This window comes from Actinomadura fibrosa (genome assembly GCF_900659615.1).
Taxonomy (GTDB): Bacteria; Actinomycetota; Actinomycetes; order Streptosporangiales; family Streptosporangiaceae; genus Spirillospora; species Spirillospora fibrosa.
In genome coordinates, this window is record NZ_CAACUY010000002.1 from 1 (window position 1) to 54819 (window position 54819).

General features: G+C 71.8%; 54 protein-coding genes and 1 tRNA gene (1 of these 55 only partly in view). 28 read left to right on the forward strand and 27 right to left on the reverse strand.

What is annotated here, in order from left to right:
- Positions 1 to 338: 338 nt before the first annotated feature.
- Positions 339 to 911, reverse strand: a complete 573-nt coding sequence (locus E1300_RS00960; RefSeq protein ID WP_131754925.1) for an aminoacyl-tRNA deacylase — start codon at positions 909 to 911, stop codon at positions 339 to 341.
- 408 nt (positions 912 to 1319) lie between these two features.
- On the opposite strand from E1300_RS00960, the gene E1300_RS00965 reads away from it, so the two are divergent.
- On the forward strand, positions 1320 to 2819 hold the full coding sequence (locus tag E1300_RS00965; RefSeq protein WP_131754926.1) for a CCA tRNA nucleotidyltransferase: 1500 nt from the start codon (positions 1320 to 1322) through the stop codon (positions 2817 to 2819).
- A gap of 20 nt (positions 2820 to 2839) precedes the next feature.
- On the forward strand, positions 2840 to 4141 hold the full coding sequence (locus tag E1300_RS00970) for an adenosylmethionine--8-amino-7-oxononanoate transaminase (protein ID WP_131754927.1): 1302 nt from the start codon (positions 2840 to 2842) through the stop codon (positions 4139 to 4141).
- 25 nt (positions 4142 to 4166) lie between these two features.
- On the opposite strand, the gene E1300_RS00975 is transcribed toward E1300_RS00970, so the two are convergent.
- From E1300_RS00975 to E1300_RS00990, 4 genes are all read right to left on the reverse strand, one after another.
- On the reverse strand, positions 4167 to 5501 hold the full coding sequence (locus tag E1300_RS00975; RefSeq protein WP_131754928.1) for an MFS transporter: 1335 nt from the start codon (positions 5499 to 5501) through the stop codon (positions 4167 to 4169).
- 42 nt (positions 5502 to 5543) lie between these two features.
- Positions 5544 to 7316, reverse strand: a complete 1773-nt coding sequence (locus tag E1300_RS00980; protein ID WP_131754929.1) for an ABC transporter substrate-binding protein — start codon at positions 7314 to 7316, stop codon at positions 5544 to 5546.
- Positions 7317 to 7553: 237 nt separating this feature from the next.
- A complete protein-coding gene (locus E1300_RS00985; protein WP_131754930.1) occupies positions 7554 to 8633 on the reverse strand; it encodes an inositol-3-phosphate synthase in 1080 nt (359 codons plus the stop codon).
- A 71-nt stretch (positions 8634 to 8704) separates the two neighbouring features.
- Positions 8705 to 9331 (reverse strand): PadR family transcriptional regulator, encoded by a 627-nt coding sequence (locus E1300_RS00990; RefSeq protein WP_131754931.1) that lies wholly within the window; start codon positions 9329 to 9331, stop codon positions 8705 to 8707.
- A gap of 223 nt (positions 9332 to 9554) precedes the next feature.
- Between E1300_RS00990 and E1300_RS00995 the strand changes: the two genes are divergently transcribed.
- The 4 genes from E1300_RS00995 to E1300_RS01010 all read left to right on the forward strand — a co-directional run bounded on the left by E1300_RS00995 (position 9555) and on the right by E1300_RS01010 (position 18221).
- Positions 9555 to 9932: a DUF5318 family protein gene (locus E1300_RS00995; RefSeq protein WP_131754932.1), complete on the forward strand. Its 378-nt coding sequence runs from the start codon at positions 9555 to 9557 to the stop codon at positions 9930 to 9932.
- 1499 nt (positions 9933 to 11431) lie between these two features.
- A complete protein-coding gene (locus E1300_RS01000) occupies positions 11432 to 13750 on the forward strand; it encodes a transglycosylase domain-containing protein (RefSeq protein WP_131754933.1) in 2319 nt (772 codons plus the stop codon).
- Positions 13751 to 14453: 703 nt separating this feature from the next.
- Complete coding sequence (locus tag E1300_RS01005) at positions 14454 to 16640, forward strand: transglycosylase domain-containing protein (RefSeq protein ID WP_242618871.1); 2187 nt, start codon at positions 14454 to 14456, stop codon at positions 16638 to 16640.
- A gap of 141 nt (positions 16641 to 16781) precedes the next feature.
- The gene (locus tag E1300_RS01010) at positions 16782 to 18221 is read left to right on the forward strand and encodes a glycosyltransferase family 87 protein (protein WP_207399412.1); all 1440 of its coding nucleotides are present in this window, start codon (positions 16782 to 16784) and stop codon (positions 18219 to 18221) included.
- Positions 18222 to 18442: 221 nt separating this feature from the next.
- Here the strand turns inward: E1300_RS01010 and E1300_RS01015 are convergent, their stop codons facing one another.
- From E1300_RS01015 to E1300_RS01025, 3 genes are all read right to left on the reverse strand, one after another.
- The gene (locus E1300_RS01015; RefSeq protein ID WP_131754935.1) at positions 18443 to 18826 is read right to left on the reverse strand and encodes a DUF4190 domain-containing protein; all 384 of its coding nucleotides are present in this window, start codon (positions 18824 to 18826) and stop codon (positions 18443 to 18445) included.
- Positions 18827 to 19012: 186 nt separating this feature from the next.
- Entirely contained in the window at positions 19013 to 19783 is a 771-nt protein-coding gene (locus tag E1300_RS01020) for a deoxyribonuclease IV (protein WP_131754936.1), read from the reverse strand.
- Between the two features lie 128 nt (positions 19784 to 19911).
- Complete coding sequence (locus tag E1300_RS01025) at positions 19912 to 20217, reverse strand: hypothetical protein (RefSeq protein ID WP_131754937.1); 306 nt, start codon at positions 20215 to 20217, stop codon at positions 19912 to 19914.
- Between the two features lie 179 nt (positions 20218 to 20396).
- Between E1300_RS01025 and E1300_RS49750 the strand changes: the two genes are divergently transcribed.
- The 6 genes from E1300_RS49750 (at position 20397) to E1300_RS01050 (ending at position 23606) form a co-directional block, all read left to right on the forward strand.
- Positions 20397 to 20561 carry a hypothetical protein gene (locus tag E1300_RS49750; RefSeq protein ID WP_165502623.1) on the forward strand — a complete coding sequence of 55 codons (165 nt, stop codon included), beginning with the start codon at positions 20397 to 20399 and terminating at the stop codon, positions 20559 to 20561.
- A gap of 174 nt (positions 20562 to 20735) precedes the next feature.
- A complete protein-coding gene (gene rpsF, locus E1300_RS01030) occupies positions 20736 to 21026 on the forward strand; it encodes a 30S ribosomal protein S6 (RefSeq protein ID WP_131754938.1) in 291 nt (96 codons plus the stop codon).
- A gap of 37 nt (positions 21027 to 21063) precedes the next feature.
- Entirely contained in the window at positions 21064 to 21636 is a 573-nt protein-coding gene (locus E1300_RS01035; RefSeq protein WP_131754939.1) for a single-stranded DNA-binding protein, read from the forward strand.
- Positions 21637 to 21713: 77 nt separating this feature from the next.
- Positions 21714 to 21950, forward strand: coding sequence for a 30S ribosomal protein S18 (gene rpsR, locus E1300_RS01040; RefSeq protein WP_019631633.1), 237 nt, complete (start codon positions 21714 to 21716; stop codon positions 21948 to 21950).
- Between the two features lie 19 nt (positions 21951 to 21969).
- Positions 21970 to 22416 carry a 50S ribosomal protein L9 gene (gene rplI / locus E1300_RS01045; protein WP_131754940.1) on the forward strand — a complete coding sequence of 149 codons (447 nt, stop codon included), beginning with the start codon at positions 21970 to 21972 and terminating at the stop codon, positions 22414 to 22416.
- A gap of 278 nt (positions 22417 to 22694) precedes the next feature.
- On the forward strand, positions 22695 to 23606 hold the full coding sequence (locus E1300_RS01050) for a peptidoglycan recognition protein family protein (protein WP_370784280.1): 912 nt from the start codon (positions 22695 to 22697) through the stop codon (positions 23604 to 23606).
- A 120-nt stretch (positions 23607 to 23726) separates the two neighbouring features.
- Here E1300_RS01050 and E1300_RS01055 read toward each other — a convergent pair whose 3' ends face one another.
- On the reverse strand, positions 23727 to 23915 hold the full coding sequence (locus E1300_RS01055) for a hypothetical protein (RefSeq protein ID WP_131754941.1): 189 nt from the start codon (positions 23913 to 23915) through the stop codon (positions 23727 to 23729).
- A gap of 96 nt (positions 23916 to 24011) precedes the next feature.
- Here E1300_RS01055 and E1300_RS01060 point away from each other — a divergent pair, with 96 nt between their 5' ends.
- Entirely contained in the window at positions 24012 to 24530 is a 519-nt protein-coding gene (locus E1300_RS01060) for a GNAT family N-acetyltransferase (protein ID WP_131754942.1), read from the forward strand.
- A gap of 86 nt (positions 24531 to 24616) precedes the next feature.
- A complete protein-coding gene (locus tag E1300_RS01065; protein WP_131754943.1) occupies positions 24617 to 25150 on the forward strand; it encodes a PadR family transcriptional regulator in 534 nt (177 codons plus the stop codon).
- A 108-nt stretch (positions 25151 to 25258) separates the two neighbouring features.
- Here the strand turns inward: E1300_RS01065 and E1300_RS01070 are convergent, their stop codons facing one another.
- Positions 25259 to 26749, reverse strand: a complete 1491-nt coding sequence (locus tag E1300_RS01070) for an FAD-dependent monooxygenase (RefSeq protein ID WP_131754944.1) — start codon at positions 26747 to 26749, stop codon at positions 25259 to 25261.
- A gap of 94 nt (positions 26750 to 26843) precedes the next feature.
- On the opposite strand from E1300_RS01070, the gene E1300_RS01075 reads away from it, so the two are divergent.
- Entirely contained in the window at positions 26844 to 27461 is a 618-nt protein-coding gene (locus E1300_RS01075) for a TetR/AcrR family transcriptional regulator C-terminal domain-containing protein (RefSeq protein ID WP_131754945.1), read from the forward strand.
- A gap of 12 nt (positions 27462 to 27473) precedes the next feature.
- Here the strand turns inward: E1300_RS01075 and E1300_RS01080 are convergent, their stop codons facing one another.
- On the reverse strand, positions 27474 to 28802 hold the full coding sequence (locus E1300_RS01080) for an MATE family efflux transporter (RefSeq protein WP_131754946.1): 1329 nt from the start codon (positions 28800 to 28802) through the stop codon (positions 27474 to 27476).
- 341 nt (positions 28803 to 29143) lie between these two features.
- Between E1300_RS01080 and dnaB the strand changes: the two genes are divergently transcribed.
- Complete coding sequence (dnaB, locus tag E1300_RS01085) at positions 29144 to 31765, forward strand: replicative DNA helicase (RefSeq protein ID WP_207399413.1); 2622 nt, start codon at positions 29144 to 29146, stop codon at positions 31763 to 31765.
- Between the two features lie 457 nt (positions 31766 to 32222).
- Here dnaB and E1300_RS01090 read toward each other — a convergent pair whose 3' ends face one another.
- The 3 genes from E1300_RS01090 to E1300_RS01100 all read right to left on the reverse strand — a co-directional run bounded on the left by E1300_RS01090 (position 32223) and on the right by E1300_RS01100 (position 34914).
- On the reverse strand, positions 32223 to 32525 hold the full coding sequence (locus E1300_RS01090; RefSeq protein ID WP_131754948.1) for a helix-hairpin-helix domain-containing protein: 303 nt from the start codon (positions 32523 to 32525) through the stop codon (positions 32223 to 32225).
- A 50-nt stretch (positions 32526 to 32575) separates the two neighbouring features.
- The gene (locus E1300_RS01095) at positions 32576 to 33931 is read right to left on the reverse strand and encodes an FAD-binding oxidoreductase (RefSeq protein WP_131754949.1); all 1356 of its coding nucleotides are present in this window, start codon (positions 33929 to 33931) and stop codon (positions 32576 to 32578) included.
- Between the two features lie 71 nt (positions 33932 to 34002).
- Complete coding sequence (locus E1300_RS01100) at positions 34003 to 34914, reverse strand: LLM class flavin-dependent oxidoreductase (protein ID WP_131754950.1); 912 nt, start codon at positions 34912 to 34914, stop codon at positions 34003 to 34005.
- A 65-nt stretch (positions 34915 to 34979) separates the two neighbouring features.
- On the opposite strand from E1300_RS01100, the gene E1300_RS01105 reads away from it, so the two are divergent.
- Positions 34980 to 35453: a MarR family winged helix-turn-helix transcriptional regulator gene (locus E1300_RS01105; protein WP_131754951.1), complete on the forward strand. Its 474-nt coding sequence runs from the start codon at positions 34980 to 34982 to the stop codon at positions 35451 to 35453.
- A gap of 14 nt (positions 35454 to 35467) precedes the next feature.
- On the opposite strand, the gene E1300_RS01110 is transcribed toward E1300_RS01105, so the two are convergent.
- Together E1300_RS01110 and E1300_RS01115 are read right to left on the reverse strand one after the other, a co-directional pair.
- On the reverse strand, positions 35468 to 36559 hold the full coding sequence (locus E1300_RS01110; protein WP_131754952.1) for an FAD-dependent oxidoreductase: 1092 nt from the start codon (positions 36557 to 36559) through the stop codon (positions 35468 to 35470).
- A gap of 160 nt (positions 36560 to 36719) precedes the next feature.
- Positions 36720 to 37178, reverse strand: coding sequence for a MarR family winged helix-turn-helix transcriptional regulator (locus E1300_RS01115; RefSeq protein ID WP_131754953.1), 459 nt, complete (start codon positions 37176 to 37178; stop codon positions 36720 to 36722).
- A 94-nt stretch (positions 37179 to 37272) separates the two neighbouring features.
- Here E1300_RS01115 and E1300_RS01120 point away from each other — a divergent pair, with 94 nt between their 5' ends.
- Together E1300_RS01120 and E1300_RS01125 are read left to right on the forward strand one after the other, a co-directional pair.
- Entirely contained in the window at positions 37273 to 37674 is a 402-nt protein-coding gene (locus E1300_RS01120) for a nuclear transport factor 2 family protein (RefSeq protein WP_131754954.1), read from the forward strand.
- Positions 37667 to 38794 (forward strand): epoxide hydrolase family protein, encoded by a 1128-nt coding sequence (locus E1300_RS01125; RefSeq protein ID WP_131754955.1) that lies wholly within the window; start codon positions 37667 to 37669, stop codon positions 38792 to 38794. Before E1300_RS01120 ends, E1300_RS01125 begins: the two co-directional genes overlap by 8 nt.
- A 63-nt stretch (positions 38795 to 38857) precedes the next feature.
- Here the strand turns inward: E1300_RS01125 and E1300_RS01130 are convergent, their stop codons facing one another.
- The 4 genes from E1300_RS01130 to E1300_RS01145 all read right to left on the reverse strand — a co-directional run bounded on the left by E1300_RS01130 (position 38858) and on the right by E1300_RS01145 (position 42761).
- On the reverse strand, positions 38858 to 39646 hold the full coding sequence (locus tag E1300_RS01130; protein ID WP_131754956.1) for an SDR family NAD(P)-dependent oxidoreductase: 789 nt from the start codon (positions 39644 to 39646) through the stop codon (positions 38858 to 38860).
- Positions 39647 to 39714: 68 nt separating this feature from the next.
- Positions 39715 to 40497, reverse strand: a complete 783-nt coding sequence (locus E1300_RS01135; protein WP_131754957.1) for an alpha/beta fold hydrolase — start codon at positions 40495 to 40497, stop codon at positions 39715 to 39717.
- 127 nt (positions 40498 to 40624) lie between these two features.
- Positions 40625 to 41821 (reverse strand): methyltransferase, encoded by a 1197-nt coding sequence (locus E1300_RS01140; protein ID WP_131754958.1) that lies wholly within the window; start codon positions 41819 to 41821, stop codon positions 40625 to 40627.
- 67 nt (positions 41822 to 41888) lie between these two features.
- Positions 41889 to 42761 carry a helix-turn-helix domain-containing protein gene (locus E1300_RS01145; RefSeq protein WP_131754959.1) on the reverse strand — a complete coding sequence of 291 codons (873 nt, stop codon included), beginning with the start codon at positions 42759 to 42761 and terminating at the stop codon, positions 41889 to 41891.
- A 133-nt stretch (positions 42762 to 42894) separates the two neighbouring features.
- Between E1300_RS01145 and E1300_RS01150 the strand changes: the two genes are divergently transcribed.
- Together E1300_RS01150 and E1300_RS01155 are read left to right on the forward strand one after the other, a co-directional pair.
- Positions 42895 to 44283: an MFS transporter gene (locus E1300_RS01150; RefSeq protein WP_131754960.1), complete on the forward strand. Its 1389-nt coding sequence runs from the start codon at positions 42895 to 42897 to the stop codon at positions 44281 to 44283.
- Positions 44284 to 44313: 30 nt separating this feature from the next.
- Positions 44314 to 45099 carry an SDR family NAD(P)-dependent oxidoreductase gene (locus E1300_RS01155; RefSeq protein ID WP_131754961.1) on the forward strand — a complete coding sequence of 262 codons (786 nt, stop codon included), beginning with the start codon at positions 44314 to 44316 and terminating at the stop codon, positions 45097 to 45099.
- 48 nt (positions 45100 to 45147) lie between these two features.
- Here the strand turns inward: E1300_RS01155 and E1300_RS01160 are convergent, their stop codons facing one another.
- Complete coding sequence (locus tag E1300_RS01160) at positions 45148 to 45510, reverse strand: nuclear transport factor 2 family protein (protein WP_131754962.1); 363 nt, start codon at positions 45508 to 45510, stop codon at positions 45148 to 45150.
- A gap of 174 nt (positions 45511 to 45684) precedes the next feature.
- Here E1300_RS01160 and E1300_RS01165 point away from each other — a divergent pair, with 174 nt between their 5' ends.
- The 3 genes from E1300_RS01165 (at position 45685) to dnaN (ending at position 48975) form a co-directional block, all read left to right on the forward strand.
- Positions 45685 to 47157, forward strand: coding sequence for an AlkA N-terminal domain-containing protein (locus tag E1300_RS01165; RefSeq protein ID WP_131754963.1), 1473 nt, complete (start codon positions 45685 to 45687; stop codon positions 47155 to 47157).
- A gap of 15 nt (positions 47158 to 47172) precedes the next feature.
- Positions 47173 to 47688 (forward strand): methylated-DNA--[protein]-cysteine S-methyltransferase, encoded by a 516-nt coding sequence (locus E1300_RS01170; protein WP_131754964.1) that lies wholly within the window; start codon positions 47173 to 47175, stop codon positions 47686 to 47688.
- A 156-nt stretch (positions 47689 to 47844) separates the two neighbouring features.
- Positions 47845 to 48975, forward strand: coding sequence for a DNA polymerase III subunit beta (gene dnaN, locus E1300_RS01175; protein ID WP_131754965.1), 1131 nt, complete (start codon positions 47845 to 47847; stop codon positions 48973 to 48975).
- Positions 48976 to 48981: 6 nt separating this feature from the next.
- On the opposite strand, the gene E1300_RS01180 is transcribed toward dnaN, so the two are convergent.
- The gene (locus E1300_RS01180) at positions 48982 to 49545 is read right to left on the reverse strand and encodes a helix-turn-helix domain-containing protein (RefSeq protein ID WP_131754966.1); all 564 of its coding nucleotides are present in this window, start codon (positions 49543 to 49545) and stop codon (positions 48982 to 48984) included.
- Between the two features lie 149 nt (positions 49546 to 49694).
- On the opposite strand from E1300_RS01180, the gene E1300_RS01185 reads away from it, so the two are divergent.
- Entirely contained in the window at positions 49695 to 50360 is a 666-nt protein-coding gene (locus tag E1300_RS01185) for a B3/B4 domain-containing protein (RefSeq protein ID WP_131754967.1), read from the forward strand.
- Positions 50360 to 51241, forward strand: coding sequence for an EamA family transporter (locus E1300_RS01190; protein ID WP_131755071.1), 882 nt, complete (start codon positions 50360 to 50362; stop codon positions 51239 to 51241). Before E1300_RS01185 ends, E1300_RS01190 begins: the two co-directional genes overlap by 1 nt.
- Positions 51242 to 51254: 13 nt before the next feature.
- Here E1300_RS01190 and E1300_RS01195 read toward each other — a convergent pair whose 3' ends face one another.
- Complete coding sequence (locus E1300_RS01195) at positions 51255 to 51704, reverse strand: hypothetical protein (protein ID WP_131754968.1); 450 nt, start codon at positions 51702 to 51704, stop codon at positions 51255 to 51257.
- A gap of 94 nt (positions 51705 to 51798) precedes the next feature.
- Between E1300_RS01195 and E1300_RS53285 the strand changes: the two genes are divergently transcribed.
- Entirely contained in the window at positions 51799 to 51933 is a 135-nt protein-coding gene (locus E1300_RS53285) for a hypothetical protein (protein WP_278045335.1), read from the forward strand.
- A 24-nt stretch (positions 51934 to 51957) separates the two neighbouring features.
- Here the strand turns inward: E1300_RS53285 and E1300_RS01205 are convergent.
- From E1300_RS01205 to E1300_RS01215, 3 genes are all read right to left on the reverse strand, one after another.
- Positions 51958 to 52045, reverse strand: a tRNA-Ser gene (locus E1300_RS01205).
- Positions 52046 to 52055: 10 nt separating this feature from the next.
- Complete coding sequence (tadA, locus tag E1300_RS01210) at positions 52056 to 52493, reverse strand: tRNA adenosine(34) deaminase TadA (protein WP_131755072.1); 438 nt, start codon at positions 52491 to 52493, stop codon at positions 52056 to 52058.
- Between the two features lie 37 nt (positions 52494 to 52530).
- The gene (locus E1300_RS01215) at positions 52531 to 52968 is read right to left on the reverse strand and encodes a tRNA adenosine deaminase-associated protein (protein WP_131754969.1); all 438 of its coding nucleotides are present in this window, start codon (positions 52966 to 52968) and stop codon (positions 52531 to 52533) included.
- 251 nt (positions 52969 to 53219) lie between these two features.
- On the opposite strand from E1300_RS01215, the gene E1300_RS01220 reads away from it, so the two are divergent.
- Complete coding sequence (locus E1300_RS01220) at positions 53220 to 54524, forward strand: alkaline phosphatase family protein (protein ID WP_131754970.1); 1305 nt, start codon at positions 53220 to 53222, stop codon at positions 54522 to 54524.
- Here E1300_RS01220 and E1300_RS01225 read toward each other — a convergent pair whose 3' ends face one another.
- A protein-coding gene (locus tag E1300_RS01225) for a tRNA adenosine deaminase-associated protein (protein WP_131754971.1) crosses the window boundary here: on the reverse strand, positions 54525 to 54819 show its 3' portion. Its footprint extends 191 nt past the window's final position; 295 of the gene's 486 nt are visible here — the last part of the coding sequence; its start codon lies off the right edge, out of view; its stop codon occupies positions 54525 to 54527.

Sequence of the window (54819 nt, forward strand, 5' to 3'; positions counted from 1 at the left end):
GGCCGCCGTCGCCGGGCCCGCGGCCGCCACGAGGCAGGGCAGCAGGGCGGCCAGCGCGACCGCGCGTTCGACCGTTCTCACGCCGCGTCCGCCCGGGGGCAGCCCGCCGGGGCCGCCGCGGAACGGCGCGCGTCGATTTCCCGCACCACGGCCCCGATCGTAGTCGGGAGATCGGTGCCGTCAGACCTTCCGGCCCGTCCCGGACGCGGATTCGGCGCGTTCCGGCACCCCGGCGCGCGACCGGTGCTCCGGCCGCGGGCGTGCGGGACGTGCGCGTCCGCCGGGATCTTCGGCCCGCGCGGTCCGGCGGGCGGGACGGACGAGTGGCGGGCGGGTTCTCAGGCGACCGGATGGCGGGACTCGGGCGCGGCCGACCGGGAACGCGCCGGTGCCGCCGGGTCCGCGGGTTCCTCCGGCACGTAGTGAAGATCGACCGGTTTGGCGTGGCACAGCTCGTAGAGCGACCGGATGCGGATGCCGAGCGCCGTCGAGGGCTCGCCCGTCGCCGTGTAGACGACGTCGTCGCCGGGCAGGCCGTCCACGATGCGGCGGTCGATCAGCAGCGGCATCGACGCGGGCAGCAGCAGGGGGGAGACGAGGTTGGCCGCGTACTCGGTGACGGTGTTGATCAGGTCGGGGCGGGCGGGGCGGATCAGCCGGGCGCCCACCGCGAGCCGCACGGCCTCGGCGGACGGCCGCATGCCGGCCTCGACGACGACCCCGGTGAGGAAGCGGTGGCCGGCGACCACGTCGTTGCAGGCGTAGACGCGGGTCACCAGGCAGCGGTCCGGGGGAAGGCCCAGCGCCTTCGGGAGCTCGTCGGCGTGGGCCATCGCGATGGGCAGCCGCACGATCTCGTGGACGGCCTCCCACTCGAGCAACGCGCGGTGGATGGCAAGGGCGTCCTTCATGATCGGCTCCTCTCGTGGGAACGCGCGCGCCCCCACTCACCCCCGGAACTGGTTTCCCTGGGCCCCCGTGCTTCTCACTCTGCGGGGGATCTCCCCACATACCCGAGATGGACGACTTAACCCTTTTCGTCCTCTGCGTGAACATCCCGACGGGCCGTCACCGCACGTACGGCGGACCGCGCCCCGGCCGGCTCCCGCTACCGTTGTTCCCACGGGAGGCGCACCGACGGCCGCGCTGGCGTCATCGGGGTGTCCAGAACGTAACCCGGGGTTCGCGCCATGTGAAGTGCCTGGCGGCCTTCTTCGGCGGCGTGACGGTCCGGCGCGGGCTCCGCAAGGTGTCCGGCGCCGCGGCCCGCGAAGCGCCGAAAGTCCTTTGTCAGCCCGTCTAGCAAGGAAATACGCTCGATGGCCGTGCCCAACCAGAACGAGAACCCGGACCCCTCGCCGGACCGGCGGACCGCGATCGCGGAGCTGCTGCGCCGGATCGCGCCCGTCGCCGGCGAGCTCGGCGACCGGTTCGCCGCGGCCGGGCACGAGCTGGCCCTCGTCGGCGGCCCGGTCCGCGACGCGCTGCTCCGCCGCCCCACCAAGGACGTCGACCTCACCACCGACGCCCCGCCGCAGCGGATCCTGGAGCTCATCGACGGATGGGCCGACGCCGTCTGGACGATCGGCATCGACTTCGGCACCGTCGGCCTCCGCAAGGCGGGCGTCGAGCTGGAGATCACGACCTACCGCAGCGAGTCCTACGACCCGAAGTCCCGCAAGCCGGAGGTCTCGTACGGCACCTCGCTCGTGGAGGACCTCCGCCGCCGCGACTTCGCGGTCAACGCGATGGCGGCCCGGCTCCCCGGCCACGAGTTCGTCGACCCCTTCGGCGGGCTGGCCGACCTCCAGCGCAAGGTGCTGCGGACGCCGGGCCGTCCCGAGGACTCCTTCAGCGACGACCCCCTGCGGATGATGCGCGCGGCCCGGTTCGCGTCCCAGCTCGGCTTCACGGTCGCGCCCGACGTCGTCCGGGCGATGACGGACATGGCCGGACGGATCGAGATCGTCTCGGCCGAGCGGATCCGCGACGAGCTGTCCAAGCTGATCTCCGGGCGCCACCCGCGCGAGGGGCTCGCGCTGCTCGTCGACACCGGGCTCGCCGCGCACGTCCTGCCCGAGCTGCCCAAACTCCGGCTGGAGATCGACGAGCACCACCGGCACAAGGACGTCTACGAGCACTCGCTAATCGTCCTGGAGCAGGCCATCGCGCAGGAGGAGGACGGGCCCGACCTCGTCCTGCGGCTCGCGGCCCTGCTGCACGACATCGGCAAGCCGCGGACGCGCCGGTTCGAGCCCGGCGGCCGGGTGTCCTTCCACCACCACGAGGTCGTCGGCGCCAAGCTGGCCCGCAAGCGGCTGACCGCGCTGCGCTACCCGAAGGACGTCGTCGCGGACGTGTCGCGCCTCGTGGAGCTGCACCTGCGCTTCCACGGCTACGGCACCGGCGAGTGGACCGACTCCGCCGTCCGCCGGTACGTGCGCGACGCCGGGCCGCTGCTGAGCCGCCTGCACAAGCTGACCCGCGCCGACTGCACGACGCGCAACCGGCGCAAGGCCGACCGGCTCCGGCGGACCTACGACGACCTGGAGGCGCGGATCGAGCGGCTCGCCCAGGAGGAGGAGCTCGCGGCGATCCGTCCCGAGATCGACGGAAACGAGATCCAGGAGATCCTCGGCATCGGGCCGGGGCCGCTGGTGGGCAAGGCGTACAGGTTTTTGCTCGAACTGCGCCTCGACCAGGGCGTCATCGGCAAGGACGCCGCGGCCGCGGAGCTGCGCCGCTGGGCCGCCGCGGAAGGCGTCGGCGCGCCCGAGGACGGTTCCGAGGACGGCGGCACCGAGGGCGGGGACGCGTGATCCCCCTGCGGCTGGGGCGGATGAGCCCCCACGAGGCCGAGCGGATGCTGGCGTTCGACGCCGAGCACATCTGGCACCCGTACGCGCCGATGCCCGCGGCGGTGCCCGCGCAGCCGGTCGTGTCCGCGCAGGGCGTCCGGCTGACGCTCGCGGACGGCACCGAGCTGATCGACGGCATGTCGTCCTGGTGGGCCGCGGTGCACGGCTACCGCCACCCCGACCTCGACGCCGCCGTCACCGGGCAGCTCGGGAAGATGGCGCACGTGATGTTCGGCGGGCTCACGCACCCGCCCGCGGTCCGGCTGGCCGAGCGGCTCGTCGCGCTCACCCCGGAGCCGCTGACGAAGGTGTTCTTCGCCGACTCCGGCTCGGTCGCCGTCGAGGTCGCGATCAAGATGGCGCTGCAGTACTGGCGGTCGCAGGGCCGGCCCGAGCGGCACCGGCTGCTCACCGTCCGCGGCGGCTACCACGGCGACACCTTCGGCGACATGGCCGTGTGCGACCCGGTCAACGGCATGCACCACCTGTTCGCCGACGTCCTCGCCCGGCACGTGTTCGCGCCGCCGCCGCCGCTCGGCTACGCCGCCGAGCCCGACCAGGCCTACCTGGACGAGCTCGCCCGCCTCGCCGCCGCCCACGCCCACGAGCTCGCCGGGATCATCGTGGAGCCGATCGTGCAGGGCGCGGGCGGCATGCGCTTCTACGCGCCCGAGTACCTGCGGGCGCTCCGGGAGATCGCCGACGAGCACGGCCTGCTCCTCGTCCTGGACGAGATCGCCACCGGGTTCGGCCGGACGGGCGAGCTGTGGGGCTGCGACCACGCCGAGGTCGCGCCCGACATCATGTGCCTCGGCAAGGCGCTGACCGGCGGCTACATGACGATGGCCGTGACGATGTGCACCGACCGCGTCGCCTCCGGGATCACCTCCGGCGAGGCCGGCGTGCTCATGCACGGCCCCACCTACATGGCGAACCCGCTGGCCGCCGCCGTCGCCTCCGCGTCCATCGACCTGCTGCTGTCGCGCGACTGGCGGGACGAGGTCGACACCATCGAGGCGCTGCTGACGAGCGGCCTCGACGGCGCCGCCGAGCTGCCCGGGGTCGCCGACGTGCGCGTCCTCGGCGCGATCGGCGTGATCGAGGCGCGCGAACCCGTCGACGTCCCGGCCGTCCAGGAGATCGCGATGGAGAACGGCGTCTGGCTCCGCCCGTTCGGGAAGCTGATCTACACGATGCCGCCGTACGTCTGCACCGACGACGAGATCGGGCACATCGCCACGGCCATGTGGGAGATCGCCGAATCCCTCCACGCGCCGGCGTAGGGCTCCGCGCGGGGCTCAGCCGGCCTCAGCGGAGGGCCGGGGCCGCCTGCCGGGCGCGGGACGTCGCGGTGCGGTAGCCGACCGCCCCAGCGCCGTACGCGACGATCACCGCGAGGAGGACGAGGCGGGAGCGGCCGTCGGCCGGCAGCCACGTCGCCGCGGCGGCCGCGGCGGCGGCGAACGCGGCGTTGAAGAGCATGTCGTACACGGCGAACACCCGGCCCCGGTAGGCGTCGTCGATGGACTCCTGGAGGGTCGTGTCGACGCACAGCTTCACGCCCTGCGACACGACGCCGACGATGAACGAGGCGGCGGCCCAGGCGGGCTCGCCGAACGGCGGCCCGAGGACGAGCAGGCTCAGCGCGGCGGCGCCGAACAGCCAGGAGATCCACGCCTGCTTGCTGATCCGCCGCACCACCGGCGGCGTCACCAGCGCCGCCGCGAAGTAGCCGGCGCCGGACACCCCGAGCATGAACGCGAACGTGGCGAGCCCCTCGTCGGCGCCCGCCGCGAAGTGCTCCCGGCACAGCAGCAGCGTCATGATCAGGAACACGCCGTACAGGAACCGGTGGAACGAGATCGCGCCGAGGGCGAGGGCCGCCTGCCGCCGTCCGGCGATGTACCGGGCGCCGTCCGCGAGGCCGTGCAGCACGGTCCCGAGCGCCTCGCGCAGCGCGCGGTCGGGCGCCGCCCCGCCGGCGTCCGTGCCGCCCGCGCGCTGTGCGCCGTCGTCGGACGGGTGCGGGCCGAGGAGCCGCCGGGGCAGCGTCGTCGCGATGCCGCCCGCCGTGAGGAAGAGCACCGCGGCGAGCGCCAGGATCAGCGCCGTCCCGTCCGCGCCGCCGCCGAACACCCGCCGCAGCAGGTAGCCGGCGCCCGCGCCGGCGAACGCGATGACCGTCCCCGACGTGACGGCGAACGCGTTGGCCGTCACGAGCCGCTCCCGCCGCACCACGTGCGGCAGCGCCGCCGACAGCGCCGCGAGGAAGAACCGGTTCACGCCGAGCACGAGCAGGACGGCGGCGAAGAAGCCCGCGCCCTCCTCGCCCGCCGCGACCAGCGCCGCGACGAGCAGCACCAGGACGGCGCGCAGCACCGGCGTCCACAGCAGGATCTGCCGGCGCTGCCAGCGGTCGATGAACACCCCGGCGAACGGGCCGAGCGCCGAGTAGGGCAGCAGCGTGACCGCGAACGCCGCCGCGGCCTTGCCCGCCGTCGACTGCCGCTCGGGCGAGAAGAACACGTACCCCGCCAGCGCGACCTGGAAGACGCCGTCGGTGAGCTGCGAGGTCAGCCGCGTCGCGTACAGGCGCCGGAAGTCCCGGCCGCGGAGGATCTCCCGCAGTTCACTGGCCCTCACCCGGTCACCCTACGCGCCGCGCCGAGTGGTTCCGCGGGACGGTCAGCCCGCCAGCCAGAGGCGCGTGTAGTCGTAGGACGCCGCCGTCGGCAGGAACACGGCGCCGCGCACGCGGTCCGACCGGAAGATCGTGTGCGCGCGGTCGAGCAGCGGCACGATCGCGGCGTCCTCCATGATCTTCTGGTCGGCGAGCTGCCAGTAGCCGGCCGCGCGGGCCGGGTCCGGGGCGGTGAGCGCGGAGTCGATCAGGCCGTTGACCTGGAAGTTGTCATAGCCGCCGTAGTTGGTGGAGTTCGGGCCGTAGGTGCGGCCGTCGAACAGCGGCTGGATGATCGACCGGCCGTTGTTGCCGTACCAGTCGGGCGTCCAGCCGGGCGCGGCGATGTCCCAGACGCCTTCCTGCGCCTTCGCGGGCGTCCCGATCGTGCTGGAGTAGAACGACCCGCCGGTGTCGGGCGACAGCTCCGCCTTCACGCCGCACGCTGCGAGGTTCTGCGCGATGGACTGCGCGATCAGCTTGTGGACGCTGTTCGTCCGGTACGGGAACTTCAGCGTGAGCCTCGGATGCTTCGCCTTGCCGAGCAGCTCGCGGCACTTCGCCGGGTCGCCGGACTCGCCGGGCGTCGGATAGCGGTCGGCCGGCGCGTAGCCCGCGTTCCCCGGCGGGATCACCGTGTGCAGCGGCTCCGCGACCGACGGCCCGCCCACGATCTTGATGAGGGCGCTGCGGTCCACGGCGTACTCCAGCGCCCGCCGCACCTCCCGGTCGCCGAGGGCGCCGCCGTTGTTCGGGCTGCGCGTGTTGAACACCAGGTAGGGGCTGTTGCTCGGGGTGTCCCTGATCGCGAACCGCGGATCGTCGCGCAGCCGCGAGACGTCCTGCGTCGGGACGGGCTGGTCCCAGGCGAGGTCGGCCGAACCCTGCTCCAACTGCCGCTGGACGGCCTCCGCCGAGTCCTGGCCGAGCGTGATCTGGATCTTCTCGACGTGCCGCTCGCGCAGCGGGTCGCTCTCCGGCCGCCACGCGGGGTTGCGGGTCAGCAGGTACGACAGGCCCGGCCGGTACTCGGCGATCTGGTACGGCCCGTCGGAGATCGTGTGCTGGCGGAAGTCCCGGCCGTCGGGCACGTACCGGTCGTACTCCTGCGGGGCGGCGGCGGTGGACGGCAGCGCGAGCAGGTTGAGGAAGTCGCTGGCGGGACGCTCCAGCCGGAACACGAGCGTCTCGTCGTCCTTCGCCTCGACGCCCTCGACGGCGTGCTCGCGCTGGTACCGGGCGATCGCGGCGGGATCCGCGGCGTCGACACCCCCGAACCCGCGGCAGAAGTCGTCCATGCCCTTCAGCGTGGACGTGAAGTACCCCTTGCTCGCGGACGGCGACGCCGGATTGCACAGCCGCTGGAGGCCGCGGACGAAGTCGTGCGCCGTCACCGGGCGGACGGGCCGCGTGTTCCACTGCACGCCCTTGCGCAGCCGCACGGTGTAGGTGCGCCCGTCCTTGCTGATGTCGCCGTTCTCGCGCGTCGGGATGCGCGCCGCCACGTCCGCCTGCACGGGGACGGTCTCGCTGAACTCGTTGGACGCGCGCGACCCGAACAGCGTGCGCGCGTACGTCCGGGACAGGCCGTACGCGCCGACGCTCGCCACCGAGGCCGTGTCGAGATGCTCCACGTCGGACGAGCCGACGACCCGGAGCGTGCCGCCGTCGCGCGGCGGGCCGTCCGCCCCGCGCGCGGAGTCCCCGCCGCCGCAGCCGCTCAGCCCGACGGCCAGCCCGGCGAGCCCGGCCGTCACCTTGATCACCTCGCGTGCCATACGTCCTCCACTCGGATCCCCGGAAGCGGGCGCGCAATCACCGGCGGTGTCACAGTAGGGCCAGAGCGTGACAAACGGCCGCTACATCACCGTTTTCCTCTACGAGCTCTACAGAAGTAAGGACGCCCTGACAGGGGGATGTCCACTGTCAGGGCGTCCTTTGGGCACTTTGTGATCAGGCTCTCAGCCGGTATGCGCCGGGCGGCCCGGCGGGCGCGACCAGCGGTCGGCGAGCGGTCAGCGGTCGACCTCGCCGCGGATGAACCTCTCCACGGCCTCGCGCGCCTGGTCGTCGTTGTACTGCTCCGGCGGCGACTTCATGAAGTAGGAGCTGGCCGACAGGATCGGGCCGCCGATGCCGCGGTCCTTGGCGATCTTCGCGGCGCGGACGGCGTCGATGATCACGCCGGCGGAGTTCGGGGAGTCCCAGACCTCCAGCTTGTACTCCAGGTTGAGGGGCGTGTCGCCGAACGACCTGCCCTCCAGCCGGACGTAGGCCCACTTGCGGTCGTCCAGCCACGGCACGTGGTCGGACGGGCCGATGTGCACGTCGGCCTTGGCCATCTCGTGCGGGATCTGCGACGTCACGGACTGCGTCTTGGAGATCTTCTTGGACTGGAGGCGCTTGCGCTCCAGCATGTTCATGAAGTCCATGTTGCCGCCGAAGTTGAGCTGGTACGTGCGCAGCAGCTCGACACCGCGGTCCTCGAACAGCTTGGCCATCACGCGGTGCGTGATGGTCGCGCCGACCTGCGACTTGATGTCGTCGCCGACGATCGGGACGCCCGCCTCGGTGAACTTCTGCGCCCACTCCGGGTCGCTGGCGATGAACACCGGCAGCGCGTTCACGAACGCGACCTTGGCGTCGATCGCGCACTGGGCGTAGAAGCGGTCGGCCTCCTCCGAGCCCACCGGCAGGTACGACACCAGGACGTCGACCTCGGCGTCCTTCAGGGCCTGCACCACGTCCACCGGCTCGGCGCCGGACTCCTCGACCATGTCGAGGTAGTACTCGCCGAGGCCGTCGAAGGTGTGCCCGCGCTGGACGGTCACGCCGGTCGGGGGCACGTCGGCGAACTTGATCGTGTTGTTCTCGCTCGCGTGGATGGCCTCGGACAGGTCCATCCCGACCTTCTTGGCGTCCACGTCGAACGCCGCCACGAACTCCACGTCACCGACGTGGTAGTCGCCGAACTGGACGTGCATGAGGCCGGGGACTCGCGTCTCGGGGGCCGCGTCCTTGTAGAACTCGACACCCTGGACGAGCGAAGAGGCGCAGTTGCCCACACCCACGATGGCTACGCGCACCGAACCCATCCGGTTGCTCCTTCTCTTCTGCGGAACATGTGGTGTTCTTCACCCGACCCCGAAGGCGCCGGACCGCGGTCTCAGCGGTCCGTCTCCCGAGGCATGTCCTGACTGGTCAACGATGATGATCTATGTGCTTGCTGCTCCTGCTCCGCCCGCTCGCGCCCGATGAGCTCGCTGAGCCACCGGACCTCGCGTTCGACGGACTCGAGCCCGTGGTTCTGGAGCTCGAGCGTGTAGGAGTCGACCCGCTCGCGGGTCCGCGCCAGGGCGGCGCGCACGCTCTCCAGCCGCTCCTCCAGCCGGCTGCGCCGGCCTTCGAGGATCCGCAGCCGCACGTCGGCGCGGGTGTGCGAGAAGAAGGCGAAGTGCACGCCGAACCCCTCGTCCTCCCACGACGCCGGGCCGGCCTCGGTGAGCAGCTGCTGGAGCCGCTCCTTGCCGTCGGCGGTGAGCTTGTAAACGATCTTCGACCGGCGGCTCTGCAGCGCCAGCGCCACGTTCGGCTCCTCGGGCCGGTCCTCGACGATCAGCCCGCTGGTGAGGAGCTGCTTGAGGCACGGGTAGAGGGACCCGTACGAGAACGCGCGGAACATGCCCAGCAGGGCGTTGAGCCGCTTGCGCAGCTCGTATCCGTGCATCGGGGACTCGTGCAGCAGGCCGAGGACGGCGAGCTCCAGCACGCCCGCACCCTTCTTGCCCGCCATCCGGTTCCCCGTTCGCAGAGTCGATGTCTCGATCTGATGTATCGAGCTAATGTATCGGCTCGATACATCGCAAAGATACGTACGCATGCCACATCTGGCAAGTCCGTGCCCGCGCGCCCCAGCTCTCGCGGCCCGCGGACCGTTCCCGCCGGGCCGGAAGGTGCGATCTTCCCTGCCGGGCGGACGGACCGTACGCTGCTGCCATGCGGGGTCGGAGCCGCCCATGAGACCGAGGCTGGTGGTCGATTACGGCCTCGCGAAGAGGGCGGCCCTGGCAGAGTTGAGGTCGGGCGCGCTCACGCGCGACGACGCGTGCGACGCGCATCCCTACCTGCTGCGCGCCGCGCGCTACCACGGCGAGCCGACCGAGCATCCGTGCCCGGTCTGCGCCCGCGAGCGCCTCACGCACGTGACCTATGTCTACGGAGACGAACTGGGCCGCTACGCGGGGCGCGTGAAGGCCACCGCCGAGCTCGCCGAGATGGACCGCGAATACGGTGAATTCCGGGTCTATGTGGTCGAAGTATGTCAAAGTTGCGCGTGGAACCACTTGGCCATGTCATACGTACTCGGTCACGGGGAGGACATCCCCGAGCGGTGAGAGAACGAGGAGGATTTCACCGACCGCGCCGTCGCCGAGGGCGTTGACCAGCTGGAACGGCAGTGCCGCCGGGTTCGCGCTCCCACCGCTCACCAGCCCGCACAGTACTCTTCGGACGGCGCACGAGTCGTTTGCGGTCTGAGGGAAGGCCCCTCGGGCCCCGGGAACCACCCGTTGTCCCCTGTTGATGAGGTCGCGTGAGTAATCCAAGCCAGCCCCGACCGGAGTCCGGGTCGCAGTGGCCGGGCGGGCAGCATCTCCCCCGCCTTGGCCGCTCGGACGATCCGGAGGACCCGGACGCCGCGGGCGAGTCCGGCACTGCGAACCCCGACGGCGGCCGACCCGTCCCCGGCCCGTCCGCGAGCCCCGGCCCCTTCGGCGCCCCGCCGTCCACGTCGCCGTCCGCTTCGCCGCCCGCGGGGCACCCGACGTCGGGCGCCTTCGGCTCGTCCGCCGCTCCCGGCGAGGGCGCCACGGCCCCTGAGGGCGACGCCACAGCGATCTTCGGCCCGCCCCCGGCGGCCCCGAGCGGCTCCCCCGGCAGCGCCCCCGGAACGTCCGACGCGCCGCGCAACCCCGGCTTCCCGAGCGTTCCGTCGAGCGAAGACCCGCTCAGCCCCGGCTTCATGGGCGCCCCCGGAGCTCCCTCCCCCTCGGCGCCCTCGGCTCCTGGCGCTCCGTCGGCGTCCCCGGGCCAGAGCGGCCTGCCCAACGTCCCGGGTGGAGTGAGCGGCGCACAGGTGAGCGGCGCGCACGCGATCGGCGGCCCCCCGAACTTCAACGGGCCGAACGGACCCGCGAGCTCCGACCCACTGGGCGGCTCCACCCTCCCGGACGCCTCGAAGCTCCCAGGCGGCCCGCCGGCTCCCGGCACGCCCAGGGCCTCAGGCGCGCACGCCGCGTCCCCGATGAGCGGCTCGACCCCCGCGACTCCCCCCGCCTCACCGGGCTTCCCCGCCCCGCCGCCCGCAGCCACCAACGGCAACGCCTCACCGAGCGGACTGAACGGCCCCGCGTCGCCCTCCAACTCGCCCAACTTCGGCGGCTCGCCCCCTGCGGGTGCGGCCGGGGACGCGTCCCAGGGCGGTCTGAATGGCCCGGCGGCCCCTCCCAGCTCGTCCAACTTCGGTGGCCCGCCGCCCGCAGGTTCCAACGGCAACGCTTCGCCGAGCGGAGTGAACGGCCCGGCGTCGCCTTCTGGCGCGCCGAGCTTCGGCGGGTCGGCGCCTTTGTCTTCCAGTGGGAATGCGATGCCGGGGGCTCCTGGTGCTCCCGGCGTGGGCGGCGCTGGTGTCGGCATGGCAGGTGGGCCGGGAGCCGGTGGTGGGTTCGGGCAGCCGGGTGGTCCCGGCGCCGGGCCCGCGAGCTTCGGCAGCGTCGGTCTCCCGAGCGGGCCCGGCTTCCCCGCGGGCCCCGGCGTGCCGGGCGGCCCGGGCGGACCCGGTGGTCCGGGTGGCCCCGGAGGTCCTGGTGGGCCTGGTGGCCCAGGTGGGCCCGGCGTGCCTCGCAGGGCGGCCAAGCCGCGGGGGACGAAGAAGGGGGTCGTCGATCATCTCCGGTCGCGTCCGACGGGATGGCGGCGGTTCCTCCCGTCCTGGAAGCTCGTCGCGGGTGTCAGCCTGCTCGGGTTCGCCGGCTTCATCACGATGATCTGGGTGGCCTACTCGAACACGCCGACCCCCGTCGAGCCCACGGTTGCGGGCGTCGAGGACCAGGCGTCGATCTTCTACTACACCGACAACACCGAGATCGGACGGATCGGCAAGAAGCGGCAGAGCGTCGAGCTGAATCAGGTCCCGCCGATCGTCCAGGACGCGGTGCTCGCGGCGGAGAACCGGAGCTTCCGCACCGACCCCGGGTTCTCGGTCAAGGGCACCACCCGCGCGGTGTGGAAGAACCTGACGGGCGGCTCGGGCGGCGGCTCGACGATCACGCAGCAGCTCGCGAAGAACTACTACTCCGACCCGAACAACCGGACCATGGACCGGAAGTTCAAGGAGCTGTTCATCTCGCTGAAGCTGGAGGACCGGTACTCCAAGAACGAGATCCTCAAGCTCTACCTGAACACCATCTACTTCGGCCGCGACACCTACGGCGTCCAGGCGGCGTCCCGGGAGTACTTCGGGAAGGACGTGTGGAGGCTCACGCCCGACCAGGCGGCCGTCCTCGGCGGGATCATCCAGAACCCGAACCGCGACCCCGGTGAGAAGGCCAACCAGCAGTACGTGACCGCGCGGTACCAGTACACGCTCAACGGCCTCGTCTCCATGGGCAAGCTCAGCAAGGCCGACGCCGAGCGGTACAAGGCGAAGCTGCCCAAGATCCATGAGGCGGGCACCGGGAACCAGCTCTACGGCGGGCAGCGCGGCTACATGCTGATGCGCGCGAAGCTGGAGCTCGGGCGGCTCGGGATCGACAACACGGAGCTGACGACCAAGGGCCTGCGGGTCTACACGACGTTCGACCGCAAGAAGATGGCGCAGGCCAGGCAGGCGGCCGAGAACACCGTGCCGCAGGTGAAGCCCGGCAGGCTGGCGAAGAAGAAGATCCGCGTCGGGCTGGTGTCGGTGAACACCGCCAACGGCGAGGTCGTCGCGTTCTACGGCGGCCCGAACTACCTGTCGCAGGCGTTCGACAACGTGTGGCAGGGGTCGGCGCAGGCGGGGTCGGCGATGAAGCCGTACGTGCTGGCGACCGCGCTGAAGCAGAACTACAGCCTGAAGAGCCTCGTCGAGGGACGCTCGAACACGCCGCTCGACGCGAACGGCAACGTCGTGGCGAAGGGGACGCCGGGCGCCGTCGTCGTCCCGAACAGCCACAACGAGGGCCCGGCGATCAACCTCGTCAAGGCGACACAGGACTCGGTGAACACCGCGTTCATCCAGCTGATGGGCAAGGTCGGCATCCAGGAGGTCATCAAGACCGAGACGGACGCCGGCATCGCGTCCGACCTGCTGAAGCCGCACTCCTGCTGCCTCAACCTCGCGCTCGGCGTCAACAACATCCGTCCGATCGAGCAGGCCGCCGGGTACGCGACCTTCGCCAACGGCGGCGTCTACCACCAGCCGCACGTGATCCGCACGGTCAAGATGACCGACAACAAGACGGTGCGGCTGAAGCCGAAGTACGAGTCCCACCGCGTGTTCGACGGGAAGGTCGCGGCGGACGCCACGTACGCGATGCAGCAGGTGATCAAGGGCGGGACGGCGACGGCGGCCGCGCTGCCGGACGGGCGTCCCGCGGCCGGCAAGACCGGCACCACCGACCGCAACGTGGCGACGTGGTTCGTCGGGTACGTCCCGCAGGTCTCGACCGCGGTCACGATGTACAACGACGCGGTCGGCCCGGACGGGAAGAAGAAGTCGCTGATCATCGACGGTCTCGGCGAGGTCCAGGGCGGGACGATCCCGGCGCGCATCTGGCGGGCCTACATGGCGGACGCGACGCGGGGGATGAGCCCCGAGGCGTTCCCGGCGCCCGTGTGGGGCGGCATCGTGCAGCAGTGGGCCAAGCCGCCGCCCAAGAAGGAGAAGGGCGACGGCAAGCCGCCGTGGTGCGACAAGCCGATCGGCAAGTTCGACCCGCGCTGCCAGGACGGCGACGACGGTGACGGCGGCGACGGCGGGGACAAGCCGCCGTGCCAGTCGCCGTTCCCGGACGGCAACTGCGACCCGAACAAGCCGCCGAGCAACCCGCCGCCGGGATGGTGGTGCAGCATCCACCGGGACCCGGGGCTCTGCCGGGGCAACGGCGGACCCAACCGGCCGAACCTCGACGGGCTCGTCCCGCTCCTTCCGCCGGCGAGGGAATCCGAATGAGCGGCGTCCGCGGAGGACAGGTCATGACCAATCGGCATGATCGAGTACGTTCGTCCCTTGTGGGGCGGGCGGACTCTGCTCCTCAGCCCCCCGCGTCTCCGCCCTCGCAGTACGCTCGGACGACGCACAGCCGTACCCCAGTTGATGAGGTCGCGTGAGTAACCCAAGCCGATACGGACCTGACTACGGAGAGAGCCCCGGTAGGCGGGGTGCGCCTCGGGGCGGGCCCCGTCCCGCCTCTTCGGGCGTGCCCGGCGCGCAGCGCGGGAACCCGGCCGGTTCGCCCATGCCCGGCCGTGCGGCCCCCCGTCCCGGCGCTAGACCAGGGGGAAGGGGCGCGGGTCCGCCGCGGACGGGCGCGCCCCGTCCCGGCGCGCCGCGACCGGGTGTGCCGAGTGGTATGCCGCCCGCCGGTGCGCCGGGCGGTGCGCCCGGTGCCCCCGGCACGCGCCGTCGTCCTCCGGGCGCTGTGCGGACCGGTCCACCGGGCCCCGGACGGCCGGGCGGCCCCGGTGGTCCGGGCGGCCCGGGCGGCCCGGGTGGTCCTGGGGGCCCAGGTGGTCCGGGCGGTCCCGGCGGCAGGGGCGGTCGCGGTCCCGGTGGTCCGGGAGGGCCCGGGGACGGCAGCCGTGGACGGCGCGGCAAGCGTGCCGACAAGCCGGAGAAGACCGGCTGGCGGAAGTACGTTCCGAACTGGAAGATCGTGACCGGGGTCATCACGGTCGGGATCCTCGGCATGGCGACCCTGGTGATCGTCGCGTACAACAGCACGCCGATCCCCAGCGAGGCGCAGGCCGACGCCACGAAGCAGGCGTCGATCATCAACTACCGCGACGGCACGACCCTCGCCCGGTACGGCTTCAACCGGCAGAGCGTCAAGCTGTCGGAGATCCCGAAGCACGTGCAGAACGCCGTGCTCGCCGCCGAGGACCGTAACTTCTGGCATGAGCCGGGCATCTCACCCAAGGGCGTCACCCGCGCGGTGTTCAAGACCGCGACCGGCGGCGACGTCGAGGGCGGTTCGACGATCACGCAGCAGCTCGCGCGGAACTACTGGGCGGGGCTCAGCCAGGAGCGCAGCCTCAGCCGGAAGTTCAAGGAGATCTTCATCTCCATCCGGGCCGGCAAGGAGCTGAAGAAGGAGCAGGTCCTTGAGCTCTACCTGAACACCGTGCCCTTCGGCCGCCAGTCGTACGGCATCCAGGCCGCCTCGCTCGCCTACTTCCACAAGCCCGTGAAGGAGCTCGACGAGGCGCAGGCCGCGGTGCTCGCCGCGATGATCCAGCGGCCGAGCTACTTCCACTCCTACGGTCCCGACACCGACCCGGCGAAGAAGGCGCTCATCTCCCGCTGGAACTACGTCTTGGACGGGATGCAGGCGGAGGGCTGGATCACTCCGCAGAAGCGGGCGGCGGCGAAGTTCCCGAAGACGCAGAAGACGTGGAGCGACGTCGGCGGCGGTTCCCAGACCGGCTACCTCCAGGAGCGGGTGCTGAACGAGCTGGAGTCGCTCGGGATCAGCCGGACGCGCGTGGAGACCGAGGGCCTGCGGATCACCACGACGTTCGACAAGGACCTGCAGAACTACACCGCCACCGCGGTCAACCAGATCAAGAAGCAGTACAACCTGAACAAGCAGATCCGCTTCGGGCTCACCGCGGTCGACCCGAAGACCGGCGGGGTCGTCGCCGCGTACGGCGGTCCGAACTACAAGACGCAGCAGTACGACGACTCCTTTCAGGGCGCCGTCCAGCCGGGCTCGTCGTTCAAGCCGATCGTCCTGGCGACCGCGCTCGACAAGGGCGTCAGCCTGAAGACGCCGATGGACGGCAGCTACCGCCGCGTCATCGCCGGAACGGCCTTCACCAACGACAGCCGCAGGGAGAACGGGGTCTACGACCTCAAGGAGATGACGGCGCTGTCGATCAACACGGCCTACGTCGACCTCGGCCAGAAGGTCGGGCTCGACAACGTCGCCGAGATGGCCGTGAAGATGGGCATCCCGGAGAAGACCCCGAACCTCAAGAAGGGCTACACCAGCCTCCCGCTCGGTGTCATCGACGCGAGCTCGGTCACGATGGCCTCGGTGTACTCGACGTTCGCCGCCGAGGGCAAGCACCGCGCCGCGCACGTGATCTCCAAGATCACGACCAAGGAGGGCGGGCCGGTCAAGACGGACGCGGGCAAGCTGCTCAAGAAGCTGCCCTGGGAGACGCCCAAGCAGGTCTTCTCCGAGGGCGTCGCCCGGGACGCCACGTCCGCGATGCGGGCCGTGGTCACGTCCGGTACCGGTACGCGCGCCAACCTCGGCGCCCGCCCGGTCGCCGGTAAGACCGGTACGACCGACGAGAACAAGTCCGCCTGGTTCGTCGGCTACACGCCGGAGCTCTCCACGTCCGTGGCGATGTGGCGGCAGGTGGGCAACACCCGGGAGTCGCTCATCGGCGTCGGCGGCTACAACCAGGTCTACGGTGGCACCGTCCCCGCCGACCTGTTCAAGATGTTCATGACGAAGGCGCTGGAGGGCAAGCCGATCTCGCAGTTCGGCCCCCCGGCCAACGTCGGCAGCATCGCGCCGTGGGCCGCGTCGCAGCCCAAGCCGACCACGTCCCCCACGCCGAGCGTGACCAACACCCCGACCTGCACGCCGGCCGGGCAGCAGAGCCGAAACGCCGTGCAGGGCAAGCCGTGCCAGTCGAAGACGCCCGAGCCGCCGACCTCGTCGACGCCGACGCCGCCGAGCAACGTGCCCTGTGACATGTTCGGCAGGCCGGCCGGGTGCAACCCGGACATACCGCCGTCGTCGGGCGACATCAGCTGGTGGTGCGCCAAGGGCCATCAGGACGACCCGCGCTGCAAGGAAGAGGACCCCCCGAACCCGAGGAACTGAGGAAAGCCGGGAGAACACCCGGCACCCGGTGGAACGGCCCGGAGCCCGCGGCGGCTCCGGGCCGTTCCCGTTTCCGGTCCGTATCCGGCAAGGCCTCGTGTCCGGTCTATCGGTGTCCGGGTGACCAATAGTCTTCTGTCCATGTCGTCGTCTTCGGAAAGGCTCCCGATGTCCGCCGTGGAGACCGGCAGCGACGCGGTGAGCGAACACGGGCGCCCGGCCCGGCTGGCACCGGTCCTCGCGGGCGTCACCGCCCTGGTGTGCCTCCTCGGCTGGCTCCAGAAGCAGCCCTGCGCATCCGTCAGCTTCGACTTCCTCAAGACGACGACGCGGGCCTGCTACACCGACGTCTACCCGCTCTACTACGTGCGCGGGCTGAACGACGGGAAGGTCCCGTACTTCGACGCGCTCACCGGATCCGACATCCACTACGTCGAGTACCCGGTGCTGAGCGGCGGCTTCATGCAGGCCGTCGCGTGGCTCGTCCGGCCGTTCGGCGTGGACGGGCGCGGGCTCGCCTTCTACAACGTCACCGCGCTGCTGCTCGCGCTGCTGGCCGTCGTCGCGGTCCTCGCCACCGCCTACGCCGCGGGACGGCGCTCGCTGCGGACCGGCCTGATGGTGGCGCTGTCCCCGGCGCTGCTCCTCACCGCCTACATCAACTGGGACCTGCTCGCGGTCGCGCTGTCGGCGGTCGCGCTGGCCGCCTGGTCGCGCCGCCGCCCGGCCCTCGCGGGCGCGTTCCTCGGGCTGGCGATCGCGGCGAAGTTCTACCCGCTGCTGTTCCTCGGACCGCTCGTGCTGCTGTGCGCCCGGGCCGGCCAGTGGCGTGCCATGGGCCGGCTGCTCGCCGGGACGGCCGGCGCGTGGCTGCTCGTCAACCTTCCCGTGATGCTCTTCGCCTGGGACGGCTGGAAGGAGTTCTACACCTTCAGCCAGAAACGCGGCGTCGACTGGGGCTCGATCTTCTTCTTCCTCCAGGACCAGGGCGTCACCGGGCTGGACGACACCGACCGCCTCAACATGCTCGGCACCGGAACGTTCCTGGTCCTCGCGGCCGGCATCGCCGTGCTCGCGCTGGCCGCGCCGCGCCGCCCGCGGCTGCCGCAGCTGATGTTCCTGGTCCTGGTCGCGTTCATGCTGCCCAACAAGGTCTGGTCGCCGCAGTACGTGCTGTGGCTCCTCCCCCTCGCGGCGCTGGCCCGGCCGAAGCTGCCGGCCTTCGTGGTGTGGCAGCTCGGGGAGATCGTCTACTTCTTCGGCATCTGGTGGTACCTGCTGTCGGTGTCGGGCCAGACCCCCGGCGCCGACCTGTCCGGCACGCTGTCGGCGGTGCTGAGCCTCGACGCCCCCGAGGGCGGGATCAGCCAGGACGTGTACTCGATCGCTCTGCTGGCGCGCTTCCTGACCGTCCTGGCGCTGGCGGCCCTGGTGGTGTGGGACGTCCTGCGTCCGTCCAGTGACGTCGTCCGGCAGGACGGCGCGGACGACCCGGCCGGCGGGGTCCTCGACGGCGCGGAGGACGTCGTCGCGCTGAGCCGCTGGCGCCGCCCCCGCCACGCCGCCGCCCCCGCCCTGTAACCGCGGCCAGGTCGTACCGCGGCCCATGCCCCCACCTTGCGGTGTCCAGTCACTGGAGACTCAAGCACAAGGCGTCTGGAACATGGACGCGGCACCCGGGACGCTCTCGCGCGGACTCGGTGGGGGCGTGGCGGGACACCCCCACCCCCGTGACGGTGCTCCTGCCAAGCGTGGGTGCGGAAGCGGCGGGCGTCCCCCGGCTCGCCTGACGAACGGACGGTCTAGTAGGTGCCGGTCGTGCTGGAGCTGCCGACGACGGCGGCCCACAGCCCGATGTAGAAGATCCAGAAGATGATCCAGCCGAACGAGACGATGTAGCCGAGGACCAGGCCGGTGACGGCCATGCCCGAACCGCCCTCGCCGGTCCGCTTGATCTGGCTCTGCGCGACGTGCCCGAAGATGATCGCCAGCACGGACGTGACGCCGCAGGCGAAGAAGCCGATCAGCCCGAGCACCATGGACGCGGTGGCCATGCCGTTGTTGGGGCGCACGACCGGCGCCGACGCGCCGTAGTAGTGGTGCTGCACGGGCGGCTGGGAGTAGGACTGCGCGGCGTACGGGTCATGCGCGCCGTAGCCGTAAGGGTCGTAAGGGGGCTGTGCCATCGACTTCCCGATCGTTCGCGCGCCCGCCGCCGGAGACAAGGCACGTGCGCTGAGGGGCTGAGGTTCCGGATTATGCCAGTGTGACGTGACCTTCGGACTTCGTCGTCATGCTGGTTCTTCGCGCGTTTAGATGCCGCGTCCGGCCTCCCGGTTCCCACCGGCCGCGACTTGCCCCGGCGGACCGGTTCAGGCCAGGTTGCCGCGGAGCCAGGAGATGTCGTCGGCCTGCCCGGCGGACGGCGTCTCCACGACGACCGGGGCGCCCGCGGCCCTGACCACGCCCAGGATCAGATCGGTGTCGATGTTGCCGCTGCCGAGGTTCGCGTGCCGGTCGGCGCCGGAGCCGAACCCGTCGCGGCTGTCGTTGCAGTGGACGAGGTCGATGCGTCCGGTGATCGCCTTGATGCGGTCGACGGCGTCGATGAGCTCCTCGCCGGCCGCGTGCGCGTGGCAGGTGTCGAGGCAGAAGCCCACCTTCGACTCCAGGCCGGGCACGCCCGACAGCACCTCCCACAGCCGCGCGATCCGGTCGAACTTGCGGGCCATCGCGTTGCCGCCGCCCGCCGTGTTCTCGATGTAGACCGGGATCGGGCACTCGATGCGCTCGAACACCTTGCGCCAGTTCTCGAACCCCGTCTCGGGGTCGTCGTCCTTCAGCACGTGCCCGCCGTGCACGATCAGCGCCTTGGCCCCGATCGACGCCGCCGCCTCCAGCTGCTGCGAGAGGTTCTTGCGGCTCGGGATGCGGATCTTGTTGTTGGACGTCGCCACGTTGATCGTGTAGGGCGCGTGGACGTACACGTCCACGTCGGAGTCCTTCAGCGCCTCGACGCCCTCCGGCAGGACCGGCTTCTTCCAGCCCTGCGGGTCGCCCAGGAAGAACTGGACGACCTCCGCCCCGACCGCGCGGGCGTTGTCGAGCGGGTTGGTCTGGTCGACGTGGGCTCCGATGCGCATGCCCCCGAGACTAGCCGCGTCCTCCGACACCCGGCCCCTTCATCGCCGCTGGAACCCCCGAACGGCACCCCCGAACAGCCAAGCTCCGGCCGGACGGGCGCGCCGACCGGGCTCCGTGCGCGTCGGCGTCAGATGGTGAAGCCGCCGTGGCGCAGGGCGAAGCCGCCGCCGACGAACGCGGTCACCATCCCGATGACGTTCAGCCAGCGCTGGTTGGTCGTCGCGGAGATCAGCTGGGAGTACAGCGCGGTCGGCAGGCCGATCACGGCGGCGATCGCGCCGAAGAAGTGGGTCACCGGGATGGAGCCCAGGACCAGGGCGACGATCCCGATCGTGACCGCGGCGACCGAGAGCGCGCCCTCCAGCCGATGGTGCTCGGCCTGCGCGTCGGCGCCGACGGCCGCCTGATCGCGTCTGGCTGCGCCCTGGGACATCGGACCCCTCCAAGGTCGTGTCGCCCGCGTCCGGCGCGGCACTCCACCGCGCCCCCGGACCGGTCGGACCGTGCCCCGTGGAGATTCCCAGGACGGACGGCGGTCAACCGGCGCGCGCCCACCGAAAATGTCGGCGCCACCCGGTAGTGTCGAACACGGTTTCGAGCGGAGGCGAGCGAATGAACCAGACCGAACTCACGGTGATCGGCGACGCGGAACTCGTCGAGGAGCTCTCGCTGCTGACGACCCAGACCGCCCGCATGCGCGCCCGGATGGCCGACATCATGGCGGAGCTGGAGCGGCGGCGCCGTCCGAGGGCCGCCCAGCGCCACGCGCGATGCTAGGACGTGTCCCGCCCCGGCGGAACCGGCTCGCACGCTGCGAACTGTTGGTAGCCTGTATCGGTCGCGCGGCGGGCGCGCCCGGCGATCCGGGTCCGGCGCCACCGCGGGAGACGCGACAGCCCTCCTGTCACGGAGAGACCGTGACCGCATCAGTCCAGAGGAGGTAGGGACAGCATGCGTCGTTACGAACTCATGGCGATTATCGACCCCGCCATCGACGAGCGCACCGCGAACGCGGCGCTCGACCCGTTCCTGAAGGTCGTCAAGGACGGCGGCGGCAGCGTGGAGAAGGTCGACGTCTGGGGCCGCCGGCGCCTGGCGTACGACATCCAGAAGAAGTCCGAAGGCATCTACGCGGTGGTCGACCTGTCGGCTGAGCCTGCCACGGTCAAGGAGCTCGACCGTCAGCTCAACCTGAGCGAGTCGATCCTCCGTACCAAGGTCATCCGTCCCGAGGTTCACTGAGCCAGGCTCAGCCCTCACACCAGCCGGAGCGAGCCCCATGGCAGGCGACACCGTAATCACGATCGTCGGGAACCTCGTCGAGGACCCGAATCTGCGCTTCACCCCGAGCGGCCAGGCGGTCGCGTCCTTCCGCATCGCCTCGACCCCGCGGTTCTTCGACCGCCAGTCGAACGACTGGAAGGACGGCGAGGCGCTGTTCCTGACCTGCAACGTCTGGCGGCAGGCCGCCGAGAACGTCGCCGAGAGCCTGCAGCGCGGCATGCGGGTGATCGTCCAGGGACGGCTCAAGCAGCGCTCGTACGAGACCCGCGAGGGTGAGAAGCGCACCGTCTTCGAGGTCGAGGTCGACGAGGTCGGCCCGTCGCTGCGCAACGCCACCGCGAAGGTCAACAAGACCCAGCGGCAGGGCGGCGGCGGTGGCGGTTTCGGCGGCGGCCAGGGTGGCGGCGGCGGCTTCGGCGGCGGCGGCCAGCAGGGCGGCGGCGGCGGTTTCGGGGGCGGGCAGCAGGGCGGCGGCGGTTTCGGCGGCCAGCAGGGCGGCCAGGCCGACGACCCCTGGGCGACCGGCGGTGGCGGCGGTGGCGGGTTCTCCGACGACCCGCCCTTCTAGCCTCCGGCACGCAACACACACACGACATCCATCCGTCCATTCCCGCGTGAGCGGGGCTCTCGCAAAGGAGCACCACGATGGCGAAGCCACCTCCCCGCAAGCCGAAGAAGAAGGTTTGCGTTTTCTGCCAGGAGAAGATCTCCTACGTCGACTACAAGGACACGGGCCTGCTGCGGAAGTTCATCTCCGACCGCGGCAAGATCCGTGCCCGGCGGGTGACCGGCAACTGCACCCAGCACCAGCGGGACGTCGCCACGGCGATCAAGAACGCCCGCGAGATGGCGCTGCTGCCGTACACCAGCACCGCGCGCTGAGTCGGGAGGGGAAACGATCATGAAGCTCATCCTGACCCAGCAGGTCTCCGGGCTCGGCGAGCCCGGTGACGTCATCGAGGTCCGCGACGGCTACGGCCGCAACTACCTCGTCCCCCGCGGGTTCGCCATCAAGTGGACCCGGGGCGCCGAGAAGGAGATCGACTCCATCAAGAAGGCGCGTTCGGCCCGCGAGATCGCGACCGTCGAGCACGCCAAGGAGGTCGCCGGCCGGCTGCAGGCGCTGCGCGTGACGCTGCGCACCCGCACCGGCAGCAACGGCCGCCTGTTCGGCGCGGTCACCGCCGCCGACATCGCCGAGGCGGTCAAGGCCGCCGACGGCCCCGACCTGGACCGCCGCCGCATCGAGATCGGCAACCCGATCAAGACCGTCGGCACCCACCGGGTCAGCGTCCGCCTGCACAGCGACGTGAACGCCACGATCGACGTCGACGTCGTCGAGGCCTGACCGCCCCGAGCGGCTCAGGTCCGGCATCGCGCGATCAGCGAGCCCCCGCGCTTCGGCTTCGTCCGGAGCGCGGGGGCTCGCCGCGTTCACGGGATGTCGGGCATGCCTCCCGGTCGGGGGGCGCCTGCCCGGATGACCGCGCGAGCTCCACGGCCGAGGCGCGTCGCGGCTGGTCCGTGTTTCATGTGAAACGTCGGGAACCGCCCGATGCTTGGTTGATCGGCAGTACGACCGCTACGTTCCGTAGGTAGATCATCGCGGGTCGAAGGGGGACGCTGTTGATCGCGCATTCGGGGGACGGCGCGGACGACCGCCAGCGCGACGGCGCGCCGGTGACGCGCCGCTCGGTCATCGGCGGCGTGATGGGGGCGGGCCTGATCGCCGCCTCCCTGCCCGGCGATGCCAGGGCGATGGCGAACGAGCGTCCCGACGCCTGGCTCGACCGGTTCACCGCGGACGCTCCCCGCGTCCACACGCGGGCCGAGTGGAGGGCGAAGGCGCCGAGGCGGCCCGCGAGAGTGCTGGACCGTCCGCCGGACCGCATCATCGTCCACCACACCGACACGGCGAACACGAACAACCGCTCGCTCGCGCACGCGTTCGCGCTGTCCCGCCGCATCCAGCGCTTCCACATGGGCAAGCGGGGCTGGGACGACACCGGCCAGCAGCTCACCATCAGCCGCGGCGGCTTCGTCATGGAGGGCCGCAACCGCTCCCTGCAAGCCATCCGGTCCGGCCGGCACGTGGTCGGCGCGCAGGTGCTGCACCAGAACGAGCACACGATCGGAATCGAGAACGAGGGCCGCTACAACTCCAAGCAGGTCCCCGCCCGTCTGTGGTCGTCCCTGATCGAAGTGTGCGTGTGGCTCTGCGCGGAGTACCAGCTCGACCCGGCGGAGGCCATCGTCGGACACCGCGACTACAACAGGACGGAATGCCCCGGCGACGTCCTCTACGCCCGCCTGCCCGCGCTGCGCAGGGCGGTGGCGGAGCGTCTGGGCGGCTCCTCGCCCGCTCCTCCGGTGGACTCCCCGCAGCAGCCACCGGACGGCCCCTCGCACACGCAGGACGGACCCGACGACCCCGACTCCGACGCCGACGGCGCTCCGCCGAACTCGCAGATGCCGCCGAACTTCTTCCCCGGGGACGACGAGATGCCGATGTTCCCCCACTACGACGACTACGGCTGATCACCCACGTCCCGCAGCCGCCCGGCTCCGGCGCCGACCGCTGCGCCCGCCGAGCGGGGCACGCGTCGGCTGGGCCGTACACTGACCGGTCGTGTGCCGAGTGGGTGCGCGTCGGTGCCTTCAGTTCTCGGGGTTGGTGTAGCGGGTGCGCCGGCGGGCGATCTCCGGGTCGATGCCCTCGACGAGCGACCAGATGCCGGCGACGCGTTCCACCAGGGTCTCGGGTGGCAGTCCGGCCAGGCCTTCGGCCGCCAGGTCGTCGATCGCCTGAGTGAGCCGGGCCATCCGCTCGCCGCGCGTGGAACACATGTTCGAATAGTAGCGAGTGGGACCCCTGGTGCGGGTGCGCTTGGTGATTTCTCCGGTCGCGTCCGAGTTCCGCCGCCGCCATGATGTGATCGGAGCATGGGTACCGCGGACGCCGTCCGGCTCGAAGGGCATGGTCTCGTCCTCCGGGAGTGGCGGGACGACGAGGGCGCCGAGCTCGTGCGGCTGTTCGACGATCCGGAGATCGCGCACTGGACGCCGCTCGCGTCCCCCTTCGACCTCCTGGCGGCGGAGGAGTACCTCGCCCGCGTCCGCCGGGGCCGTGCGGCCGGTGAGCGGCTCCATCTGGCCATCACCACCGACGGCCGCGAGCCCATGGGCGAGGTCATGCTCAACGTGGTCGCCGGCACCATCGGGTACGGGGTCGGGGCGGCGTACCGGGGGCAGCGGCTGGCGTACCGTGCTCTCCTCCTGATGACGGAGTACGCCCTCCAGGTGGAACGGCTGCCGCAGGTGAAGCTGGAGATCGAGGCGGGGAACGCGGCCAGCGTCGCAGTGGCTCGGGCCGCCGGCTACCGCCTTGTCAACGCCGAGCCCGTCCCGGTGGAGAGCAATGGACGTTCCTACAGCCTGCACACCTGGGTGTACGGCGCCTGATCACGCGACCTGGGGCCAGCCAGGTCCGACGATCCGCTTGACGGCGTGATCAGCTGACCGCTATCCGTTAGGCGTCGGGAGGGTCCATGCAGGACGCGGTGCTGGCGATGCTGGCGAAGGAGCCGTCGCACGGGTACGGCCTGCGCGGGCGATTGCGCCGCACCCTCGGACCGCTGGGCGAGTCGATGAACGCGGGCCAGATCTACGTGACTCTGGCGCGGCTGGAGAAGGCGGGCCTGGTCGTCAGCGAGCGGGCGGACGGGCTGCCCGACCGACCGGACCGCAAGGTGTACGCGCTGACACCGGCCGGCCAGCTACGGGTCTCAGCCTGGCTGGCGGAAGTGGACTGGCCCAAACCCGACCTGGCGGAGTTCCATCTCAAGCTCGCGGCGGCGGCCGCGGCCCGGCTCGCCGATCCCGTCGCGCTGGTGGACGCCCAGCGCCGCGAGCTGCTGCGGCGGCTGCTCGACGTGCAGTGCGCAGTGCTGGCGGAGCCGGACGGTTCCACCGCAGGTCTGCTGCTCGAAGGGGTGGCGATGCGGCTACAGGCCGACCTGCGCTGGCTGGACGCCTGCGAGCGCGTCTGGTCGGACGCAGAGAACAAGTCTGAGGACACATAGCCGTATCGGCGCCACCGGACGGCTCGACGACATGCTCGGCCTGGAGATGTGACCACCGAGGGCGGCATCCGCTCCTGCATCGTGCACAGGCTTTCGGGAGAGGGTCGTCTATCGGGTGCCGAACCAGCGGGTGAGGACGTCCTCCAGCGGCTCGGCGTCGTCGGACGTCCATGCGACGAAGCCGTCCGGGCGGATCAGGATCGACGAACCGGGGGCGAGGTCGCAGTCGCCCGTGACGATGTCGACGCGTCCGGCCCACGGAGCGGCCGTGTGGGCCTGGGGCTTGTCAGCGGCGATGAGGAGTCCGCGTCCTGAGCGCTGGAGCTCGGCGAGGCGCGGCTCATCCCCGGTGGCGGTCCGGACGGTGAGGTCCGGGGCGTAGGCGCGGCCGACGAGGTCCTGGCCGGAGCCGAGGTCGTAACGGACGGCCGCACCCGTGATCATGTCCGTGAGGTCGCGGTTGGCGTCGTCATGGCGGAGGAGCCGGGTGACGATGTCGCGGAGGGCGTCCACGTGCGGGCCGGGGCGCAGCAGCGCGACCTGGGCGCGCGTGTTGTCGAGGACCTGCGCGGCGACCGGCCGCCGCTCGGCGGTGTAGGTGTCGAGCAGGGCGTCCGGTGCCCCGCCGCGCGCGACCAGCGCGAGCTTCCAGCCGAGGTTGGCGGCGTCGCCGAGCCCGAGGAGGAGCCCCTGCCCGCCGAACGGCGAGTGGACGTGCGCCGCGTCCCCGGCGAGCAGGACGCGGCCCGAGCGGTAGGAGTCCGCCAGGCGGGCGTTGTCGGTGAAGCGCGTGCGCGACGAGGCGGACGTCAGGGTGACTCCCGTGCCGGTGATCCGGCGCGCGGCGGCCTGGAGCTCGTCCAGGGTGACGGGGGCGTCCCGGTCGGGAGGCGGTCCGTCGAACTCCACCATGAGGATGCGGCCGGGAGCGGGACCGTTCACCATCAGCCCGCCGGGGTGGCGCGTCCAGCCGCGGGGGCTGAACTCGGGATCGTCCAGCTCGACGAGTGCCTGGTAGCCCGTGATGATGCCTTCCGTGCCGGGGAAGGCGAACCCGCCGAGCTTACGGACGAGGCTGCGTCCTCCGTCAGCGCCGACGAGATGACTGGCGGGTAGCTCGTACTGTCCGCTGGGACCGTCGACCGTGACCGTGACTCCTTCCGAGTCCTGCACGTAGTCGGCCAAGGCATGCTCCCGGCGGACGTCCGCACCGAGCTCGGTCGCGCGTTCGGCGAGGATCTCTTCCAACCGGTCTTGCGGGACGAACGCGGTCGGCGCCGAGGGGTATCCGCTCTCGCGGAGCTCCCAGAGCCCGGCGAAATGGCCCCTGGGCATCGGACGGCCGCCAGCGCCGCCCCGACCGGGCATCTTGGCGAGGAACTCGTGCTGGACGTCCCGCACCCGCTCGGTGAGGCCGCGCCGATCCAGCATCTCGGCGGCCCTGCCGTGGATGGCTCCCGCCTTCACCCGGCGGTCCACGTCCGCAAGCCGTTCGAGGACGGTTACGCCGACACCGTGCGTGCGCAGCTCGACGGCGAGCATCAGGCCGACGGGTCCGCCCCCGCAGATCACCACGCTCGCGTTCGCGTCCGGGGGCATGGGTCCTCCTTAACAGCGTTAAACCGGCTGCCGTCCAGCCTGATTTAACGCTGTTAAGCTGTCAAGGCCGCGTCCCCGAGGAGGCCGTCACCCGATGAAGCTGGAGCGCCAGGAGATCGTCCGCACCGCTCTCCGCCTCCTCGACGAGGTGGGCCTGGACGGGCTGAGCCTGCGCCGCCTGGCCAGGGAGCTCGGCGTCCAGGCGCCCGCGCTGTACTGGCACTTCGCGAGCAAGCAGGAACTGCTCGACGCGATGGTCACGATGATCGCCCGCGAGGGGTACGGGCCGGACGCGCCCGAGCCCGGACAGTCGTGGGACGACTGGCTCGCCGGCCGCGCCCGCGCGATGCGGAGCCGGTTCCTGGCCCACCGCGACGCCGCCCGCCTCGCCGCGGGCACCCGCCCCACGGCCGACCGCGCGCCCGCGATCGAGGGCATGGTGCGGGCACTGTGCGACGCCGGATTCACGCCCGGCGAGGCCCTCCTCAACATCCTCGCCGTCACGGACTACGTCGGCGGCGCCGTCCTCGAAGAACAGGCCGGCGGCGGCCGGGACGACGGCGGCATCGGACCGCTCGACGGCGCTCCCGCAGGTCAACCCACCCTGCAAGCGGCAGTCGCCGAGATGCGGGATCCCGACGACAGATTCGAGTACGGGCTGAGCCTCCTGCTCGACGGCATGCGCGCCCGCCTGGCGGCACGCTCCCGCTAGCGGACGGCCCCGTCAGCGGACGGCGCCCGTCACCATCCACCGGTCGCCACGCGCGCGAAGGCCCAGCGTGAGCATCCGCGTCGCCATCCACAGCCCGATGGCGACCCAGAGGCCGACCAGTCCGGCGTCCGCCCGATAAAGGATGAGGGCCGCAGGCAGGAACACCACCGTCGCGAGCACAGTGGTTACCGCCAGGTAGGCCCCGTCCCCCGCACCGATCAGGATCCCGTCCAGGACGAACACCACACCCGCGACGGGCTGGAGCACCGCGACGAGCAAAAGCGAGGCCAGCAGCAGGTGCCGGACGTCACCGTCCGACGTGAACAGCGACGGCAGCCACGGCCGCACCGCGAGGATCGCCAGCCCGAAGGCCACACCGCACGCCACGCCCCATCCCACCATTCGCCGGGTCACCGCCCTGGTGCCCGCGATATCGGACGCACCCAGATACCGTCCGGTAATGGCCTGACCCGCGATGGCGATCGCGTCCAGCGCGAACGCCAGCAGCGTCCACACCTGGAAGCCCACCTGGTACGCGGCGATCTCGGCATCGCCCATCCGCGCCGCGATCGACGTCCCCACGATGAGGACGATCCGCAGCGCCGCCGTACGGAGCAGCAGCCCGAATCCCGCCGTCGCGGACGTCCGCAACCCCGCCGCGTCGGGCCGCACCAGCGCCCCGTGCCGCCGCGCCGCGCGCAGCACCACGACCACGTAGACGGCCGCGCTGCCCGTCTGGGCGAGTACGGTGCCCCACGCCGAACCGGCGATGCCCCACCCGAGGACGAGCACGAACACCGCGTTCAGCAGCAGGTTCACCGAGAACCCGCCGATGGAGACGACCAGGGGCGTCCGGGTGTCCTGCAATCCCCGCAGCACTCCCGTGCCCGCCAGGACGATCAGCATCGACGGGATGCCGAAGAGACTCACGCGCAGGTACGTCTCGGCGAACGGCGTCACGGCCGGGGACGCCCCGAACGCGTCCACGATCGGCGGGATCAGCGGCCATCCGGCCGCGATCAGCACGATCCCGATCGCGAGCGCGAGCCACATGCCGTCGATGCCCTGCCTGACCGCCGCCCGGAGATCCCCGGCGCCGACCTGCCGCGCCACGCCCGCCGTCGTCCCGTACGCCAGGAACACGCAGAGGTAGACCAGCGTGTTCAGCGCCTGCGCCGCCACCCCCAGCCCGCCGAGCTGCGAGGTGCCGAGATGGCCGACGATGGCGCTGTCGGACAGCAGGAACAGCGGCTCGGCGACGAGCGCGCCGAACGCCGGCACGGCGAGCCGGAGGATCTCGCGATCGTGCGCGTTCGGACGCCGCCGGGACAAGTCGATCATGACCGGAACATCCTACCAGCCTGTAACCATCAAAAAATTTTCTCCCCTTACGGAGATCGACAAGCCCGACTTTCTTTCCCGCACAGCCGGTGGACGAAGTCGTCCCAGGTCAACACAGTCGACACCGGCCCCCTTCCCGCGTTGTCCCCAGAGTTGTCCACAGGTCGTGCACAACCGCCACGGCGTGTTTGCACAGAGCATCCACACCCTTGTCCACAGCTGACTTTGCCCGCGACCGCGCGGCATCGGGAGAATGTCGGACGCCTCAGGTAAACGTGGGATGGACGGTCGGCGCTGAGGCGACGGGGACGCCGGCGACCGGAGATGAAGGGGGTGCGGCGGTGAGCGTGACGGAGCTCGGAGCGCACGAGCAGGAGTTCGAACGCACGCCTCCGCACGACATCACCGCCGAACAGGGCGTCCTCGGCGGCATGCTGCTCTCCCAGGACGCCATCGCCGAGGTCGTCGAGGTCCTCCGCACGCAGGACTTCTACCGTCCCGCGCACCAGATCATCTACGACACGATCCTCGACCTCTACGGCCGCGGCGACCCCGCCGACGCCGTCACCATCGCGGGCGAGCTCACCAAGAACGGCGAGATCGGCCGCATCGGCGGCGCCCCCTACCTGCACACCCTGATCTCCTCGGTGCCCACGGCCGCCAACGCGGGCTACTACGCCAAGATCGTCCACGAGCGCTCGGTGCTCCGCAAGCTCGTCGAGACCGGCACGCGCATCGTCCAGATGGGCTACGCCGCCGACGGCGCCGACGCCGACGAGGTCCTCGACCGAGCCCAGGCCGAGGTCTTCGCGATCGCCGAGAAGCGCGCCGGCGAGGACTACGTCCCGCTGAGCGAGATCATGCCCGGCGCCCTGGACGAGATCGAGGCGATCGGCAGCCGCGGCGGCCAGATGGTCGGCTGCCCCACCGGTTTCGCCGACCTCGACGCCCTCACCAACGGCCTGCACCCCGGCCAGATGGTAGTCGTCGCTGCAAGACCTGCCATGGGCAAGGCCCTAGAGCTGAGTGTCCCACTTCCTACGCCTTCGGGATGGACGACAATGGGCGAAGTGTCCGTTGGCGACTACCTGATCGGAGCCGACGGGAAGCCGACCCGGGTCGTCGCCGCGACCGAGGTCATGCACGGGCGTCCCTGCTACGAGATCGAGTTCTCGGACGGCGAGGTGATCGTCGCCGACGCGCAGCACCAGTGGCGCACGACCACCCGTGCCTCCCGCCGGCAGCGCACCGAGAACAAGCGCGCGTACTACTGGTCCGACGAGGCGATCAACCGCGTCCGCTGGGCGACGGCCGACGCCAACGACCGACCCCGTCGCCTCATCACGCACGGCGAGGCCATGGCCGCGGTCGGATCAGAGTTCAAGGACGCCCTCTATGCGGTGACGCGCCAGCTCGGTCACCGAGGTGAGGCCGACACGAGCCTGTCGAGGCGTCAGCCGCGCTACGAGAGTACGAGCCTGCACCGAGAGCTCCTTCAGCGCGCCGTGCGTCCGAAGAACGCCGCGACCACGGCGCAGCACCGTCCCGTCAAGACGACGGAGGAGATCGCCGCGACCCTGCGGTGCGTTGGCGACGACCGTCCCAACCACGCCGTCGCGGTCGCCGCGCCCTTCCAGCTCCCGCCCGCGGACCTGCCCATCGCCCCGTACGTCCTCGGCGCCTGGCTCGGTGACGGTTGCAGTTGGCACGGTTCCATCACCTGTTTCGACGAAGAGATCCTCGACGAGATCGAAGCGGCTGGGCAGCCTGTGAAGCGGCGAATGACTCCCGGTCAGTTCGGCCTTCCGGGGCTCACCGGGGTGATCAAGGGATTGGGGCTGTACCGGAACAAGCACATCCCGCCTGCCTACCTCCGGGCCTCCGAGGAGCAGCGGCGGGCGCTGCTGGCCGGGATGCTCGACACCGACGGCTACGTGTCCGAGATCGGGCAGGTCCAGCTCGCGTTCGCCAACAAGCGGCTGGCGGAGGACGCCCGAGAGCTCATCCTCAGCCTGGGCTATCGCGTCACGATGACCACCAAGCCGGTGAAGGGCCGGTCGCCGGAGACATCGACCTTCTATCGGATGAACTTCACGCCGACCGAGCCGGTGTTCCGGTTGCCGCGCAAGGCCGCGCGGCAACGGATGAACGTCCACCCGAAGGCGCGGGTGCGCTACATCGTGGACGTCCGCCGCGTCGAGAGCGTGCCGGTGCGATGCGTCCAGGTGGACAACGCCGACCACATGTACCTGGCCGGGCGGTCCTGCATCCCGACGCACAACTCGACACTCGCCCTCGACTTCGCGCGCGCCGCGTCCATCAAGCACGGGCTGACGTCGGCGTTCTTCAGCCTGGAGATGGGGCGCAACGAGATCACGATGCGCCTGCTGTCCGCCGAGGCGCGGGTGGCGCTGCACGCCATGCGCTCCGGCACCATGCAGGACGAGGACTGGACGCGCCTGGCCCGGCGGATGAGCGAGGTCGCCGAGGCCCCGCTGTTCATCGACGACTCGCCGAACATGTCGATGATGGAGATCCGCGCGAAGTGCCGCCGACTCAAGCAGCAGCACGATCTGCGGCTGGTCATCATCGACTACCTCCAGCTGATGACCTCGGGCAAGCGGGTGGAGAGCCGCCAGGTCGAGGTCTCGGAGTTCTCCCGTTCGCTGAAGCTGCTCGCAAAGGAGCTGGGCGTCCCGGTCATCGCGCTGTCGCAGCTGAACCGTGGCCCCGAGCAGCGGACGGACAAAAAGCCCATGGTGTCCGACCTTCGCGAATCGGGCAGCATCGAGCAGGATGCCGACATGGTCATCTTGCTGCATCGCGAGGACGCCTACGAGAAGGAGTCACCGCGGGCGGGCGAGGCCGACCTGATCGTGGCCAAGCACCGCAACGGCCCCACCGCCACCGTCACGGTCGCCTTCCAGGGCCACTACAGCCGCTTCGTCGACATGGCTCAATAGAGCTGCACTGGGCTACGCGAGACCCGCCCGATCGCGCCTTCATCGCTCGGTCGAGGCGGGGGGCGTACCCGTGCGACGGGCTCGGAGTTCGATCGCGTCCAGCAGGAGTTCGAGGGTGACCTCGAACTGGTCCTCGGCCGAGGACTTCACTCGCATGCGACTGCATCCGGACGTCCTCGCCGCGCGGGAGCGGGCCGCCGGAGCACTCGCCGCCGAAGCGAAGGTGGCACGTCTGCCGCTGCGCGACCTGCGGCGAGCCGCGTTCCTCTACCTCGCCGCCCTCGACGACATCACGGACGAGAGCCTGCACGAGACGATCAGCGTCGGCGGCTCCGCGCCCGTCACGCTGCGGACGGCGCTGCGCCGAGGCGGACCGCACACCCTGCCTACCCTCCTCCAGTTGCTCGCCGAACGGGTCCCGGCCTCCCGGCGCACTTGCGCGCTGGGCCTCGATGTTTTACGCGTCTTCGTTGGTGGCGGTGAGCAGTCGTTTGCGTTCTGGGGTGTAGTGCCACCATGGGCGGGCGGGCCGTCCTTCGGCCTGGTCGACGGCGGACATGATGGTGTCGAGCAGGCACGGGTCCAGGGCCTCACCACAGGCGGCCGACATCCGCTCGTACAGCTCGATCGGGTCCCTGCCCGTCAGCTGTGCGCTGCGCGTGATGCCGATGCGTTCGAAGTAGCCGGCCACCGCTCGGCCGACGTTGACCAGTTCGGTGAGGTCGGATTCGGCCGGGAGCCTCCGGTCTTGCGCGTTCATGGTGTCGCCTCCTTGAGTGGTGTCCGGCACTGCCGAGGGCGGCGTCGCCGTCAGGGACGCGGTCGCGCCGTCATGCCCTTTGGGGGGATGTTGAAGTTGATCCGGAAGACGTTGCCGGGGTCGTGGACGGCTTTGATCTCTGTCAGGCGGGTGTAGTCGCCGGGCCGGTAGGCGGTGCGGACGATGGCCGGGTCGGTGTCCTCGACGCCGGCGAAGTTGATATTGGTGCCACCGGTGCTCCAGGGACGCATGCCCGTCAGGAACCGATCGCGTGACTCGCGGCTCCCCGGGGCGGCTGTCGCGCCGGTGAACAGGGAGAACGTCGCGTCCCTGCCGCCGACGCAGTTGGGGATCTCGGGTGGGTGGGCGTAGGCGCCGCCGAAGTGCCGCAGCTCGGTGATGAACGGCGGCTGCGCGTCCGGTCCGGCGTGGGCCAGGAGCGTGTCGACCGCGTCGGTGCCTAGCTCGCGGAGGAGCACGTTGCGGTCATAGGCCACGTAGGGGGCATCGGTGGGCTCGTGGTGGATGGTGCCGACCTCGGCGTAGGGCATGTCCCGCACCGTGTCCATCAGGGTGGGGCCGATGTCTCGCAGCGGCCGCACCAGTTCCGCTGCGCCTTCGGCGTCGCTGAAGGCGATCCGCACGTGCGTGACGAACCTGCCGCGCAGCGGCGCGGGTACCGCGGGCAGGTCCGGGTTCTGGGCCAGCAGCACCGAGGAGGCCATGTGCTCCGGTAGCGAACGGGTCCATTCGGCGTAGGCGTGCAGGACGTCGCCGGTGGCGTCCGCGGGGAAGTACAGGCCGCCGCCGTAGAGTCGCGACACCGGGAACAGGTCGATCTCCATGCCGACGACGACGCCGAAGTTGTCCTTGCCTCCGCGCACCGCCCAGAACAGATCGGGGTCGCTGCCAGGGCCGACCTCGCGCAGACGGCCGTCGGCGGTGACCACGCGCAGCCTCCGTACGTGGTCGGCGGCGAAGCCGAAGCGGCGGCCGAGGAGGCCGGCGCCCCCGCCGGTGGTGTACCCGACCGCGCCCACGTTGGGGCTGGAGCCGTTGAGCGGGGCCAGGCCGTGCGGGGCGGCCCGCTCCACGACCTGCCGCCACCGCGTCCCCGCCTCCACCCAGGCGGACCCGGTCCGGGGGTTCACCTGGACGCCGTCCATCCGCACGGTGTTGATCAGTACCGCGCCGTCCGCCGGCACCGAGGGGCTGTGGCCGGTGGCCATCACGCCGACCGGCCGTCCCTGCGCCACCGCCATCCGCACGGCGGCGGCCACGTCCTGCTCACCGGCCGCGGCGATCACGCATGCCGGGCGCGACTCCACGGCCCGGTTGAGCCCCGTCCGCTCGCCGTCATACTGGTGCTCACCAGGTCGGAAGATCTGGCTTGGAGATAGGTTCACGCAGGTCAACGTATTCACGCGGACGACTGCGGTCTTGTAGGAATCGGACCTGCCGGCGTTGGCTTCGGTGGTCAGGAGGTTTCTTTGGTCGTGGCTTCGCGGACGGCGGGGACGATCTCTTGGGCCCAGCGACCCAGGGCGATGTCCCGGGGCGTGTCGCCGGACGGGAAGAGAATGAAGCCGGCCGCGCCGTGGTCGAGTATCGCTCCGGTGAGCTCCTCGACCCATTGCGCGACCGAGCCGCCGATCCAGCGGCCGTCGTCGTCGCGGGTGCCGGCGAGCGGGGCGGACGTGATCCGGCCGGGGAAGTTGTAGATGGTGGCGATGTCGGCGGGGTCCCGGTCGGCGGCGGCCGCGGCCTCGTCGATGATCGGGCGGGACGTCCGGTAGCGGGGGCTGAGCCAGTCGGCGGCGTGGCCGGGGAGCCAGCCGTCGGCGAGGCGGCCGGTGACGGCGAGGGACCGCGGGCCGACCGAGCCCGTCCAGATCGGGGGCGCCGGGACGGGGGCGGGGTCGAGGGCGGTGACCTGGAAGAACTCGCCGTCGAACGTGACCGGTTCGGAGCCGCCGGACAGGGCGCGGATCAGCGTGATGCCCTCGGCGAGGGCGCGGACGGCGGCGGCCGGGGTCAGCCGGGGCACGCCCAGCCGGGCGAGTTCGTTGAGGCGCCCGCCCGCGCCGAGTCCGAGGACGATCCGGCCTCCCGAGAGGGCGGACAGCGATGTGACGGTGCGGGCGAGCATCGGCGCGGGTCGGCTCGGCAGGCTGGTGACGTTCACGAGGCCGGAGATCGTGCTCGTCCCGCCGAGCGCCATCGCGATGGTCGCGTAGGCGTCGAGGTGGTCGGCGAGGTAGTTGTGGTCGGAGATGCTGACGAGGTCGAGGCCCTGCTCGTCCGCCTGGACGGCGGTGCGGAGGGTCTGGGGGGCGGCGGCCACCGCGTATTCCAGGCCGATTCCGAAGAGGGGCTTGCGTGCAGACATTCGAAGTCCTCGGTAGTTCGTGAGACGAATTGGTGGGATCGGGCCGCTGTCGTATTCTCGGGAGTATGCCGAAGGCCGTGGACGGGAAGATGAGCGTGGTCACCGCGCTGGTGCGCTCCTCATTCCTGGTGGACGCCGTGTACGCGGAGGCCGCGCGGAAGCACGGGCTGACCCAGCAGCAGGGGCAGTTGCTGTGCGTGCTGATGGGTCAGCCGTACGGCATGGGCGAGCTGGGCGCGACGCTCGGCTTGGCGAAGTCGAGCCTGTCGGGGCTGGTCGACCGGACGGTCCGCAACGGCCTGGTGCGGCGGGAGCAGGATCCGCGGGACGGGCGGGCGGCCCGTGTCGCGCTCACCCCGAAGGGCGCGCGGCTCGCGGAGGAGTTCTACACGGCGACCTGCCGGCGGATCGACGAGCTGGCGGACGTCCTCGGGGAGGAGGAGCGCGACCAGCTCGCCGACCTGCTGGGACGGGTGGTGCTGGGCAACGAGGTCCCGGTCGTGTTCGTCGAGCCGGACGGTGGTCCCGCCGCGCGCTGACCCCGCGCCGCGTGTCAGGCGGTGTCGAACAGTTCGGTGAACCGGCCGATGTAGAGGTCGGCGCCTTTGATCTCGGCGACCTGCCGGGCGGGCAGGGCGGTCGGTCCGTCCGGGCTGGGGAGCTGGCCGACGCCGCCGTCCGGGCCGAGCGGCAGCAGTAGCGCCGGGTGGGGGAGGGGCTGGTAGACGTCCGTGGGCTCCTCGCCGCGCACCTGGGCGAGGATGTTCGCGGCGGCGACCTCGGCGTGCCGCATGGCGTGGCCGGCCATCTTCGCCTCGCGGAGGTCGGTGATGTCGCCGATCGCGTAGACGTTGTCGTGCCCGTGGACGTTGAGCGTCTCGGTGACCCGCACGTGGCCCTGCGCGGTGCGGGTGGTGAGCCGTCCATCGCCGAGGTAGTCGCCGTTGATGTGGACGCCGTAAGCACGGAACCAGATGTCGGCGGTGATGTCGTCGCCGGTGGTCGTGCGGGCGGTGAATGTGGCGTTCGTGCCGGGTTCGGTCGGCGGCGGGTCCGCGAGGGCGGTGCCGAGGCGCAGGTCCACGCCGAGTGCGTCGAGCTGGCGGTGCAGCTCGTCGCGGACCTCCGGCAGGAAGGCGGGCAGCAGCCGTTCGGCGGGGTCGACGACGGTCACGCGCTTGCCGGGCCACACGGCCTTGATCTCGCCGGACAGCTCCAGGCCGACCGGTCCGGCGCCGGCGATCAGCACGCGGTCCGCGCCGGCGAGTTCCTTGTGGGCGGAGCGGAGCCGGTCCAGCGCCTCGGCGGTGGCGTCGGTGTCCATCTTCGCCGGGAACGGGTAGCTGGAACCGGACGCAAGGACGAGGTAGTCGGCGTCGATGCGTTCGCCTGAGGCGAGGACGACGCCGTCCGGATCGGCGGAGACGACGCGGTCGCGCACGACGCGGCCGCGTTCGAGCAGCCGGTCGTAGGGGAAGAAGACGTTCTCCGCCCAGTCGGGCCGCACGAGCGCGCGGAGCGCTCCCGCGGAGTGGACGAACGCGTCCTTGGGTTCGATGAGGACGACGTCGGTCTCCTGGTCGAGCGCCTTGGCGACCGCGGCGCCTCCGTAACCTCCACCGATGACCACAACGGTACGACTCATGATGCGCACTCCTTAGAAGTTCGTGCTACGAACGATAATAGTTCGTGGTACGAACTTCAAGTTCGGATGGCGCGTGGGATCGCGGGACGTCGCGCGGGTCGCGTCCCGGGGAGGTGGCGTCAGCGGCGGGCGTCCGTGAGCGGACGCGGGCCGCGGGGTGTCAGGAGCGGCCCTGGGAGTGGTGCTCGATGACCCGGGTGAGGAGGTCCGCGAGCTGGGTGCGCTCGGCGGCGGAGAGGGGTGCGAGCAGTTCGTCCTGGATGCCCGCCAGTACCTCGTCGAGGTGCGACAGGTGGCGGGTGCCGGCCGGGGTGATCGTGATGATGTTGCGCCGCCGGTCCGACGGGTCGGGGGAGCGCTCGACGAAGCCCTTCGCGGCCAGCTCGTTGAGGGCGGCGACGACGTCGCTGCGGTCGATGCCGGTGTGCCGGCCGAGGTCGGCCTGGCTGGCGGGGCCGTACTCGGCCAGGGCGGCGAGCAGCCGGAAGTGGTAGCCGCGGGCTCCGGCGGCGGTGAAACCCGCGCTGACCAGGCGGTGGCTGTGCGCGGAGGCCTGGTTGATCAGCCAGCTCGGCGCTCCCCGGAGGCGCGCGGGCGGGACGGCGTCGGCATCGATCATGAGCGGCAGTCTACCGGCGTTCGTTGGCACGACCCACGATCGGTGTTACTGTTGGCGTCACCAATGTTGGTAGACCCAACAATTTGGAGGACGCATGGAACGCACCGACCACGACCAGCTGACCGACCTGGTCACCAGGCTCGGCCGCTGGCTGGACGAGAAGCGGTTCGACGAGGCGCGGACCGTCTTCACCGAGGACGCCGAAGCGCACACGGCCGGCGGGACGTCCCGCGGCGTCGAGACGCTCGCCGAGCACGCGCGCAGGAACCACCAGGTCCCGACGCAGCACTACATCACCAACCCGCTCATCGAGGTGGACGGCGACCGCGCCTCGATCAGCGCCAACCTGCTCGTCGTCTTCGCGCACGAGGAGGGGCTCCGCGTCGTCGGCGAGGTCTACGACCTCGGCGCGGTCCGGACGGACGCCGGATGGCGGATCGCCCGGGTGGGGGCGCGCATGGTCTGGGACACGCGGCAGGAGGCGCGGCATGTCTGAGATCACCCCGTTCCGGCTGGACGTCCCCGACGCCGACCTCGACGATCTCGCGCGCCGGCTGGACGCCGCCCGCTGGCCGGACGAGCTCCCGGGCATCGGCTGGGACCACGGGATCCCGCTCGGGCGGGTCAGGGATCTGGCCGAGCACTGGCGCACGAAGTACGACTGGCGGGCGCAGGAGGCGAGGATCAACGCGTTCCCGCAGTTCACCACGGAGATCGACGGCGCGCGGGTGCACTTCCTGCACGTCCGGTCGCCGGAGCCGGACGCGCTGCCGCTGGTCCTGACCCACGGCTGGCCCAGCTCGTTCGCCGACTTCCTGGACGTCATCGGGCCGCTCACCGATCCCCGGGCGCACGGCAGCGACCCGGCGGACGCCTTCCACGTCGTCGTCCCGTCCCTGCCCGGGTTCACGCTGTCCGGGCCGACGCGGGACGCCGGCTGGACCGTCGGCCGGATCGCCAGGGCCTGGGCCGAGCTGATGCGCCGGCTCGGGTACGAGCGGTACGGCGCGCAGGGCGGGGACTTCGGCTACCCGATCTCGAAGGAGCTGGGCACGATCGCCGCGGACCGCGTCGTCGGCGTCCACCTGAACTACCTGCCGTCGCCGCCTCCCGGCGATCAGGAGGGCGGGCTGACGGAGGAGGACCGGGCCAGGCTCGAACGGCAGCGGGAGTACGTCGCCAATCCGGCCGGATACTGGCAGATGCAGACCGATCGCCCGCAGACCGTCGCCTACGCGCTGGCCGACTCCCCGATCGGGCAGCTCGCCTGGATCGCCGACAAGGTCACCGAGTGGACGGATCCGGCGATCGGCGTCGACGACGACCGGCTGCTCACCACCGTGTCGCTGTACTGGCTCACCGGCACGGCGGGTTCGTCGTCGAGGCTGCACCGGGCGAACGCCGGGTCCCGGGGCGGCAAGCCGACGCCCTGCCCGGTGCCGATCGGGGTGGCGGTGTTCCCGCGCGACCTCGTCCTGCCCGTGCGGTCGCTGGTGGAGCGTCACTTCGACGTCGTCCGGTGGACGGAGTTCGACCGCGGCGGCCACTTCCCGGCCGTGGAGGTGCCGGATCTCCTCACAGGTGACGTGCGGGCGTTCTTCCGCGGGTTGCGATGAGCGGGAAGGGGTGCGGTCGCGCGGATCCGCACCGCGGTCGCGCGGATCCGCACCCCGGTCCGCTCAGGCGCCGGTCAGCTCGTCCGAGAGGGCGCGGAGGCGGGCGCGGGCGTCCGCGTCGTAGGCCTGGTCGTCCGCGCGGGCCTCGGCCAGGCCGTTGAAGAAGCGCCCGGAGACGTCGTCCAGCGCCGGGTCGGTGACCAGCCGGTGCGTGGCGCGGACGCCCTCCTCCAGCGTGCTGATCGGCGTGGACACTATCTTCGTCGGCATGTACGTGGCGGGGTGCAGCGCGTTGGCGGTGACGCCGGTCCCCGCCAGCTCGGCGGCGAGGTCGATCGTGTGCATGATCTGCGCGAGCTTGCTCTGGCAGTAGGCCCGGACTCCGGTGTACCCGCGGGTGATCATGACGTCGTCGAAGTCGATGGCGGTCTGGCCGAGGCTGCTGACGTTCACGATCCGCGCGGGCGCCGAGGACGTGAGGACGGGCAGCAGCTCCCGGGTGAGCAGGTAGTGGGACAGGTAGTTGACGGCGAAGCGCAGCTCGTGGCCGTCGGCGCTCTCGGCCCGCCCGCCGCTCGCGCCGATGCCCGCGTTGTTGACCAGCACGTCCAGGCGCGGATGGTCGGCGCGGACGGCCTCGGCGAGCGCGCGGACCTCGGCGAGCGACGACAGGTCGGCGCGGTACCAGGCGGCGCGGCCGCCGATCTCCTGGAGGGCGGCCTTGCCGCGCTGGTCGTCGCGGCCGTGCACGAGGACGGTCGCGCCCTCCGCGGCGAGCTCGGCGGCGAGCGCCCGCCCGAGCCCGTCGGTCGCTCCGGTGATGAGGATGGTCTGCTGATCGATGGGACGCATGGGTCCATCGTGCTCGGCGCGCCCGGGCCGTGACCAGGGCGCGCCGATCGTGGTGTCCGGAGTACCAGTCAGCGGCGGTCGAGGAAGGCCCGGACGACCTCGGCGAACTCGTCGGGACGCTCGACGGGCGCGACGTGGCCGGTGTCCAGCTCGGCGTACTCGCTGCCCGCGATGGCCTCGGCCATCTCCCGGTGGTTCTCGACCGGGATCGTGGCGTCCCGGGTGCAGCCGACCACCAGCGTCGGCGCCTGGATCGCGGGGAGCAGGTCGCGGACGTCCAGGCGCAGGACGAGGTCGATCAGGCGCTGGACGCCGTCAGTCGGGCGCATGAACCCGTGGGACTGCTCGACTCCCTCGTGGCCGATCGCGTTGAGGAAGGCGCGGTCGTAGGCGGTGAGCGTCGCGAAACGCCCGAAGCTCTCGGGATTCCCGGCGAGGCCCAGCCAGGTGGTCATCAGCTGGCGGACGTACTCGTCGTGCGCGTGGGTCAGGCCCGCGACCGGGACCAGGCGCCGGACGAGGCCGGGCCGGAGCGCGGCCGCGGCGGCGGCGATCGGCGAGCCGAGGGAGAAGCCGAGGACGTCGGCCGGGGCGGCGCCCGCGTCCTCGATGACCGCGCTGACCTGCGCGGCGAGCGCCTCGATGGTCAGCGGGGCGCCGTCGTCCTCGGCGGGGTCGCTGCCCGCGAGGTCGGGGAGGAGCACGGTGCGGTCGCGGCTGAACCGGTCGACGATGCCGTCCCACATGATCGAGCCGGGTCCGACTCCGTGGACGAGGACGAGGGCGGGGCCGGGACCGGAGCCGACGGTGCGGTAGGCGATGCGGGCGTTTCCAACGGTCAAGGTCGTCATGGCTTCGACGTTGCCAGCACGCGGCGGCGATGAGGAGCGGACCGCTCTGGCTAGGACACGCGATCCCAGGCTCGCGGGCGTCGCTCGATCCCGCTCCGGGGCGGAAGACGGGCCGTGCCCTTCCAGGTCAGGCGACCTTGAGCCGCCACAGCGACGTCACCTCGGCGGCGCGGGCGGCGTGCAGCGGGTCGTCCGGATCGGCGGCGCGGGGGTGCACCGGCGTGGTGTCGAGCCTTCCCGCGACCTCCAGCCCGGCGGCGCCGAACGCGCCGAGCAGATCGTCCCGCGAGCGGAGCCCGAGGTGCTCGGCCAGGTCGGACAGGATCAGCCAGCCCTCGCCGCCCGGTTCGAGGTGCCCGGCGAGGCCGTCGAGGAACCCGCGCAGCATCCGGCCGTCCGGATCGTAGACGGCGTGTTCGAGGGGCGAGCTGGGCCGGGCAGGGACCCACGGCGGGTTGCAGACGATGAGCCCGGCACGTCCGGCGGGGAAAAGATCCGTCTGGACGACCTCGACCTTGTCCCCCACACCCAGGCGCTCGACGTTCTCTTGGGCACAGGCCAGCGCGCGCGGGTCCTGGTCGGTGGCGACGATGCGTTCGACGCCCCGGCGTGCGAGGACGGCGGCGAGCACGCCCGTGCCGGTGCCGATGTCGAACGCGGTCGTCGTCGCAGGCAGCGGAGCCTCGGCGACCAGATCCACGTACTCCCCTCGGACCGGCGAGAACACCCCGTAATGCGGGTGGACGTGGTCGCCGCCTAGCGCTGCGATCGGCACGCCCTTCCGGCGCCACTCGTGCGCGCCGATGACCCCGAGGAGCTCGCGCAAGGACGTCACGTACGGCTCGTCGTCCGGCCCGAACGCCTCCGTGCACGCCTCCCGGACGTCCGGCGCGCGCCGCAGCGGGATCTCGTGCCCGGGACCGACCGGTATGAGCAGCATGCCGAGCGTCCGCGCGCGCTGGGCACGCGCCTGGCGGTACAGGTGGAACGCCTGCACCTGGGACGGTTCCTCCTTGCGCTTGCGCCGTTCCGCGCGGCGCGGCGTGCGGTCGGCCCGGCGCGCCATCGCCGTGAGGAGCTGCCGCGCGTTCTGGAAGTCGCCGCGCCAGAGCAGCGCCGTCCCCTCGCAGGCCAGCCGGTACGCCTCGTCCGCGCGGGTCGTGTCGTCGGCGACGACCGTGCGGCGGGGCGGCGGCGCGCTCTCCGAACGCCAGCGGGCACGGCGGCCGGAACCGTCCTCGGACCAGCCGATCACCTGCCCCGCTGTTCCGGGCTCGGCCGTTCCCGGGCCGGCCGTCCGCGCCCGTCCGTCCGCATCGCTCATATGCCGCTTCTCGACCGTTCCGTGAGATCACACCGCCCGCCGGCACCTCGATCGTACGGTGCCGAGGCTAGGACCTCTCCCGGGACGTGAGGTCGGCGCTGGACAGGTGGCGGGACGTCGCGGCGAGCCGGCGCAGCGCCTGTTCGGACGGCGACCCGGGCTCGGCGGCGTAGAGCATCAGGCGGCTCAGGTCCGGATCGCCGGGCAGGTGGAGGGTCTCGAAGGGCAGGACGAGCTGCCCGACCTCGGGATGGCGGATGCGAGCCTCGCCATGCGTCAAATCCGTGACGTGGTGCGCGGACCACATCCGTCCGAACTCGGGGCTGCGCTCACGCAACTCGTCGATCAAAGTCCGCAGCCGCTCGTCGCCAGGATCCTCACCGGAGCGGAACCGTAGATAGGCGACATTGCGGCGGGCCACGGTCTCCCAGTTGTCGCCGAGACGGGCCTTGTAGTCGTCGTTGAGGTGGATCTGGTGCGACCACGTCCGCTCCTCCGCGGGCACGCTCGCGAGGTCAACGAACACGGCGGACGTGAGCCGGTTCCACGCGACCACGTTGGTGTAGTGCCCCACGACGTACGCGGGCGCGTGGCCGATCGAGTCGAGCAGGTGCTGGAGCGGCGGGCGCAGCCGGGACGGCTCCCGCGCGCGGACGCGGCGCGGCGGGTGCGCGAGGCGGTGCAGGTAGGCGTGCTCGTCCGGGTCGAGGCGGAGGGCGCCGGAGACCGCGTCGAGGATCTCCGTGGAGACGCCGTCGGCCGTCCCCTGCTCCAGCCGGACGTAGTAGGCGACGCTGACCCCGGCGAGCTGCGCCAGCTCCTCGCGGCGCAGGCCCTGCACGCGGCGGCGGCTCCCGTACGCGGGGACGCCCACGTCCTCGGGCCGCAGCCGGGCCCGCCGCGACTTGAGGAACTCGCCGAGCTCGCGGTTCCGGGTCATGCCGAAGAGGGTATCCGGGGCGGCCGGAAGCCGTCCGCCGAGCCTCGGGCCGCGTCCGCTGAGCCTGCTACTGCCAGTGGTACGAACGGGCGGGGGCTGGGTACCCGCGCCCGCCGCGACGATCGTTTCCGGCATGACCACGCTGACCACGGCCGCCGTCGCCGCCCCCGGGCGGATGTCGTCGCGGCACAAGCTGATCCTGACCCTCCTCCTCGGCGCGCAGTTCATGCTCGCCATCGACTTCTCCATCCTGAACGTGGCCCTGCCCGCCGTCGGCGAGGGCCTCGGCTTCAGCCTGGGCTCGCTGCAATGGATCGCGACCGCGTTCGCGCTGCCCGCGGCGGGTTTCACGCTGCTGTTCGGCCGCGTCGCCGACCTTTTCGGACGGCGCCGGATGCTGCTCGCCGGCATGGCCCTGCTCGCCGCCGGCTCGCTGATCGGCGGGCTCGCCGCGTCCCCCGCGATGCTGCTGGTCGGCCGGGTCCTCCAGGGCCTCGCCACCGCGATCGCCACGCCCGCCGCGCTGTCGCTGCTCACGACCTCCTTCCCCGAGGGGCCGCTGCGGACGCGGGCGCTCGGGCTCAGCGGCGCGCTGATGTCCGCCGGGTTCACTGTCGGGGCGATCCTCGGCGGGCTGCTGACCGCCCTGCTGAGCTGGCGCTGGGCCTTCCTGATCAACGTGCCGGTGGCGGTGCTGATCCTCGCGGTCACGCCCGCGCTGGTCGGCGAGAGCCGCGCGCGGGACGCGGCGAGGCTGGACGTTCCCGGCGCGGTCACCGTGACCGGCGGGCTCCTCGCGCTCGTCTACGGGATCACGGCCGCCGGCGCGCACGGCTGGAGCGACGTCCCGGCGCTGGCCGCGCTCGCGGCGGCCGCCGTCCTGCTGGTCGCGTTCGTCTTGGTCGAGCGGCGCTCCCCCGCACCGCTCGCGCCGCTGCACGTCCTCACCCGGCGGACCGTCACCTGGGGCAACGCGGGCGGTTTCATCGCCTTCGCGACCGAGACCTCGCTCGTGTTCCTGATGACCCTCTACCTCCAGCAGGTGCTGGGCTTCTCGCCGCTGACCACGGGCCTCGCGCTCGGCGTCCTCGGCGCCGGGACGTTTGCGGGCGGGGTCGCCGCGCCGCGGATCATGGGCCGGTTCGGCGGCCGCGCCGCCCTCGCGGGCGGGCTCGTCCTCCAGGCCGCCGCGACCGCGGCGCTGCTCGGCCTCGGCGCGGACCGCGACGGGCTCCCCCTCCTGCTGGCCGCCACCGCGATCGGCGGATTCGGGAACCTCGTCGCCATCGTCGCCTTCATGGGCCTCGCGACCGCCGGGCTGCCGGACCGCGAGCAGGGCCTCGCGACCGGCCTCGCCACCATGACCCAGCAGGTCGCGATCACGCTCGGCATCCCGGTGATGAGCGCCGTGGCCACCGCGAACGCGTCCGTGCTCGGCGGCGTCCACACCGCGACGCTGGCCAACGCCGCGATCGCGCTCATCGGCGCCGGCCTCACCGCCGCCTTCCTCCGCCGCGCCTGAGACCGCCCCCCGTCCGAAAGGCGTCATGTCATGGATCTCGAACTCGAAGGCCGCGTCTACATCGTGACCGGCGCGTCCGCCGGGATCGGCGAGGCGACCGCCCGGCTCCTCGCCGCCGAGGGTGCCCGCGTGGTCGGCGTCGCCCGCGACACCGCCCGCGTCGACGCGATCGGCGCCGGGGTGAGCGGCGTCGCGGCCGACCTGACCGACCCGGCCGCGGCCCAGCGCGTCGCGGACGCCGCCGCCGAGCGGCACGGGCGGCTCGACGGCCTCGTCAACAACGCCGGCGGCCTGGACACGCGCATCGGCTTCCTGGACGTCACCGACGAGCAGTGGCACGCCACATTCGAGCTGAACTTCCACGCGGCGGTCCGCATGAGCCGCGCCGCGCTGCCCGCCCTGATCGACCAGGGCGGCGGAAGCCTCGTCCACGTGTCCAGCGAGGCCGGACGGTTCCCGGACACGCCCCTCGTGGACTACGCCGCGTCCAAGACGGCCCTGCTGTCGGTGTCGAAGACGCTCGCGGGGGAGTTCGGGCCGTGTGGCATCCGCTCGAACGTCGTCGCGCCCGGCCCGACGCGCACCCGCCTCTGGGACGGCCCGGGCGGGTTCGCCGAGCAGCTCGCGGCCCAGTTCGGCCTGCCGGTCGAGGAGGCCGTCGAGCGGTTCGTCCGCGAGGAGCGGCGGCTGCCGACGGGCCGCGTCGGCACCCCGCAGGACGTCGCCCGCGTCATCGCCTACCTGCTGTCCCCGCTGGCCGTCCAGGTCACCGGGGCGGAGTGGGCGGTGGACGGCGGTGCGCTCCGCCAGATCTAGTGCCGGGTGGAGTGGTGTGCCGGACGGTCCCCGTCCGGCACACCACCGTTAGGCAGGGACCTTGTCCAGGAACCCGTGGACGCGGTCGAAGCGGCCGTCCTCGTCGAACACCGCCACGTCGAACCCCACCGCGATCGCCTCGCCGCCCTCCGGGCCGAGCTCCCAGGTGAAGCGGGCCACGTTGTGGTGGGCGTCCACCTCCCCCGCGGGCCGGAACACCAGGCCGGGGAACTGCTCCTGCGCGGCGCCGATGAAGGCGTCGATCGCGTCCCGCCCCTCGGCCACGCCGAGCGGGTCCACGTACACGGGCGCGTCGGTCCACGCCTCGGCGATCGCGGCGCGGCGCGCGGCGGGGTCCTTCTCGTTCCAGATCGCCAGGTACCGCTCGACCCGCTGCTGAACGTCGCTCATCCTGCTGCTCCCATCTGGTTCGTCCGGGTTCGTTCGCCCCGGTGACCCCTACGGTGCCAACCGGCGAGCAGAAGATCGATTACTTGGGAGGTCATGCAGGGGCTTTCCCTCAGGCCAAGGGTGATGTCGCATTCCCGCCAGTGAACAGTGCTGACCATCGGCGATGCTGAAGGCATGCATGAGGACGTCGAAAGGTGCATCCGGGCCTTCCAGTCGAAGGACGCCCGGTTCGACGGCTGGATCTTCGGCGGTGTCGTGACCACCGGCATCTACTGCCGCCCGAGCTGCCCGGTCGTCCCGCCGAAGCCCGAGAACATGCGCTTCTACCCGAGCGCCGCCGCGGCGCAGCAGGCCGGGTTCCGCGCCTGCAAGCGCTGCCGCCCGGACACGAGCCCCGGCTCCCCCGAATGGAACCACCGGGCGGACGTCGTCGCCCGCGCCATGCGGCTCATCGCGGACGGCGTCGTCGACCGCGACGGCGTGCCCGGCCTCGCCGCCCGGCTCGGCTACAGCACCCGCCAGATCGAGCGGCAGCTCAACGCCGAGCTGGGCGCCGGGCCGCTCGCCCTGGCCCGCGCCCAGCGCGCGCAGACCGCGCGGCTGCTGATCGAGACCACGAGGCTGCCGATGGGGGACGTGGCCTTCGCCGCGGGCTTCGCCAGCATCCGCTCGTTCAACGCCACCGTCCGCGAGGTGTTCGCGCTCACCCCCAGCCAGCTGCGCGACCGCGTCGCCAAGGGGCATCCGCCCGCGGGCTCGGGCACGCTGTCGCTGCGGCTGCCGTTCCGCGCGCCGCTCTGCCCCGACAACCTGTTCGGCCACCTCGCGGCCACCGCCGTGCCCGGCGTCGAGGAATGGCGGGACGGCGCGTTCCGCCGCGCGATGCGGCTGCCCCATGGGCACGGCGTCGCCGCGCTGAGCCCGCGGCCCGACCATGTCGCCTGCACCCTGCACCTGAGCGACCTCCGCGACCTCACCATCGCGATCAGCCGCTGCCGCTGGATGCTCGACCTCGACGCCGACCCCGTCGCCGTGGACGACCTGCTCCGCACCGACTCCGTCCTCGCCCCGCTGGTCGACAAGGCTCCCGGACGGCGCGTCCCGCGGACCGTGGACGGCCCCGAGTTCGCCGTCCGGGCCGTCCTCGGGCAGCAGGTCTCCACGGCCGCCGCCCGGACGCACGCGGCCCGCCTCGTCACGGCTTACGGCGACCCGATCGACGATCCCGGCGGCGGGCTGACGCACCTGTTCCCGACCCCGTCCGCCCTGGCCGAGCTGGACCCGAACGCACTGGCGTTCCCGCAGTCACGACGCACGACGCTCACGACCCTCGTGAACGCGCTCGCGACCGGGGAACTCGACCTCGGCGTAGGAAGCGACTGGGAAGAGGCCCGCGCGCGCTTGGCCACACTCCCCGGCTTCGGACCGTGGACCATCGAGACGATCGCGATGCGCGCCCTCGGAGACCCCGACGCGTTCATCCCCGGCGACCTCGGCATCCGCGCCGCCGCCCGCACCCTCGGGCTGCCCGCGACGCCCGCCGCGCTCACCCGCCGCGCCGCCGAATGGCGCCCGTGGCGCGCCTACGCCGTCCAGTATCTGTGGGCGACCGGTGCGCACCCCATCAACCTCCTCCCCGCCTCCTGATCGAGAGGACGAACCTTGGAAATCACCCACGCCGTGCTGGACAGCCCGGTGGGTCCCCTGACCGCGGTCGCCACCGACGGCATGCTGTCCGGCCTCTACATGAAGGACCAGCGGCACCGTCCGGCCCAGGAGACCTTCGGTGTCCCCACAGACGACCTCGACGCCGAACCGTTCGCCACCGTCGCCGCACAGCTCGACGCGTACTTCGCGGGGGAGCTGACCGACTTCGACGTCCCCCTCAACCTGCGCGGGACGCCGTTCCAGCGCCGCGTCTGGGCCGCCCTCCAGGAGATCCCCTACGGCGAGACCGTCACGTACGGGCAACTGGCCGTGGAGATAGGCCAACCGACCGCGTCCCGGGCCGTAGGACTGGCGAACGGGCGCAACCCCTGCGGCGTCATCGTCCCCTGCCACCGCGTCATCGGGTCCACCGGAAGCCTCACCGGCTACGGCGGCGGGCTGGAGTGCAAGCGGTACCTGCTCGACTTCGAGCGCAAGAACCGCGGCACCGCCGAGCCCGCGCTCTTCTGAACCGCTCCGCTCCCACGCCTTCCGGCCCACGCCTTCCGGCCCGCGCCTCGGGCACGCGACCGATGTCAGACCCGCGCGTTAGCGTGCTTGTCATGGGCCGGAAGGCGGCCCTCACCGATCCCGCCCCTCGGGCCGGGTTCTGAGAGGAAGGTCCAGGTGGAGTTCCGGGTCGACCGTCAGACGCTCGCCGAAGCCGTGGCATGGGCGGCACGGACGCTCCCGGCGCGCCCCGCCCTCCCCGTCCTCGCGGGCATGCTCATCGAGGCCACCGCCGAGGGAGAGCTCAGCCTCGCCGGGTTCGACTACGAGGTGTCCGCCCGCGCCGCGGTGGAGGCCGCCGTCGCCGAGCCGGGCCGCGTCCTCGTCCCGGGGCGGCTGCTCGCCGAGATCGTCCGCAGCCTCCCCGCCCACCCCGTGGACGTCACCCTGAAGGGCTCGGAGGTCGTCGTCCGCTGCGGCCCCGCCGAGTTCGGGCTGCTCACCCTGCCGGTCGAGGACTACCCCACCCTCCCCCAGCCGCCCGCCCGGGCCGGTACGATCCCCGGCGACCTGTTCGCCGCCGCCGTCGCCCAGGTCGTCCCGGCCGCCGGCAAGGACGACACCCTCCCCATGCTCACCGGCGTCCGCATGGACTTCGAGGGCGACACGCTCTGGCTCGCCTGCACCGACCGCTACCGCATCGCCGCCCGCGAGCTGACCTGGGCGCCGTCCGAGCCGGACTTCACCGCCGGCGTCGTCGTGCCCGCCCGCACCCTCGCCGACACCGCCCGCGCCATCCGGCCGGACGCCGAGGTCGCCATCGACCTCACCGGCACCGCCGACACCCTCATCGGCGTCTCCGGCGGCGGCCGCAGCATGACCAGCCGCCTCCTCGACGACCAGTACATCAACTACAAGGCGCGGCTCACCGGCACCTGGTCCTCGGTCGCGCTCGTCCGCGCGGCGCCGTTCGTCGAGGCGATCAAACGCGCGGCGCTCGTCACCGAGCGCGGCACCCCGATCCGGCTCTCCTTCACCGCGGACGAGGTCTCCATCCGCGCCGCCTCCGGCGACTCCGCCCGCGCCAACGAGAGCCTCGCCGCCGACCTCAGCGGCGACGACGTCGACATCGCGTTCAGCCCCCAGTTCCTCCTGGACGGCCTCGCCGGCATCGACACCGAGTACGCCCGGCTCGAATGCGCCGGCCCCACCAAGGCCGCCCTCCTCACCGCCGTCCCCGACGGCGACGACGCCAAGGACGACACCGGTTTCCGCTACATGGTCATGCCCGTCCGCCTGACCTCCTGAGGCCGGTCAGAGATCGAGCACGGCGAGCACGAACCGCAGGTCGACCTCGGCCGCGTTGCCGTACGAGTGGGGTCGATCGCCCACGAAGACGGCGGCCGTCCCCTGCGCGATGAGGTCCGTCCGGCCGTCCACGCAGAGGGTCAGCGTCCCCTCCTCGACATAGACGATCTCCTTGGTGCCGGGGACATGCGCGTCGCTCTCCCGCGTCTCCCCCGGCCGCAGTTCCCACCGCCACAGCTCCAGCGAGGGCCGCGGATCGCTGCCGGCCAGCAGCGTCCCTGTCCCGCCGCCGGAGCCGTGCCACAGCACGACATGCCGGTCCGGCGGGAACACCCGCACCGGCGGTTGCTCCTCGACCTGCACCAACCGGGTCAGCGGTACGCCGAGGGCGTCGGAGATCCTGATGAGGGTGCCGAGGTTCGGGTTGCCGCGCCCCTGCTCCAGCCCGACCAGCACGCCCTTGCTCACCCCGGCGCGCCCGGCCAGCTCGTCCAGGCTCCACCCGTGCCCGGCCCGCAGCGCCCGGACGGTCCGCGCGACGGCCTCGCCGATCGCCTCCTGATCGCCCAAACTTCCTCCCGCCCCAATTCCACCACGCCCCCGGCGACCCCACGGCACCGAGCACACCCCGGGAATGCCCCGACCGGCCTCCGCGTTCACCCTGAACGGTCGGTATGATGACCGCGACGTACATTAAAGTGACCGAACGAGGAGACCGAATGCTGGACCGGATCGTCGTGGACGAGGCCGTCCGGGAGCTTCGCCCCGACTTCGCCGTGCTGGTCATGACGGCCGAGGGCCTGGCGAACGGCCCCGGCGACCAGGCGTCGGCGGGCTGGCTGGCCGAGGCCGCCGCCCGCGCCGACGCCGACGACCCGCACGTGATCGCCTGGCGCGAGGCGTACCGCGCGTTCGGGGCCAAGCCCCAGCGGACCCGGCCGTCGGTGGACGCGCTGCTCCGCCGCGCGGACGCCCTCCCGTCCATCAACAAGGTCGTCGACGCCTACAACGCCGTCAGCGTCGCCTACGCGCTGCCCATCGGCGGCGAGGACCTCGACGCCTACCAGGGCCCGGCGCGGCTCGTCCGGGCGACCGGCGACGAGCCGTTCGACGTGGTCGCCGGCGGCGAGCCCGCGATCGAGCACCCTGCCCCAGGCGAGGTGGTCTGGCGCGACGACGCAGGCGTGACATGCAGGCGCTGGAACTGGCGCCAGTGCGTCAGGACCCGCCTCACCGAGACCACCAAGAACGGCCTGTTCCTCCTCGAAAGCCTCGAACCGTACCCACTCGACCGCCTCCGCGAAGCGGGCGGCGCGCTCGCCGAAAAGCTCCGCGAGATCACGCCGGACGTCCGGATCGAGAGCCGCCTGATCGGCGGGCGGTGATGGTCACGATCCTCGCGCTCGGAGCCGCGCTCGCCTACGGCGTGGCCGACTTCCTCGGCGGCGCCGTCGCCCGCCGGTCAACCGCGCTGAACGCGCTGGCCTGGTGCGTCCCCACGGGACTCGCCGCCGTCCTCCTCGCGGCACTGCTCACCGGCGGCAGCGCCGGACCCGCCGCGATGGCCTGGGGCTTCGGCGCCGGCCTCGCGGGCGGAACCGGCCTGATCACCTTCTACCGCGCGCTCGCGCGCGGACCGATGAACGTGGTCGCCCCGGTGTCCGCACTGGCCGCCGCGGTGCTCCCGGTCGGCGTGGGCACGCTCCGCGGCGAGCGCTTGGACGCGACCGTCCTCGCCGGCGTCCTCCTGTGCCTGGTCGCGATCGGCCTGGTCAGCATGGAAGCGAGCGACAACGGAACAGACGAACCCACCACGACGGGCGCGCGACGCCTCCTCGACTCCGGCCCGCTGATGGCCGGGGTCTCGGGCGCCTGTTTCGGGATCTTCTTCGTCCTGCTGAAGACCGCCGGAGACGGCGGCGGCCTCTGGCCGCTGGTCGCCGCCCGCGCGGGCAACCTCGTGATCGTCGTCGCGGCGCTCCTGTTCATGGCCCGCGTCCGCCGCGGCGAGACCGGCCCGCGCGTCGCAGGCCGCACGCTGATCGGTTTCGCCCTGCTGTCCGGCACCCTCGACGCCGGCGCAAACGCCCTCTACCTCCTCGCCGTCCGCGACGGCCTGCTGAGCCTCGCCGCCGTCCTGACGTCCCTCTACCCGGCGATCACCGTCCTGCTGGCGAGATTCGCCTACAGCGAGCGCCTAAGAACCATCCAACGCCTAGGCATGGCCATAGCCATAGCAGGCGTAGCCCTCGTCACGGTCGGCTGACGCATGCGCCTCATCATCTGACAAGAATCACAACGCTGAGCACCAGGCCGGCGACCGCGATACCACTGTGCAGCCCCACCCACAGATGCCGCACCCGCAACCTCGCCAACCTGCCGTACCTCGCGTTGTGGCCGCTCCTCGCAGCCGCATACGTCTGCTTCAGCCGCAGATCGGGCAGGAGCTCGTCCAAGCGGTCGGAGAACTCACGACCCTGCCTGTTGTGCATCGTGGCGCGCTCCGCCAGCTTGGCCGTGGCGAGCGCGCCATAGGCGCCGATCACGACGAGCGGCACGGTCACCGCGAGCATGGAGTCCCGCAGTCCTCGCTGCCCGATGAGCCCGAATCCCAGCGAGGAGATTACGAGGATCATGTTCGTCAGGGTCGCGCGCTGATCCTCCGAGTGCCGGAACTTCGCGCGCTGATCTTCCCAGTGCTTGAGCAGAACGTCGGAAACATCAGCCATCCCCGCTCCCTCGTCGACGCCACCGCCCTCCCAAGGTGACCGACCAGCACCCCCACGTCGACCCGCAACGACCCTCAGACAGCGTTTCCTCGGCGTGACCGAAGACGTAGCCGAGTGCTTCGACGGTGGTCTGCAACGATGGCTTGACGAAATCCGGCTCGGCGATGCGCGTTCCGTGGGGGGCCGCCGCGCCGCGGTGGTCGCCAACGCGAAAGGGCCGCCGACCTGATGGCAGGTCGACGGCCCTTGTAGGTGGCGGTGGTGGTGGGATTCGAACCCACGGAAGCTTGCACTTCACACGCTTTCGAGGCGTGCGCCCTCGTCCACTAGGCGACACCACCGCGGGAGAGCCTACCCGACTCTGCGGTGCGCGAAGAACTCGGAGAGCAGAGCGCCGCATTCGGCGGCCAGGACGCCGGCGACGACCTCCGGGCGGTGGTTGAGGCGGCGGTCGCGGACGACGTCCCAGAGGGAGCCGACGGCGCCTGCTTTGGCGTCCACGGCGCCGTAGACGATGCGGCCTATGCGGGCCTGGACGGACGCTCCGGCGCACATCGTGCAGGGTTCCAGGGTGACGACCAGGGTGCAGGGGGAGAGCCGCCAGGTTCCTAGGCGGGATGCGGCGGCCCGCATGGCGACGATCTCGGCGTGACCGGTGGGATCGAAGGTGCGTTCGCGGTCGTTGTGCCCGGTGCCGACGACGGCGCCCGAACCGTCCAGGACGACGGCGCCGACCGGGACCTCCTCGCCCTCGAACGCCTTGCGCGCCTCGTCGAGCGCCTGGCGCATCGGTGGGACGAAACGGTCGGCGTAGCCGGTGCCGGGGTCAGTCACGGAGGCGGTCGAACTCCTCGCCGAAGCCGGCCCGCTCGGCGACGGTGAGGAGGGCGTCGCCGGGCAGGGCCCGCTCGCCGAGGTCGCTGAGCTGCTCGGCGTCGAGGCCGAGGTCCTCCAGGAGGGCCGGGTCGCCGGCCGGGTCCCCGTCCGGGACCTCGCCGACGAGCTGGTTGAACAGGGATCCGAGGCCGTCCTCGCGGACGGTGGACACGTAGGCGCGGGGCTCGTCCTCCCCGTCCAGCCGCAGGACGGCGAACCAGTCGTCGTCCTGCTCGATGAGCAGCACGACCGGGTCGCCGTAGGACTCGACGGCCGCCTCCCGCATCAGGTCGGCGACGTCGTCGACACCTTCGGCCTCGGCGAGGACGGCTTCCGCGCCGACCCAGCCCTGCGGGGTCTGCGCGAAGACGGCGGCGAAGTACGACACGTGCTCATTTTGACATCGTCCCCAGGTGAGCGGGGGATCCCGGGCGTTCCATTTCGGTCTGCCGCACGATCGGAGCGCCCGGTGGGCGTGCGGGACCGTCCAGCGGCTCGTGGCGGGACGTCCGGAGTGGCGGCCGGCCTTTCGGTCGCGAAGATATTTCGGGTTATGCCCTTGGCTGGTCTTGTGTCCTTCTTCCCCTCGTATCGCATATGTCGTGATACTGCTCAGCGGCCTTACGCGGAAGGGGAGTCATGGGCGACGAGCTGACCCGGCGCGGGTTCCTGGCGGGCACGGCGGGCGTCGCGGCGCTCATGGCCGCGAGCGGCGGCACGGCGGGGGCGGACACGGGGACGGCCGTCCGGGCACCGGTCTCGGCGCTGCCCGATCCGGACGAGTCCGGCATCGACCACATCGTCGTGGTGATGATGGAAAACCGGTCCTTCGACCACTATCTGGGGTGGCTGCCCGGGGCGGACGGGCGCCAGGAGGGTCTCACCTTCACCGACGCGCAGGGCGCCGAGCACGCCACCCATCACCTGACCGTCCCGCACGGCTGCGGCTTCCATGACCCCGACCACTCCTACGAGGGCGGGCGCGTCGAGTACAACGGCGGCAAGTGCGACGGCTGGCTGCGCGCCGGGGAGAACGACGTCTTCTCGATCGGCTACTTCAAGGGCCCGGACCTCGGGTTCCACGGCCACGCCGCCCTCGACTGGACGGTCTGCGACCGCTACTTCCCGGCGATCATGTCGTCCACCTTCCCCAACCGGATCTTCCAGCACGCCGCGCAGACCGACCGGATCTCCAACACCTTCACGATCTCCGAGCTGACCACCATCTGGGACCGGCTGAAGGCGAAGGGCGTCCCGGCCCGGTACTACTTCAGCGACGTGCCGTTCACCGCGCTGTGGGGCGTCAAGCACCTCGACATCAGCCGGAACATCCAGGAGTTCCGCGACGACGCGCGCCGGGGCCGGCTGCCCGCGGTCAGCTTCGTCGAGCCGGGCTTCCTCGGCGAGCTGTTCCTGCCGGGCATGTCGGAGGACGAGCATCCGCTCGCCGACATCCGCTTCGGCCAGGCGTTCCTCAACGAGGTCTACACGGCGATCATCGACTCGCCGAACTGGCCCCGCACGCTCCTGGTGATCAACTACGACGAGTGGGGCGGCTTCTTCGACCACGTCCCGCCGCCCGCCGGGCCCGATCCGCGCCCGGACCTCGGCACCGGCCTGCGCGGGTTCCGCGTCCCCTGCCTGCTGATCTCGCCGCGGGCGCGCCGCGGCGCCGTCGCGCACGAGGTGTACGACCACACCTCGGTGCTCAAGGCGATCGAGTGGCGGTGGGGCCTCGCGCCGCTGTCGGTCCGGGACGCCGAGGCCCGCAACATCGCGGAGGTCCTCGACTTCGCGTCCCCGGCCAACCCGGCCGCGCCGCGCTACACCGTCCCGCGGCCGATCAGCCTCGGCTGCCTGGACCCGGCGCACAGCCACACCGGCGACGACTGGGCCGAGCTCAACGCGTACGCGCTCCGCAACGGCTTCCCTCGCCGCCGCTGATCAGCCGACGGCGTCGAGGGCGCGCTCGAAGGCGGGGGCGAAGCCGAGACGGCCGGCGACGCTGAGGAGCATCTCGTCCGGATAGAGCTCCAGGTCTCCGGAGATCGCGCCGAGCTCCATCTCGTCGAGGCCCAGGTCGGCGAAGATCGACATGTCGCCGACCGGGAGGACCTGGTCGAGCTCCTCGTCATCGGGGATCGGGATGTCCAGGTACTCCAGGACCTGGCCGGCGAGAGGCCAGTCGACCGAGGCCGTGACGTCCGACAGGAACACCATGACCTCGTCGCCGAGCAGG

Coding starts and splice junctions, on each gene's coding strand:
- E1300_RS00960 (WP_131754925.1), bottom strand. CDS start 911: ATGAAGGACGCCCTTGCCATCCACCGCGCGTTGCTCGAGTGGGAGGCC.
- E1300_RS00965 (WP_131754926.1), top strand. CDS start 1,320: ATGGCCGTGCCCAACCAGAACGAGAACCCGGACCCCTCGCCGGACCGG.
- E1300_RS00970 (WP_131754927.1), top strand. CDS start 2,840: ATGAGCCCCCACGAGGCCGAGCGGATGCTGGCGTTCGACGCCGAGCAC.
- E1300_RS00980 (WP_131754929.1), bottom strand. CDS start 7,316: ATGGCACGCGAGGTGATCAAGGTGACGGCCGGGCTCGCCGGGCTGGCC.
- E1300_RS00985 (WP_131754930.1), bottom strand. CDS start 8,633: ATGGGTTCGGTGCGCGTAGCCATCGTGGGTGTGGGCAACTGCGCCTCT.
- E1300_RS00990 (WP_131754931.1), bottom strand. CDS start 9,331: ATGGCGGGCAAGAAGGGTGCGGGCGTGCTGGAGCTCGCCGTCCTCGGC.
- E1300_RS00995 (WP_131754932.1), top strand. CDS start 9,555: ATGAGACCGAGGCTGGTGGTCGATTACGGCCTCGCGAAGAGGGCGGCC.
- E1300_RS01010 (WP_207399412.1), top strand. CDS start 16,782: ATGTCGTCGTCTTCGGAAAGGCTCCCGATGTCCGCCGTGGAGACCGGC.
- E1300_RS01015 (WP_131754935.1), bottom strand. CDS start 18,826: ATGGCACAGCCCCCTTACGACCCTTACGGCTACGGCGCGCATGACCCG.
- E1300_RS01020 (WP_131754936.1), bottom strand. CDS start 19,783: ATGCGCATCGGAGCCCACGTCGACCAGACCAACCCGCTCGACAACGCC.
- E1300_RS01025 (WP_131754937.1), bottom strand. CDS start 20,217: ATGTCCCAGGGCGCAGCCAGACGCGATCAGGCGGCCGTCGGCGCCGAC.
- E1300_RS49750 (WP_165502623.1), top strand. CDS start 20,397: ATGAACCAGACCGAACTCACGGTGATCGGCGACGCGGAACTCGTCGAG.
- rpsF (WP_131754938.1), top strand. CDS start 20,736: ATGCGTCGTTACGAACTCATGGCGATTATCGACCCCGCCATCGACGAG.
- E1300_RS01035 (WP_131754939.1), top strand. CDS start 21,064: ATGGCAGGCGACACCGTAATCACGATCGTCGGGAACCTCGTCGAGGAC.
- rpsR (WP_019631633.1), top strand. CDS start 21,714: ATGGCGAAGCCACCTCCCCGCAAGCCGAAGAAGAAGGTTTGCGTTTTC.
- rplI (WP_131754940.1), top strand. CDS start 21,970: ATGAAGCTCATCCTGACCCAGCAGGTCTCCGGGCTCGGCGAGCCCGGT.
- E1300_RS01055 (WP_131754941.1), bottom strand. CDS start 23,915: ATGTGTTCCACGCGCGGCGAGCGGATGGCCCGGCTCACTCAGGCGATC.
- E1300_RS01060 (WP_131754942.1), top strand. CDS start 24,012: ATGGGTACCGCGGACGCCGTCCGGCTCGAAGGGCATGGTCTCGTCCTC.
- E1300_RS01065 (WP_131754943.1), top strand. CDS start 24,617: ATGCAGGACGCGGTGCTGGCGATGCTGGCGAAGGAGCCGTCGCACGGG.
- E1300_RS01070 (WP_131754944.1), bottom strand. CDS start 26,749: ATGCCCCCGGACGCGAACGCGAGCGTGGTGATCTGCGGGGGCGGACCC.
- E1300_RS01075 (WP_131754945.1), top strand. CDS start 26,844: ATGAAGCTGGAGCGCCAGGAGATCGTCCGCACCGCTCTCCGCCTCCTC.
- E1300_RS01080 (WP_131754946.1), bottom strand. CDS start 28,802: ATGATCGACTTGTCCCGGCGGCGTCCGAACGCGCACGATCGCGAGATC.
- E1300_RS01090 (WP_131754948.1), bottom strand. CDS start 32,525: ATGAACGCGCAAGACCGGAGGCTCCCGGCCGAATCCGACCTCACCGAA.
- E1300_RS01100 (WP_131754950.1), bottom strand. CDS start 34,914: ATGTCTGCACGCAAGCCCCTCTTCGGAATCGGCCTGGAATACGCGGTG.
- E1300_RS01105 (WP_131754951.1), top strand. CDS start 34,980: ATGCCGAAGGCCGTGGACGGGAAGATGAGCGTGGTCACCGCGCTGGTG.
- E1300_RS01110 (WP_131754952.1), bottom strand. CDS start 36,559: ATGAGTCGTACCGTTGTGGTCATCGGTGGAGGTTACGGAGGCGCCGCG.
- E1300_RS01115 (WP_131754953.1), bottom strand. CDS start 37,178: ATGATCGATGCCGACGCCGTCCCGCCCGCGCGCCTCCGGGGAGCGCCG.
- E1300_RS01120 (WP_131754954.1), top strand. CDS start 37,273: ATGGAACGCACCGACCACGACCAGCTGACCGACCTGGTCACCAGGCTC.
- E1300_RS01125 (WP_131754955.1), top strand. CDS start 37,667: ATGTCTGAGATCACCCCGTTCCGGCTGGACGTCCCCGACGCCGACCTC.
- E1300_RS01130 (WP_131754956.1), bottom strand. CDS start 39,646: ATGCGTCCCATCGATCAGCAGACCATCCTCATCACCGGAGCGACCGAC.
- E1300_RS01135 (WP_131754957.1), bottom strand. CDS start 40,497: ATGACGACCTTGACCGTTGGAAACGCCCGCATCGCCTACCGCACCGTC.
- E1300_RS01140 (WP_131754958.1), bottom strand. CDS start 41,821: ATGAGCGATGCGGACGGACGGGCGCGGACGGCCGGCCCGGGAACGGCC.
- E1300_RS01145 (WP_131754959.1), bottom strand. CDS start 42,761: ATGACCCGGAACCGCGAGCTCGGCGAGTTCCTCAAGTCGCGGCGGGCC.
- E1300_RS01150 (WP_131754960.1), top strand. CDS start 42,895: ATGACCACGCTGACCACGGCCGCCGTCGCCGCCCCCGGGCGGATGTCG.
- E1300_RS01155 (WP_131754961.1), top strand. CDS start 44,314: ATGGATCTCGAACTCGAAGGCCGCGTCTACATCGTGACCGGCGCGTCC.
- E1300_RS01160 (WP_131754962.1), bottom strand. CDS start 45,510: ATGAGCGACGTTCAGCAGCGGGTCGAGCGGTACCTGGCGATCTGGAAC.
- E1300_RS01165 (WP_131754963.1), top strand. CDS start 45,685: ATGCATGAGGACGTCGAAAGGTGCATCCGGGCCTTCCAGTCGAAGGAC.
- E1300_RS01185 (WP_131754967.1), top strand. CDS start 49,695: ATGCTGGACCGGATCGTCGTGGACGAGGCCGTCCGGGAGCTTCGCCCC.
- E1300_RS01190 (WP_131755071.1), top strand. CDS start 50,360: ATGGTCACGATCCTCGCGCTCGGAGCCGCGCTCGCCTACGGCGTGGCC.
- E1300_RS01195 (WP_131754968.1), bottom strand. CDS start 51,704: ATGGCTGATGTTTCCGACGTTCTGCTCAAGCACTGGGAAGATCAGCGC.
- tadA (WP_131755072.1), bottom strand. CDS start 52,493: ATGCGCCAGGCGCTCGACGAGGCGCGCAAGGCGTTCGAGGGCGAGGAG.
- E1300_RS01220 (WP_131754970.1), top strand. CDS start 53,220: ATGGGCGACGAGCTGACCCGGCGCGGGTTCCTGGCGGGCACGGCGGGC.